At 65.5% G+C, this 55,742-nt stretch carries 52 protein-coding genes, 1 tRNA gene and 1 riboswitch (2 of these 54 only partly in view); of the genes, 14 read left to right on the top strand and 39 right to left on the bottom strand.

Annotation, left to right across the window (positions count from 1 at the left end; translation table 11 throughout):
• The 5 genes from N5A93_RS09945 to N5A93_RS09925 form a co-directional block, all read right to left on the bottom strand.
• Nucleotides 1-779, bottom strand: partial view of an ABC transporter permease gene (locus N5A93_RS09945; protein WP_268954935.1) — the 5' portion only. The gene continues 67 nt to the left of window position 1, outside the view; only the first 779 of its 846 coding nucleotides appear in the window; it begins with the start codon at nt 777-779; the stop codon falls past the left edge of the window.
• Entirely contained in the window at nt 779-1,654 is an 876-nt protein-coding gene (locus N5A93_RS09940; protein ID WP_268954934.1) for an ABC transporter permease, read from the bottom strand. Before N5A93_RS09940 ends, N5A93_RS09945 begins: the two co-directional genes overlap by 1 nt.
• A 198-nt stretch (nt 1,655-1,852) precedes the next feature.
• Nucleotides 1,853-2,659 (bottom strand): ABC transporter ATP-binding protein, encoded by an 807-nt coding sequence (locus tag N5A93_RS09935; protein WP_372921127.1) that lies wholly within the window; start codon nt 2,657-2,659, stop codon nt 1,853-1,855.
• A gap of 76 nt (nt 2,660-2,735) precedes the next feature.
• Nucleotides 2,736-4,199: a dihydropyrimidinase gene (hydA, locus tag N5A93_RS09930; protein ID WP_268954932.1), complete on the bottom strand. Its 1,464-nt coding sequence runs from the start codon at nt 4,197-4,199 to the stop codon at nt 2,736-2,738.
• Between the two features lie 97 nt (nt 4,200-4,296).
• Nucleotides 4,297-5,547: a Zn-dependent hydrolase gene (locus N5A93_RS09925; protein WP_268954931.1), complete on the bottom strand. Its 1,251-nt coding sequence runs from the start codon at nt 5,545-5,547 to the stop codon at nt 4,297-4,299.
• Between the two features lie 139 nt (nt 5,548-5,686).
• On the opposite strand from N5A93_RS09925, the gene N5A93_RS09920 reads away from it, so the two are divergent.
• From N5A93_RS09920 to N5A93_RS09910, 3 genes are all read left to right on the top strand, one after another.
• Nucleotides 5,687-6,328, top strand: coding sequence for a TetR/AcrR family transcriptional regulator (locus tag N5A93_RS09920; RefSeq protein WP_268954930.1), 642 nt, complete (start codon nt 5,687-5,689; stop codon nt 6,326-6,328).
• A gap of 74 nt (nt 6,329-6,402) precedes the next feature.
• Nucleotides 6,403-7,029, top strand: coding sequence for a TetR family transcriptional regulator C-terminal domain-containing protein (locus N5A93_RS09915; RefSeq protein WP_268954929.1), 627 nt, complete (start codon nt 6,403-6,405; stop codon nt 7,027-7,029).
• A 150-nt stretch (nt 7,030-7,179) separates the two neighbouring features.
• Entirely contained in the window at nt 7,180-9,096 is a 1,917-nt protein-coding gene (locus N5A93_RS09910; protein WP_268954928.1) for a tetratricopeptide repeat protein, read from the top strand.
• 76 nt (nt 9,097-9,172) lie between these two features.
• On the opposite strand, the gene preA is transcribed toward N5A93_RS09910, so the two are convergent.
• The 9 genes from preA to N5A93_RS09865 form a co-directional block, all read right to left on the bottom strand.
• A complete protein-coding gene (gene preA / locus N5A93_RS09905) occupies nt 9,173-10,477 on the bottom strand; it encodes an NAD-dependent dihydropyrimidine dehydrogenase subunit PreA (protein ID WP_268954927.1) in 1,305 nt (434 codons plus the stop codon).
• 29 nt (nt 10,478-10,506) lie between these two features.
• Nucleotides 10,507-11,832 carry an NAD(P)-dependent oxidoreductase gene (locus tag N5A93_RS09900; RefSeq protein ID WP_268954926.1) on the bottom strand — a complete coding sequence of 442 codons (1,326 nt, stop codon included), beginning with the start codon at nt 11,830-11,832 and terminating at the stop codon, nt 10,507-10,509.
• 178 nt (nt 11,833-12,010) lie between these two features.
• Nucleotides 12,011-12,778 carry a FadR/GntR family transcriptional regulator gene (locus N5A93_RS09895; RefSeq protein ID WP_268954925.1) on the bottom strand — a complete coding sequence of 256 codons (768 nt, stop codon included), beginning with the start codon at nt 12,776-12,778 and terminating at the stop codon, nt 12,011-12,013.
• A 67-nt stretch (nt 12,779-12,845) separates the two neighbouring features.
• Nucleotides 12,846-13,214: a Lin0512 family protein gene (locus N5A93_RS09890; RefSeq protein ID WP_268954924.1), complete on the bottom strand. Its 369-nt coding sequence runs from the start codon at nt 13,212-13,214 to the stop codon at nt 12,846-12,848.
• Nucleotides 13,207-13,563 (bottom strand): Lin0512 family protein, encoded by a 357-nt coding sequence (locus tag N5A93_RS09885; RefSeq protein WP_268954923.1) that lies wholly within the window; start codon nt 13,561-13,563, stop codon nt 13,207-13,209. The genes N5A93_RS09890 and N5A93_RS09885 overlap by 8 nt, the downstream gene beginning before the upstream one ends.
• 2 nt (nt 13,564-13,565) lie before the next feature.
• Entirely contained in the window at nt 13,566-14,174 is a 609-nt protein-coding gene (cobO, locus tag N5A93_RS09880; protein WP_268954922.1) for a cob(I)yrinic acid a,c-diamide adenosyltransferase, read from the bottom strand.
• Between the two features lie 15 nt (nt 14,175-14,189).
• On the bottom strand, nt 14,190-14,906 hold the full coding sequence (locus tag N5A93_RS09875; RefSeq protein WP_268954921.1) for an LrgB family protein: 717 nt from the start codon (nt 14,904-14,906) through the stop codon (nt 14,190-14,192).
• Entirely contained in the window at nt 14,903-15,265 is a 363-nt protein-coding gene (locus tag N5A93_RS09870) for a CidA/LrgA family protein (RefSeq protein WP_268954920.1), read from the bottom strand. The genes N5A93_RS09875 and N5A93_RS09870 overlap by 4 nt, the downstream gene beginning before the upstream one ends.
• 115 nt (nt 15,266-15,380) lie before the next feature.
• Nucleotides 15,381-16,601, bottom strand: a complete 1,221-nt coding sequence (locus N5A93_RS09865) for a TsoY family (seleno)protein (protein WP_268954919.1) — start codon at nt 16,599-16,601, stop codon at nt 15,381-15,383.
• Nucleotides 16,602-16,739: 138 nt separating this feature from the next.
• Between N5A93_RS09865 and N5A93_RS09860 the strand changes: the two genes are divergently transcribed.
• A complete protein-coding gene (locus N5A93_RS09860; RefSeq protein ID WP_268954918.1) occupies nt 16,740-17,156 on the top strand; it encodes a hypothetical protein in 417 nt (138 codons plus the stop codon).
• Here the strand turns inward: N5A93_RS09860 and cobN are convergent.
• From cobN to cobW, 3 genes are read right to left on the bottom strand one after another with little or no spacing between them, the layout of a single operon-like run.
• Nucleotides 17,149-20,856 carry a cobaltochelatase subunit CobN gene (cobN, locus tag N5A93_RS09855; RefSeq protein WP_268954917.1) on the bottom strand — a complete coding sequence of 1,236 codons (3,708 nt, stop codon included), beginning with the start codon at nt 20,854-20,856 and terminating at the stop codon, nt 17,149-17,151. The two genes, N5A93_RS09860 and cobN, sit on opposite strands and share 8 nt — an antisense overlap.
• A 13-nt stretch (nt 20,857-20,869) precedes the next feature.
• Nucleotides 20,870-21,346, bottom strand: a complete 477-nt coding sequence (locus N5A93_RS09850; RefSeq protein ID WP_268954916.1) for a GNAT family N-acetyltransferase — start codon at nt 21,344-21,346, stop codon at nt 20,870-20,872.
• Nucleotides 21,340-22,413: a cobalamin biosynthesis protein CobW gene (gene cobW, locus N5A93_RS09845; protein ID WP_268954915.1), complete on the bottom strand. Its 1,074-nt coding sequence runs from the start codon at nt 22,411-22,413 to the stop codon at nt 21,340-21,342. The genes N5A93_RS09850 and cobW overlap by 7 nt, the downstream gene beginning before the upstream one ends.
• A 126-nt stretch (nt 22,414-22,539) precedes the next feature.
• Here cobW and N5A93_RS09840 point away from each other — a divergent pair, with 126 nt between their 5' ends.
• Complete coding sequence (locus N5A93_RS09840; protein ID WP_268954914.1) at nt 22,540-22,869, top strand: DUF1636 family protein; 330 nt, start codon at nt 22,540-22,542, stop codon at nt 22,867-22,869.
• A gap of 7 nt (nt 22,870-22,876) precedes the next feature.
• On the opposite strand, the gene N5A93_RS09835 is transcribed toward N5A93_RS09840, so the two are convergent.
• The 3 genes from N5A93_RS09835 to N5A93_RS09825 are packed head-to-tail and all read right to left on the bottom strand — an operon-like array spanning nt 22,877 to nt 24,282.
• A complete protein-coding gene (locus tag N5A93_RS09835; RefSeq protein WP_268954913.1) occupies nt 22,877-23,377 on the bottom strand; it encodes a hypothetical protein in 501 nt (166 codons plus the stop codon).
• A gap of 56 nt (nt 23,378-23,433) precedes the next feature.
• Nucleotides 23,434-24,114: a CbtA family protein gene (locus N5A93_RS09830; protein WP_268954912.1), complete on the bottom strand. Its 681-nt coding sequence runs from the start codon at nt 24,112-24,114 to the stop codon at nt 23,434-23,436.
• Between the two features lie 3 nt (nt 24,115-24,117).
• A complete protein-coding gene (locus N5A93_RS09825) occupies nt 24,118-24,282 on the bottom strand; it encodes a CbtB domain-containing protein (RefSeq protein ID WP_268954911.1) in 165 nt (54 codons plus the stop codon).
• 36 nt (nt 24,283-24,318) lie between these two features.
• Nucleotides 24,319-24,541: riboswitch (cobalamin riboswitch) on the bottom strand.
• 144 nt (nt 24,542-24,685) lie between these two features.
• Here N5A93_RS09825 and N5A93_RS09820 point away from each other — a divergent pair.
• The gene (locus N5A93_RS09820; protein WP_268954910.1) at nt 24,686-28,192 is read left to right on the top strand and encodes an AAA family ATPase; all 3,507 of its coding nucleotides are present in this window, start codon (nt 24,686-24,688) and stop codon (nt 28,190-28,192) included.
• Nucleotides 28,193-28,553: 361 nt separating this feature from the next.
• Here the strand turns inward: N5A93_RS09820 and N5A93_RS09815 are convergent, their stop codons facing one another.
• Nucleotides 28,554-28,850, bottom strand: coding sequence for a hypothetical protein (locus N5A93_RS09815; RefSeq protein WP_268954909.1), 297 nt, complete (start codon nt 28,848-28,850; stop codon nt 28,554-28,556).
• A 322-nt stretch (nt 28,851-29,172) separates the two neighbouring features.
• Between N5A93_RS09815 and N5A93_RS09810 the strand changes: the two genes are divergently transcribed.
• On the top strand, nt 29,173-29,757 hold the full coding sequence (locus tag N5A93_RS09810; RefSeq protein ID WP_268954908.1) for a hypothetical protein: 585 nt from the start codon (nt 29,173-29,175) through the stop codon (nt 29,755-29,757).
• A gap of 19 nt (nt 29,758-29,776) precedes the next feature.
• Here the strand turns inward: N5A93_RS09810 and N5A93_RS09805 are convergent, their stop codons facing one another.
• Complete coding sequence (locus tag N5A93_RS09805) at nt 29,777-30,970, bottom strand: lytic murein transglycosylase (protein ID WP_268954907.1); 1,194 nt, start codon at nt 30,968-30,970, stop codon at nt 29,777-29,779.
• Nucleotides 30,971-31,104: 134 nt separating this feature from the next.
• Here N5A93_RS09805 and N5A93_RS09800 point away from each other — a divergent pair, with 134 nt between their 5' ends.
• Complete coding sequence (locus N5A93_RS09800; protein WP_268954906.1) at nt 31,105-31,713, top strand: LysE family translocator; 609 nt, start codon at nt 31,105-31,107, stop codon at nt 31,711-31,713.
• Here N5A93_RS09800 and cbiB read toward each other — a convergent pair.
• The 4 genes from cbiB to N5A93_RS09780 form a co-directional block, all read right to left on the bottom strand.
• The gene (gene cbiB, locus N5A93_RS09795) at nt 31,710-32,618 is read right to left on the bottom strand and encodes an adenosylcobinamide-phosphate synthase CbiB (protein ID WP_268954905.1); all 909 of its coding nucleotides are present in this window, start codon (nt 32,616-32,618) and stop codon (nt 31,710-31,712) included. The two genes, N5A93_RS09800 and cbiB, sit on opposite strands and share 4 nt — an antisense overlap.
• Nucleotides 32,615-33,565, bottom strand: coding sequence for a threonine-phosphate decarboxylase CobD (gene cobD / locus N5A93_RS09790; RefSeq protein ID WP_268954904.1), 951 nt, complete (start codon nt 33,563-33,565; stop codon nt 32,615-32,617). The genes cbiB and cobD overlap by 4 nt, the downstream gene beginning before the upstream one ends.
• 5 nt (nt 33,566-33,570) lie before the next feature.
• Entirely contained in the window at nt 33,571-33,963 is a 393-nt protein-coding gene (locus tag N5A93_RS09785; protein ID WP_268954903.1) for a DUF1636 family protein, read from the bottom strand.
• An 88-nt stretch (nt 33,964-34,051) separates the two neighbouring features.
• A complete protein-coding gene (locus N5A93_RS09780; protein ID WP_268954902.1) occupies nt 34,052-35,266 on the bottom strand; it encodes a bifunctional alpha/beta hydrolase/OsmC family protein in 1,215 nt (404 codons plus the stop codon).
• A 187-nt stretch (nt 35,267-35,453) separates the two neighbouring features.
• Here N5A93_RS09780 and N5A93_RS09775 point away from each other — a divergent pair, with 187 nt between their 5' ends.
• Nucleotides 35,454-36,278, top strand: coding sequence for a GGDEF domain-containing protein (locus N5A93_RS09775; protein WP_268954901.1), 825 nt, complete (start codon nt 35,454-35,456; stop codon nt 36,276-36,278).
• Nucleotides 36,279-36,330: 52 nt separating this feature from the next.
• A complete protein-coding gene (locus N5A93_RS09770; RefSeq protein WP_268954900.1) occupies nt 36,331-37,542 on the top strand; it encodes a glycerophosphodiester phosphodiesterase family protein in 1,212 nt (403 codons plus the stop codon).
• Nucleotides 37,543-37,588: 46 nt separating this feature from the next.
• Here N5A93_RS09770 and N5A93_RS09765 read toward each other — a convergent pair whose 3' ends face one another.
• Together N5A93_RS09765 and hemE are read right to left on the bottom strand one after the other, a co-directional pair.
• Complete coding sequence (locus N5A93_RS09765; protein ID WP_268954899.1) at nt 37,589-37,828, bottom strand: type II toxin-antitoxin system Phd/YefM family antitoxin; 240 nt, start codon at nt 37,826-37,828, stop codon at nt 37,589-37,591.
• A gap of 168 nt (nt 37,829-37,996) precedes the next feature.
• Nucleotides 37,997-39,031 (bottom strand): uroporphyrinogen decarboxylase, encoded by a 1,035-nt coding sequence (hemE, locus tag N5A93_RS09760; protein WP_268954898.1) that lies wholly within the window; start codon nt 39,029-39,031, stop codon nt 37,997-37,999.
• Nucleotides 39,032-39,126: 95 nt separating this feature from the next.
• On the opposite strand from hemE, the gene hemC reads away from it, so the two are divergent.
• Nucleotides 39,127-40,074 (top strand): hydroxymethylbilane synthase, encoded by a 948-nt coding sequence (gene hemC, locus N5A93_RS09755; protein ID WP_268954897.1) that lies wholly within the window; start codon nt 39,127-39,129, stop codon nt 40,072-40,074.
• A gap of 1 nt (nt 40,075) precedes the next feature.
• On the opposite strand, the gene N5A93_RS09750 is transcribed toward hemC, so the two are convergent.
• Nucleotides 40,076-41,515, bottom strand: a complete 1,440-nt coding sequence (locus N5A93_RS09750) for an FAD-binding oxidoreductase (RefSeq protein WP_268954896.1) — start codon at nt 41,513-41,515, stop codon at nt 40,076-40,078.
• 91 nt (nt 41,516-41,606) lie between these two features.
• Here N5A93_RS09750 and N5A93_RS09745 point away from each other — a divergent pair, with 91 nt between their 5' ends.
• On the top strand, nt 41,607-42,161 hold the full coding sequence (locus N5A93_RS09745) for a glutathione peroxidase (RefSeq protein WP_268954895.1): 555 nt from the start codon (nt 41,607-41,609) through the stop codon (nt 42,159-42,161).
• Nucleotides 42,162-42,231: 70 nt separating this feature from the next.
• A tRNA-Met gene (locus N5A93_RS09740) sits at nt 42,232-42,308 on the top strand.
• Between the two features lie 147 nt (nt 42,309-42,455).
• On the opposite strand, the gene N5A93_RS09735 is transcribed toward N5A93_RS09740, so the two are convergent.
• The 3 genes from N5A93_RS09735 to N5A93_RS09725 all read right to left on the bottom strand — a co-directional run bounded on the left by N5A93_RS09735 (nt 42,456) and on the right by N5A93_RS09725 (nt 46,862).
• A complete protein-coding gene (locus N5A93_RS09735) occupies nt 42,456-42,731 on the bottom strand; it encodes a hypothetical protein (protein ID WP_268954894.1) in 276 nt (91 codons plus the stop codon).
• 157 nt (nt 42,732-42,888) lie between these two features.
• Nucleotides 42,889-45,297 carry a YbcC family protein gene (locus tag N5A93_RS09730; protein ID WP_268954982.1) on the bottom strand — a complete coding sequence of 803 codons (2,409 nt, stop codon included), beginning with the start codon at nt 45,295-45,297 and terminating at the stop codon, nt 42,889-42,891.
• Nucleotides 45,298-45,311: 14 nt separating this feature from the next.
• Entirely contained in the window at nt 45,312-46,862 is a 1,551-nt protein-coding gene (locus N5A93_RS09725; RefSeq protein WP_268954893.1) for a proton-conducting transporter transmembrane domain-containing protein, read from the bottom strand.
• A 113-nt stretch (nt 46,863-46,975) separates the two neighbouring features.
• On the opposite strand from N5A93_RS09725, the gene N5A93_RS09720 reads away from it, so the two are divergent.
• Complete coding sequence (locus N5A93_RS09720) at nt 46,976-47,866, top strand: LysR family transcriptional regulator (RefSeq protein ID WP_268954892.1); 891 nt, start codon at nt 46,976-46,978, stop codon at nt 47,864-47,866.
• Between the two features lie 145 nt (nt 47,867-48,011).
• Here the strand turns inward: N5A93_RS09720 and N5A93_RS09715 are convergent, their stop codons facing one another.
• The 7 genes from N5A93_RS09715 to N5A93_RS09685 all read right to left on the bottom strand — a co-directional run.
• On the bottom strand, nt 48,012-48,341 hold the full coding sequence (locus N5A93_RS09715; RefSeq protein ID WP_268954891.1) for a copper-binding protein: 330 nt from the start codon (nt 48,339-48,341) through the stop codon (nt 48,012-48,014).
• A 32-nt stretch (nt 48,342-48,373) separates the two neighbouring features.
• Nucleotides 48,374-51,553: an efflux RND transporter permease subunit gene (locus tag N5A93_RS09710; protein ID WP_268954890.1), complete on the bottom strand. Its 3,180-nt coding sequence runs from the start codon at nt 51,551-51,553 to the stop codon at nt 48,374-48,376.
• Nucleotides 51,550-53,736 (bottom strand): efflux RND transporter periplasmic adaptor subunit, encoded by a 2,187-nt coding sequence (locus N5A93_RS09705; protein WP_268954889.1) that lies wholly within the window; start codon nt 53,734-53,736, stop codon nt 51,550-51,552. The genes N5A93_RS09710 and N5A93_RS09705 overlap by 4 nt, the downstream gene beginning before the upstream one ends.
• 90 nt (nt 53,737-53,826) lie before the next feature.
• The gene (locus N5A93_RS09700) at nt 53,827-54,186 is read right to left on the bottom strand and encodes a hypothetical protein (RefSeq protein ID WP_268954888.1); all 360 of its coding nucleotides are present in this window, start codon (nt 54,184-54,186) and stop codon (nt 53,827-53,829) included.
• A gap of 145 nt (nt 54,187-54,331) precedes the next feature.
• Nucleotides 54,332-54,778 carry a c-type cytochrome gene (locus N5A93_RS09695; protein ID WP_372920671.1) on the bottom strand — a complete coding sequence of 149 codons (447 nt, stop codon included), beginning with the start codon at nt 54,776-54,778 and terminating at the stop codon, nt 54,332-54,334.
• A gap of 39 nt (nt 54,779-54,817) precedes the next feature.
• Nucleotides 54,818-55,723, bottom strand: coding sequence for a cytochrome c (locus N5A93_RS09690; RefSeq protein ID WP_268954886.1), 906 nt, complete (start codon nt 55,721-55,723; stop codon nt 54,818-54,820).
• A 2-nt stretch (nt 55,724-55,725) separates the two neighbouring features.
• Nucleotides 55,726-55,742, bottom strand: the final stretch of a protein-coding gene (locus N5A93_RS09685) for a c-type cytochrome (RefSeq protein ID WP_268954885.1). The gene runs 583 nt beyond the window's last position; only the last 17 of its 600 coding nucleotides appear in the window; the start codon falls outside the window, past its right edge — the gene reads right to left on this strand; its stop codon occupies nt 55,726-55,728.

Below are 55,742 nucleotides of genomic sequence, written 5' to 3'. Positions count from 1 at the left end.
TAGAAGGCCGAGCCCGCGATCGCGGCGACGACGATCTCGGCCCAGACCAGATCGAGCGTGAGCTGCCCCACCGAGGTGGAGATGCGAAACCCCATGCCCTTGATGGGCGAGCCGAAGAACTCTGCCACGATCGCCCCGATCAGGGCCAGTGTCGAGGCGATCTTGAGCCCGTTGAAGATGAACGGCATGGCCGCCGGCAGCCTCAGCTTGAGCAGCGTGGTCCAGTAGCCCGCGCCGTAGGTGCGCATGAGGTCGCGCTGCATGGCACTGGTGTCCTGAAGGCCCTGAACGGTGTTCACCAGCATCGGAAAGAACACCATGACCACCACCACCGCCGCCTTGGATTGCCAGTCGAAGCCGAACCACATGACCAGAATCGGTGCCATGCCGATGATCGGCAGCGCGGCCACGAAATTGCCGACCGGCAAAAGCCCGCGTTGCAGGAACGGAAACCGGTCGATCGCCACCGCGATCAGGAAGGCGGCGCCGCAACCCATGACATAGCCGGTCAGCGCGCCCTTGATGACGGTCTGCACGAAATCCTCCCACAGGATGTGGGTCTTGGCGGCGAAGGTCGCGGCGATCTGTGTGGGCGGGGGCAAGAGCACCGGCGAAATCTCGAGCCCCCGCACCAGCGATTCCCAGATCACCACGACGCTCAGACCGAAGATCACCGGCACCGCGAGGCGCGTCAGCCGCGTGGCGGGCCGGTGCGAAAGCACATGGTTCAGCCACCAGCCGCCGAGCCACGCCCCCAATCCAACTGCCAGCCAGCCCATCACGCCATCCCCATCCGCTTGAGAACGATCCGCTGGATCACCCCGATCAGCCCGACCAGGATCGCCGCCAGCGTCGCCGCCATGATCAATGCGCTCCAGATCTGGACGGTCTGGCCGTAATAGCTCCCGGCCAGCAGCCGCGCGCCCAGACCCGCCACCGCGCCGGTGGGCAATTCGCCCACGATGGCGCCCACCAGGCTCGCGGCCATGCCGATCTTGAGCGAGGTGAAGAGGTAAGGCATCGAGGAGGGCAGCCGCAGCTTCCAGAAGGTCTGTGCGGGTGTCGCGTTCCAGGTGCGCATCTGGTCAAGCTGCATATGCGCGGGGCTGCGCAGCCCCTTCACCATGCCCACGACGACCGGGAAGAACGACAGATACATCGAGATCATCGCCTTTGGCAAAAGCCCCGATATGCCCACCGCATTGAGCACCACGATGATCATCGGCGCGATGGCCAGGATCGGGATCGTCTGGCTGGCGATGACCCAGGGCATGACGCTCATGTCCATCGTGCGATTATAGACGATGCCGATGGCCAGCGCGATCCCAAGCCCCGCGCCCAGCACGAAGCCAAGTGCGGTGGCGCTGAAGGTGATCCAGCTGTGAAAGATCAGCGAGCGCTTGGAAAACCCGCGCCCCGAGGCCACCATCGCGCCTGTCGTGTTCCATATCTCGGCGCCGACCTGATGGGGCGCGGGCAGCTTGGGCTTGTCCTGGCTCCAGGTGTCGGTGACCAGCTCGGTGAATCCCGGCGTGGTCCCGGCGCGCTCGGCCTTGTTATAGGCCCAGGGCGCATTCAGCCACACGGCCGCAGCGTACCAGATCGCGAAGATGGCGCAGACAACGGTCAGAACGGGCACAAGGTTGCGCATCATGCCCCCCCTGCCTTCACCGTTCCGGAAATACTCAATCTCAGCGTCGGAATTTCGCTGCGGCTTTCGAGTATTTTAAGAACGATGAAAGGATTACGTGGTGTCCTCATGGCACGGTACAGGCTGGAGAGCCGATGACCGTGAACGGTGAAAGTCCCTCGCCCCGTCATACGGGCGGGGGCATCGCGTTCGGGATGAAAGTCACACCTCATCGCCATGCCCCGCGCGCAGCCCGTCGCGGACGCGATGGGCGATTTCGATGAATTCGGGCGTATCGCGGATTTCCAGCGGGCGCTCACGCGGCAGGGGGCTTTCGATCACGTCGGTGATGCGGCCCGGTCGCGGGCTCATGACCACGATCCTTGTGCTGAGATAAACCGCCTCGGGGATCGAATGGGTGACGAAGCAGATCGTCTTGTGGGTTCTTTCCCACAGGCTCAGAAGCTGCTCGTTGAGGTGATCGCGCACGATCTCGTCGAGCGCGCCGAACGGTTCGTCCATCAGCAGGATATCGGCATCGAAGGCCAGCGCGCGCGCGATGCTGGCGCGTTGCTGCATGCCGCCCGACAATTGCCAGGGGAATTTCTTTTCGAACCCGGCCAGGTCCACCAGTTCCAGCACCTCGCGCACCCGCCGGTCCTGTTCGGATTTGCTGTAGCCCATGATCTCGAGCGGCAGGCGGATATTGCCGCCGATGCTGCGCCAGGGATAAAGCCCCGCCGCCTGGAACACATATCCATAGGCGCGCGCCCTGCGTGCCGCCTCGGGGTTGACGCCGTTGACGGTGATGCTGCCGCCGGTGGGATGTTCAAGATCCGCCATGCATCGCAGGAAGGTGGTCTTGCCACAGCCCGAGGGGCCGATGAAGCTGACGAAATCGCCTTTCTCGACGTCCAGTGTCACATCCTTGAGCGCATGGACCGGCCCGTCATTGGTCTGGAATGTCAGGGACAGGTCCTTGGCGCTGATCACTCGGTCGCTGGTCAATCGGTCTTCCCCCGCTTGCATCGCCGCCATTGCGCCGTGCTGGCTTTGTCATGTCAACGGCCGCACCCGCCAAGTGACGGGCACGGCGTGATTTTTCTCAGATCCCTGCCGGAATATTCATCGGGTCGCGATGGATCTGCTTGGGCGAAGTCAGCTCCTTCCACCGGCTCAGCGCCTGGTGCGCCGAAGGGAAGGCGGGGCGCGGCACGAAGCGGCCGCGGCCCGGTTGCGGCTGGCTGTTCTGCCCCCAGGCCCAGATCACTTCGCCACGGCTGATCGTGTAACGCGCCTGGGCGCTCACGTCGAACCCCTCGAAGACGTTGTAATCCAGGATCGAGTGGTGGTTGCCCGCGCTGATCGTCTTGCTGATCTTGGGATCCCACACCACGATATCGGCGTCCGCGCCCTCCACGATGGCACCCTTCTTGGGATAGATGTTCAGGATCTTGGCGACATTGGTCGAGGTCGCGGCGACGAATTCATTGGGCGTGAGCCGCCCGGTCTCGACCCCATGCGTCCAGAGCACGGCCAGCCGCTCCTCCAGCCCGTTCGAGCCGTTGGGGATCTTGGTGAAATCATCGACGCCCATGCGTTTCTGCTCGGTCGAGAAGGCCGCATGATCGGTCGCCACCACCTGCAGGCTGCCCGCCTGAAGCCCGGCCCAAAGCCCGTCCTGATGCGCCTTGGAGCGGAACGGCGGGCTCATCACGCGGCGCGCGGCGTGGTCCCAGTCCTTGTTGAAATACTCGCTCTCATCGAGCGTCAGGAACTGGATCAAGGGCTCGCCGTAAACCCGCATCCCCTTCTGGCGCGCGCGTCGGATCGCCTCATGCGCCTGCTCGCAGCTCACATGCACGATATAAAGCGGCACGCCCGCCGCATCGGCGATCATGATCGCGCGGTTGGCGGCTTCGCCCTCCACCTCGGCGGGGCGTGAATAGGCGTGCCCCTCGGGTCCGGTGATCCCTTTCTCAAGCATCTGCTGCTGAAGATCGGCGACGATATCGCCGTTCTCGGCATGCACCATCGGCAGCGCGCCCAGCTCCTTGCAGCGCTTGAAGCTGGCGAACATCTCGTCATCCTCGATCATCAGCGCGCCCTTGTAGGCCATGAAATGCTTGAACGAGTTGACGCCCATCTCCACGGCGTCCTTCATTTCGTCGAAGACGGTCTCGTTCCAGCCGGTGATCGCCATGTGATAGCCGATGTCGCTGCAGATCTGGGGCGCGGATTTGCGGTGCCATTCGTTGATGGCGTTCCTGATCGACCCATCCGCCCCCGGCAGGCAGAAATCCACCAGCATCGTGGTGCCGCCACAGGCCGCGGCCCATGTGCCCGTCTCGAATGTCTCGGCCGCGGTGGTGCCCATGAAGGGCATCTCCAGATGGGTGTGCGGATCGATCCCGCCGGGGATCACATAGGCGCCCTCGGCGTCGATATATTCATCCCCCTTGAGGTCCTCGCCGATCTGCCTGATCTTCTCGTCCTCGATCAGCACATCGGCCTTCCATGTGCGGTCCGCCGTGCAGACGGTGCCGTTCTTGATGACTTTGGTGGTCATGTCATGTCTCCCTGTCTTTCTTTCCCGGCCCCGGCGCTTCTTCTGTTCATAAATATCCCGGGGGAATCGCCGCTTGCGGCGACGGGGGCAGCACCCCCTAGTCCACGATCCCGGCGGTCTCGACCACCGCATGCATCAGCACATCCGTCCCGGCGGTCGCCCAGTCCTTGCTGATCTCCTCGGCCTCGTTATGGCTGAGCCCGTCGACGCAGGGGCACATCACCATTGCCGTGGGAGCGACGCGGTTGATCCAGCAGGCGTCATGGCCCGCGCCCGACACCAGGTTGCGATGCGAATAGCCCAGCCGTTCGGCCGCGTTGCGCACCGCTTCGACGCAGCCCGCGTCGAATTCCACCGGGTCGAAGCCGCCGGCCTTCTCGAATTCCACCTCGCAGCCCATATCGGCGCAGATCGTTTGCGCGGCCTCTTTCATGCGCGCGACCATGTCCTCGATCACCGGCAGTTTCGGCGAGCGGAAATCGACGGTGAAGACGGCCTTGCCGGGGATCACGTTGCGCGAATTGGGGTAGATGTCGATATGGCCCGCCGCGCCCACCGCGTCGGGGGCGTGACTGAGGGCGATCTCCTCGACCTTTTCCAGCACCCGCGCCATGGCCAGCCCGGCGTTGCGGCGCATGGGCATCGGGGTCGAGCCGGTGTGGCTGTCCTTGCCGGTGATCGTCACCTGGGTCCAGCTCAGCCCCTGGCCATGGGTGACCACGCCGACATCCTTGCCCTCGGCCTCGAGGATCGGACCCTGTTCGATATGCAACTCGAAAAAGGCATGCATCTTGCGCGCACCCACGGGTTCCTCGCCGCGCCAGCCGATCCGGTCCAGCTCGTCGCCAAAGCGCTTGCCCTCGGCATCCTCGCGCGCTTCCGCCCAATCCTGTTCATGCACGCCCGCGAATACCCCCGAGGCCAGCATCGCCGGGGCAAACCGCGTGCCTTCCTCGTTGGTCCAGTTGGTCACCACGATCGGGTGGCGGGTCTTGATGCCGAGGTCATTGAGCGTGCGCACGATCTCGAGTCCGCCAAGGACGCCCAGCACCCCGTCATATTTCCCGCCCGTGGGCTGGGTGTCGAGATGGCTGCCCACATAGACCGGCAGCGCGTCGGGGTCGGTGCCCTCGCGGCGCGCGAACATGTTGCCCAGTTGATCGAGGCCCATCGTACAGCCCGCCGCCTCGCACCAGTCCTGAAACAGGGCGCGCCCTTCGGCATCGGCATCGGTCAGGGTCTGGCGGTTGTTGCCGCCCGCGACGCCGGGGCCGATCCTGGCCATCTCCATCAGGCTGTCCCACAGCCGGTCGCTGTTGATCCTGAGATTCTCGCCGGGTGCGGCCATGTTCTGTCTCCATGTGTCTGTTCCCGAGTGGTCGGGCCTTTTGCGGCCTCTTGCCAACGGTCTCAACCTGACCGTATGGTCAAGATGATGGCACCACACGTTGACCAACCGGTCAAGAAATTTCTGAACAGGTTTCGCGATGACCCAGGAGACCCGGCCCCTCAGCAAGAAGGACATTCGCCGCGAGAATGAAAAGCTTATTCTTGAGGCAGCGGAAAAAGTCTTTGCAGAGGCGGGGTTTGGCGGCGCCACAATGCAGTTGATCGCCGATCTGGCGGGGTTGCCCAAGGCCAATCTGCATTATTATTTCCCAACCAAGGAATCGCTTTACCGCCGCGTGGTGCAGACGATTTTCCACGACTGGCTGAAGGCCGCCGACATTTTCGACAATGCCCCCGGCCCGGTCGAGGGAATCGGCGCCTATATCGACGCCAAGATGGAAATCAGCCGCCGCCACCCGGCCGGGTCCAAGGTCTGGGCCTCGGAGGTCATGCACCGGGCGCCGGTGATTCAGGACTATCTTGAAACCACCCTGGTGGAGTGGACCGAAGGGCGCATGGCGATCATCCAGCGCTGGATCGACGAGGGCAAGATGAACCCGGTCGACCCGCGCCACCTGCTTTACATGCTTTGGGCCACCACCCAGCATTACGCCGATTTCGGTCACCAGATCGAAACCCTGAACGGCAACGCGCCCCTCTCGGATTCGCAATGGGAGGCGGCCAAGGGTTCGGTCAAGACGATCATCCTGACCGGCATCGGTGCGATTCCTTCGGCCTGAGCGGGCGCAACGCTCTTTCACGCGGCGCGAAAATGGCCCAATCTGGGGGCTGATCCCGGCACCCGGAGCCCCGCATGACCGAACTCAAGCCCGCGAAGAAACCCACGCGCATCCAGATCCGCAACCGCAAGCGCATCCTCGAAGCCGCGCTCGAGGTGTTCGCGCAGCATGGCTATCGCGGCGCGACGCTTGATCAGATCGCCGAGGCTTCGGGCCTCTCCAAGCCCAATATCCTTTACTATTTCACCGGCAAGGAAGAGATCCACGTCTCCCTGCTCAACCAGTTGATGGATGCATGGCTTGCGCCGCTGCACGAGGTCGACGCGGCGGGCGATCCGCTGGCCGAAATCCTGACCTATGTGCATCGCAAGCTTGAGATGAGTCGCGAATTCCCCCGCGAAAGCCGCCTTTTCGCCAACGAGATCCTGCAAGGCGCGCCGCGCATCGCGCCGCATCTTGATGCCGTGCTGCGCCCGCTGGTCGCCGACAAGGCGGCGCTGATCCAGGGCTGGGTCGATGCGGGTCGGCTGGCGCCGGTGGACCCGCATCACCTGATCTTCTCGATCTGGGCAACGACCCAGCATTACGCGGATTTCGACGCGCAGGTGCGGGTGCTGATGGGCGATGCGCCCGTATTCGAGACCGCCGAGGCGTTTCTTGACACGCTTTACCGGCGGCTGCTGGAGCCACGCCGAGATTGATGCAGCAAGATCACGGCGCGGGGGCTTAGGCGCTTGCGGGGTGTCGTCTGAGTTTCATGCGCGTCCGCTATCGGGGTCCCAGAGGATTCGAGCGCGGACGGACCAGCCATCTTGAGACATCTTTCGACTCGCATTGCGATTTGCATTGCCATGCTTTTGTTCCCGTTGCCCCTCTGGGCGGCGGACATACCCGCGCAGGACGATCTGCTGCGCGAGATGGGCATCCCCGTCAGCCAGGGCGCCGCGGCGGGCTATGTGCCCGATCATGTCTGCGCGGAATGCCACGCCGACAAGGCAGAGAGTTTTGCCGAAATGGGCATGGCGCGCAGCTTCTACCGCCCCTCTCCCGACAAGGTGATCGAGGATTTCGCGCAAAGCCCTTATTTCCATGAGCCGAGCCAGCGCTACTATGAGATGGAGCTGCGCGGCGACGCATATTGGTTCACGCGCTATGGTCTGGCCGGCGATGGCAGCCGGATGGATGTCTTCTCGGTCAAGGTGGATTGGGTGCTGGGGTCGGGCAACCATTCGCGCATCTATCTCTACCAGACCCCGGATGGCGCGCTGTTTCAGTTGCCGCTGTCCTGGTACACGCAGGGCGGCCACTGGGCGATGGCGCCCGGCTATGAATTTCCCGAGCATGAGGGCGTGATGCGCGCGGTCTCGACCCGCTGCATGGCGTGTCACAACTCCTACGCCGCCTATTCCGAAAACGCCGGCAAGGCCGGGTATCCGATGCTGTTTCCCCAGGACATGCCCGAAGGCATCAGCTGTCAGCGCTGTCACGGCCCCGGCGCGGCGCATGTCAGCATGGCCTATTCGGGCGATACCGACGTTGCCGCGCTGCATTCGGCCATCGTCAATCCCAGCAAGCTGGCGAACGAGGAGCTCTACAGCATCTGCTATGGCTGCCACATGCAGCCCACCGCCACCGTCAATGGCCAGCTTCGCCTTGGCCGCGAGGAGTTTTCCTTTCGCCCCGGCCAGTCGCTTGGCGATTTCATCGTCAAGATGGATATCGAGGACGCGCAGATCGCCCATGGCGACCGCTTCGAGATCAATCACCACCCCTACCGGATGGAGCAAAGCGCCTGTTTCACCCAGAGCGAGGGGCAGCTCGGTTGCCTTTCCTGCCATGACCCCCACGTCAAGATCAAACCCGAGGAACGGGCCGCGCATTACCGTGCGGCCTGCCTTGCGTGTCACCAGACGGATGATGCGGGCCTGCCCGAAATGGCCGCCGCCGGGGCGACGCACCCGATGATCGGCGCAAGCGATGACTGCACCGCCTGCCACATGCCCGAAAGACGCACGCAGGACGTGGTTGAAGTGACCATGACCGACCACAAGATTGTCCGCGATCCGGGGCCGGAATCCGAACGGCTGGCGCCGGTCACCAGCGAGAAGGTCGAGGTCGAAGGTATCATGCCGGCCGATCCCGACCAGCCCCTGCCCGAGGGCGAAAAGGCGGCGCTCGCGCTGATGTCGGTGCTGGAATACAGCGAATACGCGAACGCCACCGCCGCGCGCGACCTTCACCAGGTGCTGGTGCAGGGCAAGGTCGATCATTACGAGCCCTGGCTCATGCTGCTCGAGGCCTTTGTCACGCAGCAGGATTTCCAGGCCGCGCGCCGGATCGCGGGAAAGGCCCTGTCACTCGCGCCCGAGAACCCCAAGGCGATCACGGCCGTCGCGGTGCTGCTTTACCGTACTGGCGATCCGGCGCAGGCGATCTCGATCCTGCGTCGCCTGACCGACAGCCAGCCCGGGAATATCGAGCCCCGCATGCATCTGGTGCGCTTCCTGGCGGATCAGGGGCAGGTGCCCGAGGCGCTGGCCCATGCAAAGCGGGTGGTCGCGTTGCGCCCCAACCACTGGCAAGGCTGGACCATGCTGGCCAATCTCAAGCGGGTGATGGGTGAGAACGAACGCGCCATCGAGGCCTATCTTTCGGCGCTCGATATCCGCCCCGAATCCACTGGTGTGCGGCGTGCCACCATCGAGATGCTGGATGCGGCGGGGCGTCAGGATGACGCCGCCCGGCACCGTACACGCCTCAGCGAATAGGGAAACCGGGCAGCAGGGCGGGCCGTCTGCGCGGCGCAGCGCCGGGGAGGGGCCGCCCCGCGCCGCGCGACAGGCCCTATTCGGCGGCGCAGCGCATCGGGTTGTTGGGATGCGTTGTCCAGTTGGCGTAATCGTCGCTGACCGTGGTGCCGGTGCGCGGGTCGACCTCGCCGGCGGGCAGGCGCTCCATGGTGATGCAGCCTTCGACCGGGCAGACATTGACGCAGAGGTTGCAGGCGACGCATTCGGCGTCGATCACCTCGAACACGCGGTCGTCCGACATGGAGATCGCCTGGTGGCTGGTATCCTCGCAGGCCGCATAGCAGCGCCCGCATTTGATGCAGGAATTCTGGTCGATACGCGCCTTGCTGATGTAGTTCAGGTTCAGGTCCTGCCAGTTCACCACATTGGGCACCGCCCGTCCGACCAGTTCGTCGACCGAGGCCATTCCCTTTTCGTCCAGGTATTGCGACAGGCCCGAGATCATCTCCTGAACGATCTTGAACCCATAGGTCATCGCCGCCGTGCAGACCTGCACATTGCCCGCGCCAAGGGCCATGAACTCGGCCGCGTCGCGCCATGTGGTGACGCCGCCGATCCCCGAGATCGGCAGGCCCGCCAGTTCCGGGGAGCGGGAAATCTCGGCCACCATGTTCAGCGCGATGGGTTTCACCGCCGGACCGCAATAGCCGCCATGGGCGCCCTTGCCGTCGATCATCGGCTCGGGCGAGAACATGTCCAGATCGACCGATGTGATCGAATTGATCGTGTTGATCAGGCTGACCGCATCGGCGCCGCCATCCTTGGCCGCCTGCGCCGGTTTGCGGATATCCGCGATATTGGGCGTCAGTTTCACGATTACCGGCAGGTCCGAGTGCTTCTTGCACCATTCGGTGACCTGCTGGACATATTCGGGCACCTGTCCGACGGCGCTGCCCATGCCGCGCTCGCTCATGCCATGCGGGCAGCCGAAATTCAGCTCGACCCCGTCGCAGCCGGTCTCGATCACGCGCTCGAGGATGGATTTCCAGGCATCCTCGTTGACCGGAACCATCAGGCTGGCGATCAGGGCGTGGTCGGGATAGTCGCGTTTGACGCGGGTCATTTCCTCAAGGTTGGTCTGCAACGGGCGATCGGTGATCAGCTCGATATTGTTGAGCCCCAGAAGCCGCCGGTCGGCCCCCCAGATCGCGCCGTAACGCGGCCCGTTCACATTGACCACGGGCGGGCCTTCCTCGCCCAGGGTTTTCCAGACCACACCGCCCCAGCCCGCCTCGAAGGCGCGGCGGACATTGTATTCCTTGTCCGTCGGCGGCGCCGAAGCCAGCCAGAACGGGTTGGGCGATCTGATACCGATGAAGTTCGTTTCGAGATTGGCCATGTCGCTGATCTCCTTGCGTGCTGGCGCGCTCAGCCCATCAGGCTGGCGTGGATGTCTTCGGCCGCGTCGCGGCCCTCGGCGACGGCGGTCACCGTCAGGTCATCGCCCCCCGAGGCGCAATCGCCCCCGGCCCAGATGCCCTCGCTGCTGGTGCGCCCCGCGCCGCTGACGCGAATCTTGCGCCCCTCAAGGGCGGGCAGGGCGGAGGCGGCGTCCAGCGTCTGGCCGATGGCCTTGAACACCTGGTCAGCCGCCAGCCGGAAGGTCTGGCCGGTGGGGCTGAGGTCGTCGTCGGTATATTCGAACTCGACCTCGCGCACCGCGCCGTTGCCGTGGATCGCCACGGGTTGCGCGTTGGTGATGATGCGCACGCCTTTGGACGCGGCCAGATCCTGTTCATAGGCGCTGGCGTTCATCCGCTCGCGGCCTCGCCGATAGACCAGGCTTACGTTCAGGGCGCCCAGCAGCTTGGCCTGAACGGCGGCGTCCACCGCCGTCATGCCGCCGCCGATCACCACCACGTCGCGCCCGATGGGCAGCGCGGTAAGGTCGCTGGCCTGGCGCAGCTCGGCGATGAAATCGACCGCATCGCGGATGTTGTCCTTGTCCTCGCCCTCCAGCGACAGCGCGTTGACGCCGCCAAGGCCGATGCCCAGGAACACCGCGTCATGCCCGCCCGCCAGTTCGGCCAGCGTCATGTCACGGCCCAGCCGCTTGCCGGTCTCGATGCTGATGCCGCCGATCTTGAGCAGCCAGTCCACCTCGCGTTCGGCGAAATCATCCACCGTCTTGTAGGCGGCGATGCCGTATTCATTCAGCCCGCCGGGTTTGTCGCGGCCATCGAAAATCGTCACCTCGTGGCCCTTCATGGCCAGACGGTGCGCACAGGCCAGCCCCGCAGGGCCGGCCCCGACCACGGCGATGCGCTTGCCGGTGGGGGCGGCGCGGCTGAAGGGATGCGTGCCCGCCTCCATCAGCGTGTCGGTGGCATAGCGCTGCAACTGGCCGATCAGCACCGGCTTGCCCTCGGCGGCCTCGCGCACGCAGGCTTCTTCGCACAGGGTTTCCGTGGGGCAGACGCGGGCGCACATGCCGCCCAGGATGTTCTGCTCCAGGATCGTCTCGGCCGCCGCCTCGGGTGTGCCGGTGGCGATCTGTCGGATGAAGAGCGGGATGTCTATCTCGGTCGGGCAGGCAGTGATGCAGGGCGCGTCATGGCAGAAATAACAGCGGTCGGCGGCGACAAGCGCCTCGTGCTCGTCCAGGCGCGGATGCAGATCACCGAAGTTCTCGTCATAGGCCGGGGCGTCAAGCCGTCCGGCGACGATGCCTGGGGTCAGTGCGGTCTCACTCACGGGGGCCTCCAGAATTTGTCATTGCGGGGATCAGTATTCCACGATTCTATTTTTTATCAAATGGTAAAATTAAGGCGGAAAAATAATCGCAATCCCAAGGCCTTGGCCGCCGCAGGGCCGCGCGCGCATGTTTGCGGCGCGCTCTGGCATCCGTTTGAAAAGCGATGGGAAAGCGGGGTCAGCGCGACTTTTCGTGGTCAAAGCGCTGGCGGGCGATGGCCTCGTTGCGCTCGGCCTTCTTCTGGTCGTTCAGCGATGTCTCGACATAGTTCAGATGCGCCGTGACGGCTGCGCGCGCGCCCTCGGCGTCACGGGCCTGAAGGGCGGTGTTGATGGCGCGGTGCTGATCCAGAAGCGCGCCGCGCGTGGTGCGCTGCTTGAACATGATCTGGCGATTGTAGAACACGCCTTCCTGCAAGAGCTGGAACATCGACCGCATCATGTGCAGCATCACGACATTATGGCTGGCCTCGATGATGCCCATGTGGAATTCCGCATCAAGGCGCGCCTCGTCCTGCGGGTTGGGCTTTTCATGGGCGGCTTCCATCTTGTCGAACACGGCCTGGATGACCTGAAGATCGGTGCCCGAGGCCAGCCGCGCGGCGCGCTCGGCCGCCAGCCCCTCGAGATCGCGGCGAAAGGCGATATAGTCGAACACCGCTTCGTTGTGATCGGCAAAAAGCCGGATCAGCGCGGGCGAAAAGGCGCTGCCCAGAACATCGGCCACGAAGATCCCCGCGCCCGCCCGCGTGCTCAGCAATCCCTTGTCCTGCAATTCGGCCACCGCCTCGCGCAGCGAGGGGCGCGACACGCCCAGCCTGTCCGCCAGTTCGCGCTCGGATGGCAGGCGCTCGCCGGGGCGCAGGATGCCGCGCAGAATCAGCTTTTCGACCTGCCGCGTGACGGCGGTCGACAGCTTTTCGGGGGTCACTCTCTCGAAGGGCATGGCAGGGTCCTGCGTGAACTGGTCAGATCATATGACCGCCGCGCCACAGCGGCAAGCGCCGCATTGGTCAGCTTTCCGACAGGCGCCAGCGCCCGGTCTGGCGCGGCAGAAAGGCCTCGATCGCGGCCGTGGCGACAACCTGGGTTTCGCCGCTGGCCGGGTCGCTCACATTCTGGCCGCCCGCGACAGCGCGCACCTCGGCGCGCCCGCGCGGCAGGGCCTCGGCCAATGCGGCGGTGTCAATCGCGCCGGGCGCCTGCACGCCCACGGTGACCTTGATGCGCATCTCCTTGTGGTCCAGCCCCAGCGCGCCGAAGATCGGCAAGGTCGAGCGGCGCATCGCGTCCTCGATCGCGCGGCGCGCGGCCTTCTGGTAATCCATGCCATGCAGATCGTTGCCCATGCCCATTTCGATGATGATGCGCTGTTCATCCATTGGTCTGCTCCATCTCGAAACTGACGGAAATCGCCGCATTGGCCATCACCGTGGGATTGCCCGTGCCCTCAGGGCGCGCGATATCGAGCCCGCCGTGACGCGCGGTAACGCTGACCTGCCCATAGGGAAAGACCTTGGCCACCGCGGCGCAATCCACCGCTTCGGGCGCCTGCACGGCGATTTCCACGTCAATGATCATCGCCGCCTTGTCGAAGCCGAACAGCTCGGCCATGTTGATCGAGTTGCGCCACAGCGCATCCTTGACGGCGCGGGTCGCGGCCTCGGTGTAATCCTGCCGCCTGAGCGATGTGCCAAGGCCGAATTCGGTCAATACGCGGTGCTTTGGCATGGTCAGAACTCCACCCCTATCTGGGCCTTGATCCCCGAACGGAACGGGTGCTTGACCAGCTCCATTTCCGTCACGAGATCGGCGATCTCGATCAGCTCGTCCTTGGCGTTACGACCGGTCAGCACCACATGGGTCATATGCGGCTTTTCCTCGGCAAGGAACTGCACCACCTCGTTGATATCAAGGTAATCGTAACGCAGCGCGATGTTGATCTCGTCCAGCAGGACCATCCGGTTGGATTCGTCGCGGATCAGCTCCTTGGCCTTCTGCCAGGCCGCCTGCGCCATCTCGATATCGCGGTCGCGATCCTGGGTCTCCCAGGTGAAGCCCTCGCCCATGGTGTGAAAGGCGCAGATGTCGTTGAACTTCGACAGGATCAGATCGCGCTCGCCAGTGGACATGCCCCCCTTGATGAACTGCACCACGGCGCATTTCATGTCATGCGCGATGCAGCGGAAGATCATCCCGAAACCGGCGCTGGATTTGCCCTTGCCCTTGCCGGTATGGACGATGATCAGGCCCTTCTCATCGGTCTTGGTGGCCATGATCTTGTCGCGGGCGGCCTTCTTCTTGGCCATCTTGGTGGCGTGGCGGTCGCTGTCATCGGTCATCTGGCGCGTGTCTCCCTATTGGAACAGGGCCAAGACATAAGGCGCAATGAGGGCAGTTAGCAAGGCATTGAACCCCATGCCGATCCCCGCGAAGGCGCCTGCGGTCTGGTTGACCTGGAAGGCCCGCGCGGTGCCGATCCCGTGCGCCGCCGTGCCCACCGCAAAGCCGCGCGCGCGCCAGTCGGTGATGCGCAGCGCGTTCATCAGCGGCGTCACCACCACCGCGCCGATGATGCCGGTCAGGATCACCAGCGTCGCGGTCAGCGTGGGCAGCCCGCCCAGTTGCTCGGCGATGCCGATCGCCACCGGGGCGGTGGTGGATTTGGGCGCAAGCGACGCCAGGGTCGCCCCCCCGACACCCAGCACATCGGCGATCCAAAGCGCCGACAGGATCGCCGTCCCCGATCCCACCAGCAGTGCCCCCGCCATCGGGATCAGCGTGCGGCGCATATGGTGCAGGTTGCTGTAAAGCGGCCCCGCCAGCGCCACGGTGGCCGGCCCCAGCATGAAATGCACGAACTGCGCGCCCTCGAAATAGGTGCCGTAGGGTGTGCGCGTCGCCCATAGCAGGGCGGCCAGCAGCAGCATCGCCACCAGCACCGGATTCACCAGCGGATTGTCGCGGATCAGGCGATAGGCCGCATCACCGGCGAGGTAGGCGACCAGCGTCGCGGTCAGCCACAAGAGCGGCCCCTCGCGCAGGTAAGACCAGATCTCGGGCAGCTCGGTCATGCGCTGTCCTCCCCGCCGTTCCCGGTCAGCCTGGCCAGCCAAACAAAGGTCAGCGCCCCTGCCGCCAGCGCCAGCACCGTGCTGGCGACCAGCGCCAGCAGCAGCGCCGGCCCCGATTGCCCCAGCGCTTCGGCATGGCTGATCACACCCACGCCCGCAGGCACGAACAAGAGCGACAGGTGCTGCAAGAGCCCCCTCGCGGTGGGCAGCACACGCTCGGCCAATGTGGGCCGGATCAGGAAAGCGCCCAGCAGCAACGCCATGCCGATCACCGGTCCCGGCACCGGCAGGGCCAGCGCGCGCGCCGTGACCTCTCCCGCCAGCTGAAAGCCCAGAATGATGGCGATGTTCAGGATCATGACGCGCCTCCCCCTTGCGGTCCCATGCGCCGATCATAGGCCGGGCGCGGCGCAGGCAAAAGGGCCGCGCATTGCCGGCGCGGCCCTTCATGGCACGAGGTCGGATCTGACCCGCTCAGGCGGCGCTCACCGGCTGGGCGGGGGCGCTGCCGCGCGGCGAGAAATGCTTGCGATTGAGCCGCAGCACCAGCGCGATCATGGCGAATTGCGCCAGAATGGCGATGCCCGTCAGCCCCCAATATGCCAGGCCGAACTTGGCGATGACACCGGCCCCGACCAGCCCGTTATTGACGAAGAAATGCATCATCACCGCAAAGGCGACGCCGGGACAGATCAGCGTGTAGGACCCCGCCGAGGCCCGCTCGCCGCTGATGAAGGTGCCCCAGTATCCCTGCCGCTTCAGCACCAGAAGACCCAGCGCCAGGAACAGGATCTCGATGGCGATCAGGCGCGACAGGAAGATCAGGGTCTCGCCCGCGCCGCCCTGCGCCTCGAAGGTCACATGCAACCCGTGATCCTGCCGCATGAACAGGATGCCCAGAACCGTCACGATGGGCACCACCACCATCAGGGTCGGGGCCGATTCACGGGCCGTGCCGTGATGCAGCATCGAGTTCATCCCCGTGATCGCCGCGAACAGCGTATAGATGATCGCGGCGACGCCGAAAAACGTGCTCAGCACAAGGCTTGCGCCCACCGTCAGCGTGCCGGTGCTCATCGCCGCCGGGGCGGCCAGCCCGACCCCGACCATGGCGATGGCGAAGGCGGGCAGAAGCTGCGCGAACGAGTTATGCGCGGTCATGTCATAGATACCGCCCTCGCTCAGCACCCGGCCCAGAAAATGCCCCAGCAGCCGGAACGCCCAGATCCCGATCAGGAGGAATGCGACCAGCGCCATGGGAAACAGGTATTCCACGACCCCCCAGAGCCCCGGCACGAAGATCAGCCCCAGGATGAAGCCCACATTGACCGTCATCGCCGCCGCCAGCGGTGCGGCCAGAAGCGCCGTCTCGCCATTGGTGCGGCGCAATTCGCCATAGGCTTCGCTTTGCTGAAAGCGGCGCAGCGCGGCGATATTCCAGATCAGCGACTTGATGTTGAGAAAGGCCATCGCGGCGATCCCGATCAGGGCCACCACGATTGCGAGCTTCAGTGCGATCCCGCCCGTGGCAAGCCCGGCCGCCACATCCTCGAACACCGGCACGGGGCGGCCCGGATGGGGCAGCCAGAACATCAGATACATGAAAAACGTCACCGTCAGTCCCCCGGCCCCCAACGAGGCGAGGAAATAGAGCGGCGTGTAGCTGTCGGCAGGGCGCGCGGCAGGGCTGGACATATTGTTACTCCCGATGATCACATTTCGACTTTGATGATTTATAACATTCCGAAAACGGAATGTGTCTGGGTCAGAGTGTCGCTGCCGGCATGTGCGGTTGGAAAGGATTTGTTAACCATGTCCAGGGCAGGGTGGGGCATGTCCCGCACGAAGCCCCATTTGCTGCCCCTTCTTGCCGCGCTGCTGTTTCTGGCCGGGTGCAACACGCCCGGCCTCGGCTTTCGCGGGCTTGATCCGCAGCGTGTCAGCATCGGCAAAAGCACCTTCGATGTGCGTGTCGATGCCCAGGCGCGGCGCGCACAGGCGATCCGCGTCAATTCCGAATGGGCGCCGGGGCGCAGATCGGTCCAACAGCGCGCCGCGACCGCCATCCAACAGGTCAGCGGCTGTCGCGTCTCGCGGCTTGAAGGGGATCAGGTGGTGATCGTCGCGCGGCTCGATTGCGGGAAAGGTGCCGCGCTGCGCGTCCCCGTGCCGCAGACCCTGGAATATGACTGCAACGTTGCGCCCCGTGGCGAGGGGCGCGCCAGAATGACCTGCACGCCGCTCAACTGACCCGCGCCGCCGCGATCCGCGCGCGCGCCGTGTTCGAACGCGGCGCCCATAGCCCCCGCTCGATCGCCTCTTCCAGCCGCTCGGCGATCTCGCGCAGGGCGGGGGCGTTATGCTCGGCGATGAAATCGCGGGTCTCGTCATCCTTCAGGAATGCCGCCTCCACCAGATCGAAATGGTGGTTGCGCACCGCGCCCGTGGTGGCGGCGAAGGCAAAGAGGTAATCGACCGTCGCCGCGATCTCGAAGGCGCCCTTGTAGCCGTGCCGCTTCACGCCCTCGATCCATTTCGGATTGACCACGCGCGAGCGCACCACCCGGCCGATCTCGTCCTCGAGGCTGCGGATCACAGGGCGCTCGGGGCGCGAATGATCATTGTGCCAGATCGGCTGGTCGCGACCCTGAAGCGTCTTGACCGCCGCCGCCGCGCCGCCCTCGAACTGGTAATAATCGTCGCTGTCCAGGATGTCATGCTCGCGGTTGTCCTGGTTCTGCACGATGGCTTCGGTCTGGCTCAGCCGGGTCTCAAAGCCTTCGCGGTCGGGGCGGCCCTCGTCCTTGGCGCCGTAAGCATAGCTGCCCCATGTCAGATAGGCTTCCGCCAGATCCGCCTTGTCGTTCCACAGCCTTTCGTCGATCAGCGCCTGCAGGCCCGCGCCATAGGCGCCGGGCTTGGCGCCGTAGATACGTGCGCCCGCACCCTCGGTTCTGGCGCGCGCGGCGGCGGGGTTGATGTCTGCGGGCTCGTCCATCTCCATCACCGCCCGCGCGGCGCTGTCGAACAGCGCGATCAGTTGCGGAAAGGCATCGCGGAAAAAGCCCGATATGCGCAAGGTCACGTCCACCCTTGGCCGCCCCAGAACGCCCTCGGGCAGCACCTCGAATCCGGTGACGCGCCGGTTGGCGGCGTCCCATTGGGGCTTCACGCCCATCAGCGCCATGGCCTGCGCGATGTCATCGCCCCCGGTGCGCATGTTGGCGGTGCCCCAGGCGGTCAGCAACATGCTGCGCGGCCAGTCGCCATGCGTTTGAAGGTGCTTTTCAATCAGCAGGTTCGCCGATTTCCACCCCAGCGCCCAGGCGGTCGGGGTCGGCACCGCGCGCGCATCCACGCTGAAGAAATTGCGCCCCGTTGGCAAGGTATCGAGCCGCCCGCGCGTGGGCGCGCCCGAGGGGCCGGGGGGAACGAACCGCCCCGACAGGGCGGTGAGCAGCCCGCGCCCTTCCCCGGGGCCGCAGGCGCGCAGCACGGGCATAACATACGCTTGCGCATGGTCCATCACCGCGCGGCTCGCCGCCCCTGGCGGCGGCGTCTTGCCCTCGATCATATCGACCGCCAGCGCCTCCAGCCGCTCGAGCGTGTCGCCCGCGCTGCGCCATGCACCCGGCGCGATCTCCTGCAGCACCTCGGGCTTCGGCCCCTGCCAGGGTGCTGCCATGTCGCAATCCAGCGGATCAAAGCCCAGGCCCAGATCACCGGCCAAGGCCCGGATGATCGAGGCGTCGCCCCCCTTGCCCTGCCCGCGCGGCACGCGTAGCAGCGCGATGGCAAGGTCGCGTTCCTGTCGTCCCTCGGGTGAGAGCCCGAACACATGCAGCCCGTCGCGGATCTGCGCCTCCTTGAGTTCGCACAGATAGGCGTCGAGCTTCGCAAGATCCGTGGTCTCGTCCTCGCCGCTGAGGCCCACATCCTTGTCAAGCCCGGTGGCAGCGCTCAGGCTGAGGATCTCGCGGCGCAGATGGTCGATGCGGCGCGGATCGACGCCCGCGGCCTCGTAATATTCATCGACCAGCGCCTCGAGGTCGCGCAGCGGGCCATAGGTCTCGGCGCGGGTCAGCGGCGGGGTCAGGTGGTCGATGATCACGGCCTGCGCGCGCCGCTTGGCCTGCGTGCCTTCGCCCGGATCGTTGACGATGAAGGGATAAAGATGCGGCATCGGCCCCAGCACCGCCTCGGGCCAGCAATCCCGCGACAGCGCGAGCGCCTTGCCCGGCAGCCATTCAAGGTTGCCGTGCTTGCCCATATGCACCACCGCCTGCGCACCAAAGCTGCGCCTCAGCCAGATATAGAAGGCCAGGTAATTATGCGGCGGCACAAGGTCGGGGGAATGGTAGCTGTCGGTCGGGTCGATATTATAGCCCCGCGCCGGTTGCACCCCCACTACGACATTGCCGAATTCCAGCACCGAAAGCGCGAAAGCCCCGCCGGTCCCGTCCGTGTCGCGTTCAAAGAACGGGTCGTCCTCGGGCGCGCCCCAGCGGCTTTCCATCGCCGCGCGCAAATCCCATGAAAGCTGGCCGTATCCGGCGCGGTAATCCTCCAGCGACAGGCGCACGCCGCCCTGGCGCGCGGCGCGGTCGGTCAGCCAGTTGGTCGGCCCCGCCATCACCGCCTGCATCAGCGCATCGCTGTCAGTGGGCGCACCGTTCACGCGATAGCCGGCCTCCTTGAGCAGGCGCAGCACATGCACCGTGCCCGCGGGTGTATCCAGCCCCACGCCATTGGCCAGCCGCCCGTCCTTGTTGGGATAGTTCGCCAGCACCAGCGCAACCCGCCGCGCGCCCGCTTCGGTGGCGCGCAGACCGGCCCAGTTCTTCGCCAGATCGGCCACGAATTCCACCCGGTCGCCCTGCGCGCGATAGGCGGCGATCGGACATTGCGTGGCCTCGTCGAAAAACGCCTCGCCCTTGAAGCTGACCGCCCGGCTCAGGACCCGCCCGTCGACCTCGGGCAAGGCGACGTTCATGGCGATATCGCGCGCCGAAAGGCCGCTCAGCCCGGCCTCCCATGCCTCTTCGCCCGATCCCGCCAGCACCACCTGAAAGACCGGCGCGCCATTGGCCGCCTGCATGGTCAGCGGGTTCTGCGGGCCGTCATCGCCTTCATGGGGCGATCCCACCGCGAAGGACGTGCAGTTCAGGATCACGGCAGGCGGCGCGGCGGCGAAAAGATGCTCCAGCGTGGCCACCGACACCGGGTCCTTGAGCGAGGCGACAAAGACCGGCAGCGGCGCCATCCCGGCGCGCAGCAGCGATTTCACCAGGCGGTTGATCGGGTTCAGTCCCGCCCCCTCCAGCAGCGCGCGATAAAAAATGAGCGGCACCACCGGCGCACCCTCGCGCCAGGCAGCCCTGACTGCGGCAAGGTCCGCAACCCCCGCGCCGGGCCAATAGACGCCCGCGCGCAACAGCGGGCTGGCGGCGGGTGGGCGCGCGCCGCCCTCCAGCATGGCGCGCGCATAGGCCAGGAAATTCGCGGCGTTCTGCGGCCCCCCCTCGACAAGGTAGGACCAGAGCGCATCGTAATCCGCGTCCCCCACCGTCGAGAGCCCGCGCAGCTCGTCGTCGGGCTTGTCGTCACCGGGCAGCAGCGCCAGCTTCACGCCCGCCTCGACACAGCGCGCGGCATATTGCTCGGCGCCGTATTTCCAATAGCCGACACCGCCCAGCACCCGCGCGATCACCAGCTTTGAGCGCGTCGCGCAGGCATCCAGATGCATGTCCACCGACATCGGATGGCGCAGGTAATGCAGGCTGGTCAGGCGCAGCGACGGCGGCGCGTCCATCTCGGCGCGCGCGGCGCTCAGCGCGGCCAGTTCGGTATCGGCGGCCGAGATCACGACCACATCCGCCGGGGTCTGGCCGGGATCGACGGGTTCAAGCCCGTCGTCGATGGAACCGGGGGTCGCGGCAAGAAGATGCATGTTGCCTGGCCTTTCAAATGGTGCGCGCGGCGCCTGCCTGATCCAGCGGCTTCTCCATGAAAACACTGGTCTCGTTGGGTTGGTAATCGCCGAAAATCCCGCGCTGCGCGAACCCGTGGCGCTGGTAAAGGCGGATCGCATCGTCGAGCCCCTTGCCGGTCTCAAGACGCAGGCAGGGCAGGGCGCGGGCGCGCGCCTCGTCCTCGATCTGGCGCAACAGCGCAGCCCCCACGCCCCGGCCCCGCGCGTTGGGCGCGGTGAACATCGCCTTGACCTCGCCGTAACCCTCCAGCACCGCCAGCGCCCCGGTACCCAGCACCGCGCCGACCTCGCGGGCGGTGAAAAAGACGATGCCCGGTGCTTTCAGCGCCTCGGGCGTCAGCCCATAGCAATCCGCTGCGGGAAACAGGCCCAGCATCAAGGCGCGGCTGTCCTCCAGCAGGGCGCGCGGGCCGGGCGCGCAGGGATCGTCCGGCGCAACGATCAGCATGGGCGCGACAGCGCCTGCGTGATCGCCGCGCGGTCCAGCCCCGCCTGACCGATCACCACCAGCCGGGTTTCGCGCGGCTCGGCGCCGAAGGGGCGGTCGAAATAGCTGTCCACGCGCGGCCCCACCGCCTGAAGCGTCATGCGCATGGGCTTGCCCGTCACCGCCATGAACCCCTTGAGCCGCAGGATATCATGCGCGCGGATCACATCGGCCACCTCTCGGGCAAAGCGCGCCGGGTCACTGATTTCGGGGCGCGTCACGACGAAGGATTCAAAATCGTCATGGTCGTGATCGTGGTGATGGTCGTGGTCCTCGCCGTCCTCCGCGTCATCATGGTGATGATGGTGATGGATCTCATGGCGCGCCGCCATGTCACCCTCGGCGCCGATGCCCTGACCCAGCAGCACATCCACCGGCAGCGCCCCCATCGTGGCCTTGACCACCTGCACGCCGTCGCGGCTGTCTTCGCGCAGCCTGCCGGTCAGGCTTTCGGCCTCGGCCTCGTCCAGCAGGTCGGCCTTGTTGACGACGATCATGTCGGCGCAGGCCATCTGGTCGGCGAAAAGTTCCGAGAGCGGCGTTTCATGGTCAAGGTTCTCGTCCAGCGCGCGCTGGGCGTCCACCGCCGCCACGTCATGGGCGAACCGGCCCTCGGCCACGGCCTTGCCATCCACCACAGTGACCACCCCGTCCACCGTGACGCGGGTGGAAATCTCGGGCCAGTTGAACGCCCTCACCAGGGGCTGGGGCAAGGCAAGGCCGCTGGTTTCGATCACGATATGATCGGGCGGCGCGTCGCGCTCCAGCAGCTTTTGCAGGGTGGGAATGAAATCCTCGGCCACGGTGCAGCAGATGCAACCATTGCTCAGTTCCATCACGTCGTCATCGGCGCAGCCCTCGATGCCGCAGCCCTTCAGGATGCCGCCATCCACGCCCAGATCGCCGAACTCGTTGATGATCAGCGCGATGCGCTTGCCGTTGGCATGTTCCAGCATGTGCCGGATCAGCGTGGTCTTTCCGGCGCCCAGAAATCCGGTGACGATTGTGGCGGGTATCTTGGCTGGCATCAGGATGCCTCCTTTCGGGGAATGGCGTTGGGATGTGCGGGGCGGTGTTCGAGGGGCTTGCCAGCGGCGCGGCCCTGTCCTAGGCGGGTCTGGCTTGACCGGATCGGGCCGAGGAGGGCCGGGGCCATGGATCGCATCGTCATATGCTCGACCTGTGAAACGGGCGCGGGCGCGCCGGATGGCAGCGGCTTTGCCGCCCGGCTGCGCGGGGCGCTCGGGACGGGCACCGATGTGCAGGAACATCCCTGCCTTTCGATGTGCGCGCAGCCCCTGTCGCTGGCGTTCAGCGCGCCGGGCAAGGCGACATATCTTTTCGCCGGGATCGACCCGGCGCGCGACCTCGACGACACGCTGGCCTTCGCGGCGCTATATGCCGCGCAGCCCGATGGCTGGATCGAGGACGCCCGCGGCGCGGGGCGCCTGCGCTTCTGCCTTGTGGGGCGGGTGCCTGCGTAAGCGCGGGTCATTCGATCACCAGCTCCAGTTCGGCGGCGATCGGTTCACCATCCACGGCCAGCACCGAATGATCGTTGGCATTGAGGGTCACGCGCAATTCATGCCGCCCCTTTGGCAGGGCATGAAGCTGCTGCCAGCGCCCATAGGCGCGCGCCAGCTTGACGCCGTTCAGATAGACATGCGCATGGCCGTGGCCGGGCACATGCGGGCCGTTCACCCCCTCAGGATCAAAGGTGAAATTCTCGACCACCAATTCCAGATTGCGGCTTTGCGGCCCGTCGGGATGGACCTTCAGGGCCAGAGTCGGGGCCGGTGTCCCGGACTCGGTCAGGGCGTCATGGTCATGGCTCTCGCCGCTCTCATGCTGATGGGCGGCGTGGTCATGCACCGCGCTGTCGGCGCCGTGGTCGTGCCCCTCCAGCTCCGCGCCCGAGGTGGCCGCCAGCAGGAATCCGAAACCGGTGCCGAAAAACAGCCCGATCAGCAGAAAGATGAAGGTCCTGGGCATTCTCGTCGCTCCTCATCTGGGTCCGGCGACAGGGGGCCGCCGGACCGGGTCGTATCTCAGGCCGAGGCCGATTCGCGTTGCCAGAAATACCCGGCCAACAGGCCCAGAACGGCCCATGCCGCCAACCCGGTGCCCAGCGCGCGCGCCGCGAACAGCGCCGCGATCTCGGGCGGGACCGGCCCGGCAAAGGCGTCGGGATGCGGCGCGCCGATCACATGCGGCGCCAGCAACAGCAGGATCGCCGCGCCCCAGGCGGGCCAGCCCTTGCCGAAGCCGATCAGCGCCAGTGCCGTGGCACTGGCCGCAACCGTGCCCCACCACCAGATCTGGCGCGCGCCAATATCGGCGGCGGCCACGCCCGGCACTTCGGGGGGCAGCGAAACGGCCGGGGCGAAATGCACCGCCACGAAACCCGCGATGCCCCAAACGATCCCGCGCCGCGCGTCGATCTGCGCGCCGCGCATCGCGGCAAAGGCCATGCAGGCCACAAGGATCATCCCGTAGCCCACATAGATGAGCGCCGAAAACAGGATGCTCAGCCCGTCGCGCACCGGATCGAACCCCGGCAGTTCGGGATCCGCACTGGCAGGGGGCGTGGCGAAATGCGCAAGCTCCCCGCCTTCATAAAGCTCTGCATGCAGCAGCACCGGCTGCACGAATGCGAGCTGCAGCGCGGCGGCGATCAGCCCCGCGCAGAACCCAGCGAACAACGCGCTGGTCAGAATTTTCTGAAACATGGTTCAGTGGCAGGGAAAGCCGGTGGCGTGGCGCACGTCATGGGCGGCGTCATGCAGCGCGGCGGCCTGTACATGGCCGGCAAGCGTAACGATGCCAAGCCCGATCAGCATGGCGGCGACGAAGGGCAATACCGTGGTTGCGACGGTGGATTGAGCCAATGTGCTCATGGTGGTCACTCCTTATAGCCTCTCACCCGAGGCGTTGGGTTTCATCATGCAAGGGCTGGTTTCCTGGCTTGCGGGTCGTCGCCTGAACTGCCGCCTTCCCGGTGTCTTGGCCGGTGGCATGATGGCAGGGGCTCTCCGCTCACAGTCGCGGGGGCGGCTGACGATTGGGCGCCCTGATTGGGTCCGCCGTCACGTCATTCCCTAATTATCCCGAAAGGCGCTTTGCGCCCTGAAGGGAACCTTTGCGTCTCCGGTATGACCCCGGCATGGGGGCTGCGTCAAGGATGAACTGATGCATCGCTGCCGCGCCGTGCCGCGCCATTTTCCGCCGGTTACGCATATATCTTGTGGATAACTACCCGCATTGACCCATATTCTGGGGTTTGGCGTTGACAGCGCACACATGCACGCCCCACATTTCCCCTCATACCGGAATCACGCGCCCGAGGTGCCCTTGCAGTTCACCAAGCTCAGACTGACCGGCTTCAAAAGCTTCGTCGACCCCACCGACCTGCATATCTCGCATGGTCTGACCGGGGTGGTCGGGCCGAATGGCTGTGGCAAGTCGAACCTGCTCGAGGCGCTGCGCTGGGTGATGGGCGAAAACCGTCCCACGGCGATGCGTGGCGGCGGTATGGAGGACGTGATCTTCGCCGGGGCCGCCACCCGTCCGGCGCGCAATTTCGCCGAAGTGTCGATCCATATCGACAATACCGACCGCCTCGCCCCCGCCGGGTTCAACGACTCCGACCATCTCGAGATCGTCCGCCGCATCACCCGCGATGTCGGTTCGGCCTACAAGGCGGGCGGCAAGGATGTGCGCGCGCGCGACGTGCAGATGCTGTTTGCGGATGCCTCGACCGGCGCGCATTCGCCCGCGCTGGTGCGCCAGGGGCAGATTTCCGAACTGATCAACGCCAAGCCCAAGGCCCGCCGCCGCATCCTCGAAGAGGCCGCCGGGATCTCGGGGCTTTACCAGCGCCGCCATGAGGCCGAGCTGAAACTCAAGGGCGCCGAACAGAACCTTGCGCGCGTCGATGACGTGATCGAGCAGCTGGCCGGGCAATTGTCGCAACTGGCGCGCCAGGCCAAACAGGCCGCCCGCTACCGCGCCATCGGCGAAGACCTGCGTCAGGCCGAAGGGCTGCTGCTGTATCGCCGCTGGAAAGAGGCCGACGAGGCCCGCGCCCGCGCCGAGGACGATCTGCGCGAACGCACCGCCGCCGCCGCCCGCGCCGAATCCGCCGCGCGCGAGTCGGCCAAGGCCCGCGCCAAGGCCGAAGAGGCGCTTCCGCCCCTGCGCGAGGAAGAGGCCATCGCCGCCGCCATCCTGCAACGGCTCGAAGTGCAGCGCGACAGCCTCAAGGAGCAGGAACACAACGCCCGCGCCCGGATCGAAACGCTCGAAGGGCGCATCGAACAGCTGTCGCGTGATATCGAGCGTGAATCCGGGCTCAACCGCGATGCCGGCGAAACCATCGACCGGCTGGAATGGGAGGCCCGCGAACTGGCCCGCGCCAGCGAAGGCCATGACGCCAAGCTGGCAGACGCCGCCGCCGAATCGCACGAGGCCGCACAGGTCTTGCAGGACCGCGAGACCCGGCTCAGCCAGCTGACCGAGGATGTGGCCCGCCTCGCCGCGCGCCACCAATCGGCGCAACGCTTCCTCGAAGACAGCCGCAAGACCCTCGAGAAAAGCGAATCCGAAGCCGCCCGTGCGCGCGAGGCCGCCGCCACCGCCCGCGAGGCGCTGTCACGCGCGGGCCATGATTTCGAGGCGGCGCAGGCCGCCGAAGCCGCCGCCGTCACAAAGGCCCAGCAGGCCGAGGACGCGCTCAACGCCGCCGACGAGGCCCGCGCCGAAACCCAGACCCGCGAGGCCACCGCCCGCGCGCAGCGCTCCGAGGCCGAGGGCGAGGTCAACGCGCTGTCCGCCGAAGTGTCGGCGCTGGCGCGCCTGGTCGAGCGCGACACCGCCGAAGGCGGGCAGATCCTTGATTTGTTGCAGGTCGCGCCGGGCTATGAAAAGGCGCTTGGCGCGGCGCTCGCCGACGATCTGCGCGCGCCGCAGGTCGATCCCGACGGGCCGACCGGCTGGGCGCTCCTGCCCGGCTATGGCACCTCCCAGACCCTGCCCGAAGGCGTCAGCGCCCTTTCGGCCCATCTCACCATCCCCGAGGTGCTGGCGCGGCGCATGTCCCAGATCGGCCTGATCGAACCCGATGATGGCCCGCGCCTGCAACCGCTTCTCAAACCCGGCCAGCGGCTGGTCACGACCGAGGGCGATCTCTGGCGCTGGGACGGCTACCGCGCCTGGGCCGAAGACGCGCCCTCCGCCGCCGCGCTGCGCCTTCAGCAGCTCAACCGGCTCGAGGAACTCAAGCAGCAGCTTGCCCATGCCACCGCCCGCGCCGAAGGTGCCGTGGCCGCGCATGACACGTTGCGCGCCCGGCTCGCCGAGTTGATCGAGGCCGACAAGCAGGCCCGCGAGGATCGCCGCACCGCAGACGGCGAACTCAACCAGGCCAACCGCGCCCTCAGCCGCGCCGAGGCCGACCGCAACCTTGCCCAGTCCAAGCTTGAATCCATGGGCCTCGCCGTCACCCGCCACGAGGAAGAGGCCCTGGCCGCGCGCGCCCAACTGGCCGAGGCCGAAAAGGGGCTGGGCGAACTGGGCGATCTCGATTCCGCCCGCGCCGGGGTGGAGGACGTGAAAATGACGGTCGAGGCCGCGCGCATGACCATGATGGCGCGCCGCTCGAACCACGATGAACTGCGCCGCGAGGGCGAGGCCCGCACCCGGCGCGCGCAGGAAGTGACCAAGGAAATCAGCGGCTGGCGGCACCGTCTTGAAACCGCCGAAAAGCGCAGCGCCGAACTGGCCGAGCGCAAGGCGGCCTCCGAGGCGGAACTCGCCGAGGCTTCCGCCGCGCCCGAGGACATCGCCGCCAAGCGCGCCGAACTGGGCAGCGAGATCGACCGCGCGTCTGCGCGGCGCGCCGATGCCGCCGATGCGCTCTCAGCAGCCGAAGGCGCCCTGCGCGAGGCGGTCACCGCCGAGCGCGACAGCGAGCGCGCCGCCTCCGAGGCCCGCGAGGCCCGCGCCCGCTCCGAGGCGCGCACCGACGCGGCGCGCGACGCGCGCGCCTACGCCGCTGAACGCATCGCCGATGAACAGGACACGACCCCCGAAAAGCTGCTTGAACAGCTTTCCGCCGATCCCGAAAAGATGCCGCCTTCCGAAAGCATCGAGGCCGATGTGAACCGCCTCAAGCGTCAGCGCGACGCGCTGGGCGCGGTAAATCTGCGCGCCGAGGAAGACGCCCGCGAGGTGCAGGAGGAACACGACAACCTCGCCACCGAGAAAGAGGACCTGGAACAGGCGATCCGCGAATTGCGCAACGGTATCGCCAGCCTCAACCGCGAGGGGCGCGAACGCCTGCTGACCGCCTTCGAGCAGGTGAACTCGAATTTCACCATGCTGTTCAAGCATCTCTTCGGCGGCGGCGACGCCAATCTGGTGATGGTCGAAAGCGACGATCCGCTGGACGCGGGGCTTGAAATCATGTGCCAGCCGCCGGGCAAGAAACTGGCGACGCTCTCGCTTTTGTCGGGTGGGGAACAGACCCTCACGGCGCTGGCGCTGATCTTCGCGGTGTTCCTCGCCAACCCCGCCCCGATCTGTGTGCTCGACGAGGTCGACGCACCGCTCGACGATGCCAATGTGGGCCGCTTCTGCGACCTGCTCGACGAAATGTGCCGCCGCACCGAAACCCGCTTCCTGATCATTACCCACCACGCCGTCACCATGAGCCGCATGGACCGCCTCTTTGGCGTCACCATGGCCGAACAGGGCGTCAGCCAGCTGGTCAGCGTCGACCTCAAGAAGGCCGAAGCCCTGGTCGCCTGAGCGCTTGCGGGGCTTGGGCTGGCTGATGTGGGTTCCGATGACGGGTTTGTCCAACCTGCGGACAGGCATGGAGCTCTGGACGAGGTGCAAGTAGTCAACAAGCGGACTCAATCGTCCGGTCGGTCGACGTCAGGACCCTAACACTTATTGCGGCATTTCTGGCAGCGCCATGACTTGAACGAGCTTTCGAAGCCCACAAGCGCATAAACGATCAACCAGATTCCGGCGGTTATGAGAGTCAGGATGACGTGCAATATGTGGTTCGGACTCTTTTTTTCGCACGGCATCACCGCGTCGCAGGTCTTGCAATATCGCAGTTCTGTTTTTTCATTTCTGGCTCCTGTCCGCTTCTCCGTCACCCTTACATCGCGCGACGACAGACGACGCGGTGTATTTTTTCGTGGTCCAAGTCACGGAACATCACCTGCCCGACGCCGCCAGCGGTCATATCTGAAGCGAGCGGCATATCGTGTTCGTCAAGAGCTACGCATGTTAAAAGCTGATATTCGATTGGCGCGATAAACTCGCAATTCGCGCCTGCAAACGATTTGGTGCACCGAATGAACTTCACCTCGTCATCACTTTCAAAAGTGATCGTTTCTGCACTTGCGGCGGCGGCGGTCAAGATGACGGCAAGCGCTGCGAGAGTCTTTCTCATGATTACTGTCCTCTTTGATTGTTGAAGCGTTCATTGCCGTCTTGGGCCATGGTCTCAATGCTAGCAGCAAGAGTGTAATAACCGAGGCGTGTTCTGCAAGCGTATGGATCGCCTTAAAGTTTATAGAGCGGCGATGTCGGAGATTAATATCTGTCGGCGTGCGGGCCGGTTGGCGCGCGGGTGGTGCCGTGGCTGCACCCAACAGCCGCGCTGTTTCCTTCTCGTCACATCCGCGTGTGCGCGTGCCGGCCTGTCTCGACAAGAGCGGGCGCAGCGGCTAGCTCTGCGCTCGGTTTTTCGTTTCACAATCCGGGCTTGGGTCATGCAGATATGCTTACGTCTCCTCTCTCTTCTCGCCGTCCTGACCCTTGCGGCCTGCTCCACCGGCGGGATCGGCCCGGTCCTTCCCACCGATCAGGAGGTCGCTGAACTGGCGCATGAAATCCGTGCGCTCGGCCCGGATGTGGACCCCGAAGAGGCGCAGCGCGCCGCCCGGATCGCCTATGAATATCCCTATGAACTGTCGCAGCAATACCAGATCACCGACGGCCCGCTCACGCATAACACCAAGGTGAACATGGGGGTGAAGCCGCGCGGGCTGTGTTGGCACTGGGCGATGGACATGGAGGCCCGCCTCAAGCGCGAACGCTTCGAGACGCTTCAGATTCATCGCGCCGTCGCCAATGCCAACAATATCCGCCTCGAACACAGCACCGCGCTGATCAGCCGCAAGGGCGACCCGATGGAAAAGGGCATCATCCTCGATCCCTGGCGCAAGGGCGGGCGGCTTTTCTGGGCGCATATGCGCGACGACACGCGCTACCGATGGGTGCCCCGCGCGCAGGTGCTGGCCGACAAGTTCGGCCCCGAGCGCGCCGCGGAACTGCTGGCGCGCGTCGCCGACTGACGGCGCGGCGCGCGTACTGCTACAGCCGGTTCAACAGCGCCCGCGTCGGCCATGCGTCGGCGGGCAGGCCCAGTTCCTTCTGGACGTCCTGCACCGCCGCCCGCGTGCCCGCGCCCAGAATGCCATCCACCTCGCCCACGTCATGACCGCGCGCCGCAAGCTTGCGTTGCAGCGCCTTCATCTCCTCGCCCGACAGGCCCGGCTCGGGCCGCCCTGCGTCAAAAACCGGCGCGCCTTCCAGACGGTTGGCGAAATAGGCGGCGGTCAGCACATAGACGAAGCTCTGGTTCCATTCGAAATAGACCCGGAAATTGGGATAGGCCAGAAAGGCCGGCCCGCCGCGCCCCTGCGGCACAAGGATGCTGGCCTCCAGATCGCCCGCGATCTCCCCATGGCGCGGGCGCACCCCCATCGCCTGCCAGTCGCGCGCCGGCATCTGCGTGCGCAAGCCCGTCTCGGCCCAGTTCATGCCCTCGGGCAGGGTGACTTCCTGCAACCATGGCTCATTCGCGCGCCAGCCCAGCCCGGCCAGCATCGACGCCCCCGACAGCAGCGCATCTTCGGGCGATCCCTTGAGGTCCACATGCCCGTCGCCATCGCCATCGGTGCCATGTTCAAGGATATCCTCCGGCAGCATCTGCACCATGCCGATCTCGCCCGCCCATGCGCCGCGCGTGCCCTGCGGGCTGAAATCGCCGCGCTCATAAAGCGTCATCGCGGCAAAGATCTGCGGGCGGAACAGATGCGGGCGGCGGCAATCATGCGCCAGCGTGACCAGCGCGTCGCGGGTGTTGTAATCGCCCTGCACCGCGCCGTAATCCGTCTCGAAGGCCCAGAAGGCCAGCAAGACACCCCGGTCGATCCCGTAATCCCTCTCGATCCGGTCGAATACCGCATCATGACGCTGCGCCAGCTCGCGCCCACTGTTGAGGCGGTTCGCGCTGATCAGGCGGCGGGCGAAATCCACGAAGGGCATCTGAAAGACCCCCTGCGCCCGGTCCGCGTTCAGCACCGATTGATCCTTGCGCACCCCGGCCAGAAAGCGGTCCACCGCCTGCCTTTCATGGCCGCGCGCCACCGCCTCATCGGCCAGCGCCGCGACGAATTGCTGAAACCCGCCGCCACATTGCTGCGCCTTGGCGGGCAGGGGGGTAAGCGTGGCAAGGCACAAGGCCGTCAGACAGGGGGCGGCAAGGCGGGTAAACGGGCGCATATGGGATGTCCTCACTTGATACATTCCCGCCCAGAATAAGCGATCCCCGCGCGCGGCGAAACCGCATGATCCGGGTCGCCTGCGCGCGCGCGCCGAAGCATTCTGCCTTGGCACCCCGCCACCGGAGCCGCCTCATGACCGACTGGACCGCCGCGCTATTGCTGTTCCTTTTCCCGCTGGCCTACAGCCCCGGCCCCGGCAACATGGTCTTTGCCGCCAATGGCGCGCGCTTCGGGCTTTGGCGCAGCTTGCCTGCCAGCGCCGGGTATCACCTCGCCACATGGATCGTGACGCTGCTGATCGGCTTCGGCTTTGCCACCGGGCTTGAACGCCTCCCTTCGGTCATGAGCCTCTTGCGCTGGGCCGGGGCGGCGTGGCTCTTGTGGCTGGCCTTGGGCTTTCTTCGCGCCGGTGCGGGCGGGGCCGCGCGGCACGCGCGCCCGCTCGGGGCAATGGGTGGCGCGCTCTTGTTGCTGCTCAACCCCAAGGCCTACATGATCATCGCGCTGATGTTCTCGCAATTCCTGCCGACCGCGCCGCAGACAGGCGGGCTCTCGGGCGCGGGCGCGGTGCTCTGGATCACGACATTCTTCACGCTCAACAACCTTATGGCCTTCACCCTCTGGACGGTCGCGGGCGCCCGCCTTGCCGCCGCCTTTCGCATCGACCGTCAGGCGCGGCGCATCAATACGGGCTTCGGGATCGCGCTGGCGCTTGTGGCGCTCTGGCTGTTGCTGGGCTAGGCGATCAGCGCCAGCACAAGGCACAGGGCCAGCGCCGCGCCCCATGCGCGCCACAAGGCGGTGCAGGCGGCCTCCACCTCAGGCGGGCCGATGACCTTCTGGCCGAACCCGTTCACATAAGGGAAATGCCGCAGCGTCCCGTCATAGGATCGCGGGCCCGCCAGCGCCACGCCCAAGGCGCGCGCCATCGCCGCCTCGGGCCAGCCCGCATTGGGCGAACGGTGGAGCCGCGCATCCGCCGCGATCGCCCGCCAGCCGCCAATCCCATGGGTCAGCGCGATCAGCCCCGCCGTCAGCCGCGCCGGAATCACGTTGAGCACATCATCCAGCCGCGCCGCCGCCCAGCCGAAGCGCGCGTAACGCGCATTGCGATATCCGATCATCGAATCGGCGGTATTCACCACCTTGTAAAGAAACAGCCCCGGCAGCCCTGCCACCAGGAACCAGAAGGCCGGGGCGATCACCCCGTCGCTCAGGTTCTCGGCCCCCGATTCAATCGCCGCGCGCGCCACGTCGGGGCCTTGCATGGCGGCGGTATCGCGCCCCACGATCATCGCCACCGCGCGCTTGCCCGCGTCCAGCGACAGCCGCAGCCCGTCGCCCACCGCGCGCAGATGATCCACCAGGCTGCGCTGCGCCAGCAGCACGGCGGCCGCGATCACTTCCACCGGCCAGCCGAACAGGCCCAGCACCATCGCGATCAGCACCGCGCCCGCGCAAAGCAGCACCAGCGCCGCGATCCCCTTCAGGCGCCGGGCGCCGCCACGGTTCAACCTTGCCTCAAGCCAGGCCACCGCGTGCCCCATCAAAACCGCCGGGTGCGGCGCGCGCCGCCAGAGCCAGCGCGGCTCGCCCAGCGCCGCGTCCAGCAGCATCGCCAGCACCAGGACTCCGGCACCGCTCACAGCGCGCCCTCCAGCCTGTTCCACGCGCCCGGCGCGGGCAGGCCCAGCCGCAGCCAGTCATCGGCATAGGGAAACCGCCGGCTCCAGATATGGTGTTTCGCCAGCCGCTCTTGCCAGGCCGCCGCGTTATCGACCCGGTAAAGACGGAACAGCGCGCAACCCCCCGCAACCTGAGCGCCCGCGCCCTGCATCAACCCGTCAAGCCGCGCCGTGTCGCTATCCAGGCGCGCGCGCGTGCGCGCGGCCCAGTCCGTGTCATTCAGCGCCAGCGCCCCCACCGCCAGCGCCGGGCCGGAGACCGGCCACGGCCCCAGCAGCTCGCCCAGCCGCGCGATCAGGTCCGGCGCGCCGATGGCAAAGCCCAGCCGCAAACCGGCAAGGCCCCAGAACTTGCCGAAACTCTTCAGCACGATCACCCCCGGCTCGCCCGCATGGGCAATCAGCGACCCCTCGGGGCGAATATCCGCAAAACTTTCATCGATGATGGTCAAAGGCGCGCCCAGCGCCGCCGCGTCATGCCAGTGGCCGGTCGGATTGTTGGGATTGACGATGACCCGCGCCGCGACATCGCTGGCCTTGGCGGTTTGCGCCAGCTCCCAGCCATGCGCTGCGAAGGCGGCGGCGTGTTCGTTATAGGTCGGTGGCGCGATATGCACCCTTGCCGCGCTGGCCAGCGCGGGCAGGCGCGCGATCAGGGCCGACGCCCCCGGTGCCGCCAGGACCGCCGCGCCCTCGGGCACGTTCCAGTGGCTGCGCGCGGCGCGCTCAAGCGCGGTGCTGGCGGCGCTGTCGGGCAGGGCGCTCCAGACATCGCCGGGCAGAGGCGGGACAGGGTAGGGGAGCGGATTGATTCCGGTCGAAAGGTCGATCCACCCCGCGCGGGTGCCGCCATGACGCGCCACCGCCGCGTCGAGCCCCCCGCCGTGATCGCGCGCCGCGCCGCCCATCCGCGTCAGCCTTCGGATTCGGCTTCGGCTTCGGTTTCCGGCAGCGGCGGGTGTCGGGTCACGAAATGCCCCTTCACCCCTGCGGGCCACTGGCGATAGGGCACCTGCCCGCTGTCGCTTTCGCGGTGGAGCTCGGCATAATCGACGATGGCGGCGGCGGAATCGTCGTCCGGGCTGAAGCGGCCCAGCGTATAGGACAGCTTGCCTTCAGCCTGGATCGCGATGTTGCAGCCATGCGCGCAGCCCATCAGGCACGACACCCGCCGCGTTCTCACATCCCGCCCGGCGGCGTGCTTTTCCACCAGTTCGGCCATGTCCTCGCCATGCGGGCGCTGGTGGGTCTCGGCGTCCCAATCGTCGCGTTTGCAGGTGTCGCAGATGGTGATCCAGGTGGTCATGACGGGCCTTTCGTTACGCTGCACCCGCCCTTGAACCCGGATTCGGCCTCTCTGGCAAGCGGGGTTTGACCTTGCCTGCCCCGCCTCATCATGCCGCGGCCTCGGTCACGATCTCCGAGCGCCGCTCCAGCGTGCGATGCACCGGGCAGCGGTCGGCGATCTCCATCAGGCGGGCGCGCTGCTCGCCGTCAAGGTCACCCTCCAGCCGCACCGCCCGCGTGAAGCGGTCGGCCTTTTCATCCGTTCCGGTGCCGGCATCCTGCGCGTGGACCTTGTCATGGTTCACCTCGACGCTCACGTGATCCAGCGGCCAGCCCTTGCGCCGCGCATACATGCGGATCGTCATCGAGGTGCAGGCCCCTAGCGCCGCCGCCAGAAAGCCATAGGGCGACATGCCCTGCCCGGTGCCGCCATAGGCCTCGGGCTCATCCGCCAGCAGGTGATGGCGCGGCCCTGACTGGATATCCTGCAAGAACCCGTCGGGATCGGCCTCGCTGACGCGCACCACGCCTTCGGGCGCGCCGGGCGGCGGGGCGGGGGCGCGCAGATCAAGGTAGCGCGCCGCCCATGCGGCGATCACCCCGGCGGCATATTCGGCGTCTTGCGCGCCGGTGATCAGGTGATCGGCATCATCCAGCGTGACGAAGCTCTTGGGGTGTTTCGCCGCCTCGAAGATCAGGCCTGCATTCTCGATCCCGACCACCGCGTCGCGCGGCGCATGCAGCACCAGCAGCGCCCGCCCCAGACCGGCGATATCCCCCGCCAGATCCTCGGCGCGCACGCTGTGCACGAAATCCTGACCCACGCGCACCGGCCGGCCACCCAGATCGACATCGGCGCTCCCGTCCTCGGCGATCCGCTCCAGCGCATTGCCGAAATTCTGCAGCACATGGCCCGGATCGAAAGGCGCGCCCAGCGTGACCACCGCCTTGACGCTGTCGATCCTGCGCGCCGCGCGCAGCGCCGCCGCACCGCCCAGCGAATGCCCGATCAGCAGCCCCGGCGCCATGCCGCGCGCCGCAAGCGCCTTTGCGGCCAGTACCAGGTCATCCACATTCGAGGTGAAGGATGTCTCGGCAAAACGGCCCTCCGATTGCCCGAGCCCGGTAAAATCGAAGCGCAGGACCGCGATGCCCGCCGCCGCCAGCCTCGCGGCGATGCGCCTTGCGGCGTGGCTGTCCTTGGAACAGGTGAAGCAATGCGCCAGAAGCGCCGTCGCCAGATGCGGCCCCTGCGGCATGTCCAGCCTTGCCGCCAAAGCCTCGCCGGAATGGCCGGTGAAGGTGAATCGCTCGCTCGACATGGCGCGCCCTTTCCTTGCTGTGCCTCTCAAGGGTAGGGGCTTGCCGCCCCCGCGGCCAGATATGTGACCGCCCCGTCACGCCAAGGTGAAGATTTGCGCCAAATTGATCGGGCTCGCCGGGCGCGGGCAGAGGCTTTGTTAACCCCTGCGCGCCATCGTGACAGCACCCGAAGCGATGGATGCACCAATGCGACTGCTGCTCAAGACCCGCAACGATGTCCGCCTGTTCACGGCCGTGACGGTGGCCGGTGTCGTGCTGGGCACGCTGGCGCTTCATGCGGTGATGACACCGCGCGATCTGTTGATACGCACATGGCCGGTCGCGGCGGCGGTGGCGGGGATGCTGGCCGGGCCGCTGGTTTATATGCTCGGCATCCGCATGGCCGAGGCGCAGCGCCTTGCGCAACGCCTCTCGCAGGCGGTCAGCTTCGATTCCCTGACCGGCGCGCAGACGCGCGACAGCTTTCATGCGCGCGCCGCCGCCATGGCGCGCGGGCCGATGACCCTGATCGTGGCGGATATCGACCATTTCAAATCGGTGAATGACAGGTTCGGCCATCCCGGCGGCGACGCGGCGCTGCAACAGGTGGCGCAACGGTTGATGAACCATTGCCGCGCGGGCGATCTGGTGGCGCGGTTCGGCGGCGAGGAATTCGTCATCCTCTTGCCGCGCACGGGTCTTTCCAGCGGGCTGCGCGTGGCCGAACGGCTGCGCGGCACGATCCGCGACACGCCGCTCAGGATCGGCGCGCGCGCGGTGCGGGTGACGGCCAGTTTCGGGGTCACCTCGCTGACCGATCCGCGCCGGATCGAGATTGCCATCCGCGCCGCCGATGCCGCGCTTTACCGGGCCAAGGAACAGGGCCGCGACCGGGTCTGCCGTGGCGGCCCGGACCCGGCGCCGCGCGGCCCCGTCCCGCCATCGTCACCCGATCCCGTGCCATTCGACGCGCCCGAAGCCCACGGGCCGGACTGTCACACAAGCTTGGCGAAACCGTCACAGCCGCGTTGAACGGCACAGGTTTACGTCAGCGCATCACCCAAACATGCACAAGAGGGAACCGATGAGTATTGTGACAAACACCGCCCTGGCCGTCGCGCTGGGCGTCAGCGCCACCGCCGCGACCGCCACCGACCAGCTCACCTACGGGCCGCGCCCCGCCTACCTGATCGACCGGATGCAGGATGGCGCGCTCAAGGACACGCTTGCCGCCTGTCTCGGGCAGACCCCCAAGGCGTCGCAATTCTCGATCGGCCATCGCGGCGCGCCCATGATGTTTCCCGAACATACGGTCGAGTCCAACCGCGCCGCGGCGCGCATGGGCGCGGGCATTCTTGAATGCGACGTGACCTTCACCGCCGATCACGAGCTGGTCTGCCGCCACGCGCAGAACGATCTGCACACCACCACCGATATCCTGGCCTCGGACCTTGCCGAGACCTGTATCACCCCCTTCACGCCCGCCTCGGGCGATGAACCCGCCAAGGCCGAATGCCGCACCGCTGAAATCACGCTCGATCAGTACCGCAGCCTCACTGGCAAGATGGACGCCGCCGACACATCGGCCACCACGCTGGCCGGTTACATGGATGGCACCGCGGGCTGGCGCACCGATCTTTACACGACCCAAGGCGGCACGCTCATGACCCATGCCGAGTCGATCGAGCTCTTCAAGTCGCTCGGCGCCAAATTCACCCCCGAACTCAAGTCCCCTTCGGTCGAAATGCCCCATGACGGCTTCAGCCAGGCCGATTACGCCCAGAAGATGATCGACGAATACAAGGCCGCCGGCATTCCCGCCTCGGATGTCTGGGCGCAGAGCTTCAATCTCGACGATGTGCTCTACTGGATCGGGAACGAACCCGATTTCGGCGCGCAGGCGGTCTACCTTGTCCAGTGGCATGACGGTTTCGACGAACAGGACCCCGAAACCTGGCAACAGGATTTCGCCGCGCTCAAGGCGCAGGGCGTCAATTACCTTGCCCCTTCGATGAATATGCTGGTCACGCCCAGGGATGGCGATTTCACCGCCTCCGCCTATGCGCTGGCCGCGCGCGCGGCCGGGCTGTCGCTCATCACCTGGACACTGGAACGCTCCGGCCCGCTCACCTCGGGGGGCGGCTGGTATTTCCGGTCGGTCGCGGATGTGACCGACAGCGACGCCGATTACTTCAACATCCTGCGCGCGCTGCATCAGGATGCCGGGATCGTCGGCATCTTCAGCGACTGGCCCGCGACGGTGACCTATTACGCCAACTGCATGGGCCTCGACTGAGCCTGCGAAACCCGCCGCAAGGCGCGCGTGCCCCGAGGGGCGCGCGCTACAACCGGCCCGCTTTCAGCGCCCGGAATTCGCGCATACGCTCCGCGTGGCGCTCTTCCAGAAATTCCTCGCGATGGCGCTCGACCTCCTCCAGCGCGTTGAAATCCTTCATGCTGACCAGCGCGCCGATCGGCTGGCCGTGGCGCGTCAGCACCAGCCGGTCGCCGCTGGCCAGCTGATGATCGAGCCAGGGTCTCAGCTCTGCGCGAAACCGGGTGATGGGAAGCTCGGTGAACATCTTTCTTGTGCCTCCTGCATGGGTGATCCGTGCAGGATGGAACAGAATGGTTAACAATACCCGAGCGATGCGCGCGCCGTGCCACGATTGCGGTTTTGTACAAAGCCCGGGCGCAAGGCGCGGTTTTGGGTACAAAACCGGCGTACAAAACGTCCGTTTTGTACGCGCTCAGGCGCCGCGGACGGTGTCGATCATCAGCTGCACGTTCTCGGGGTCCGCGTCGGGCGTGATGCCGTGGCCAAGGTTGAAGATATGCGGCCCGTTGCGGAACGCCTCGACGATTCGCTTCGTCTCGCGCACCAGCGCCTCGCCACCCGTAACCATATGACTCGACTTCAGATTTCCCTGAACGCAGCCGGAAACCTGGATATGCTCGGCGGCCCATTCGGGGCTGACGGAATCATCCACCGCCACGCAGTCGGCACCGGTTTCCTCGTGGAATCCTATATACTTGTCGCCTGCCTGGCGCGGAAAGGCGATGATCGGGATGCCCGGATGACGCGCTTTCAGCTCCTTGATGATGCGTTTTGCAGGGGCGGTCGCGTAGTTGTCGAAATCTTCACCTTTCAGCGACCCCGCCCAGCTGTCGAACAGCTTGACGCATTCCGCACCGGCCGCCACCTGCGCCGATAGATACTCGATCGTGGCCTCGGTCAGCCGCCCCATCAGCGCGTCGAAAAGTGGTTTGTTTTCAGCCTTCAAGGCATGCGCCGGGCCTTGGTCTGGGGTGCCGCGTCCGGCGATCATGTAGGTCGCCACCGTCCAGGGCGCACCGGCGAATCCGATCAGCGTCGTCTCGGCGGGCAGGGCGCCCGAAAGGTTGCGCACGGTCTGGTAAATCGGGGACAGGGTTTCGTGGATGTCGCAGGCAGGTTTCAGCGCGTCGAACCCGGCTTGTTCCGTGATCGTCGACAGGCGCGGCCCTTCCCCGGTGACAAACCACAGATCGGCGCCAAGTGCTTGGGGAACAAGCAGAATATCGGCAAACAGGATCGCCCCGTCAAAGCCGTATCGGCGGATCGGCTGCAAGGTGACCTCGGTCGCCAGCTCGCTGTTGTAACACAGCGAAAGGAAATCCCCCGCCTTCTCGCGCGTCGCGCGATATTCCGGCAGATACCGCCCGGCCTGGCGCATCATCCAGATCGGCGGTGTCTCCAGCGTTTCACCGGCAAGGGCTCTCAGGATTGTCTTCTGGGCGGCCATGTCATCCTCCGTTTGTGCTGGTCGTCGCCCCCCGGCGTCACAATGTCAAGCACCCTGCGCTTGTCAGAGGCTTCGGACATGGCTAAACCACCGCCATGACACGCGATTTGCCGACACCCGACTCCCCGATGAAAATGGGCACCCGCGGCTCGCCGCTGGCGCTCGCGCAGGCCCATGAAACCCGCGACCGGCTGGCGGCGGCTTTCGACCTCGCGCAGGAGGCCTTCGAGATCGTCGTGATCAAGACCACCGGCGACCGGATCATCGACCGCCCCCTCAAGGAGATCGGCGGCAAGGGCCTGTTCACCCGCGAGATCGAAGAGGCCCTGCTGAAGGGCGAGATCGACATCGCCATCCACTCGATGAAGGACATGCCGGTCCTTCAGCCCGAGGGGCTGTCGCTCGACACCTATCTTGCGCGCGAGGATGTGCGCGATGCGTTCGTGTCGCCCCATGTGCGCGGGCTTGCCGATCTCGAGCCGGGCGCCAGGGTCGGCACCTCGTCGCTCAGGCGACGCGCGCAGGTGCTGGTGGCCTATCCGCATCTCGAGGTGGTGGAGTTCCGTGGCAACGTCCAGACGCGGCTGCGTAAACTGGATGACGGCGTCGCCGCCTGCACCTTTCTCGCGATGGCCGGGCTCAACCGGCTCGGGCGCGCCGATGTGGCCACCGCCGCCATCGCCCCCGAGGAAATGCTGCCCGCCGTGGCTCAGGGCGCCATCGGCATCGAGCGGCGCGCCGATGACAGACGCGCCGCCGGGATGCTGGCGGCGATCCATGATGCTCATACCGGCCAGCGGCTTGCGGCCGAACGGGCCTTTCTCGCGGCGCTTGACGGCTCTTGCGAGACCCCGATCGCCGGTCTGGCCGAGATCGACGGCGGCACGCTGCGCCTGCGCGGGCAGGTGCTGCGCCCCGATGGCAGCGAGGCGCTGGAGGACGACCAAACCGCCCCTGTCGGGGACGGCGCAGCCCTCGGCCGCGAGATGGGCGTGAAGCTGCTGGAACGTGCCGGTCCCGGTTTCTTCGACTGGCGCGGCTGACTTAATCGGGGTCTTCTCCGGGCAGAACCTTGCCCGGGTTCATGATGCCATTGGGGTCAAGCGCCTGCTTGATCGCCCGCATCGCCGCCAGCGCGGCGGGGTTCTTGAACCGCCGCATCGCCGACTGCTTGGCCAGCCCGATCCCGTGTTCGGCGGAAAACGTGCCGCCAAGGCGCACCGCTTCTTCGTCGACCGCGGCCTTGATCGCCTTGTGAACCGCCGGGTCCTGGCTCGAGGGCCAGCCTGCGAAATGCAGGTTGCCATCGCCCAGATGCGCGACACAGATCGGCTTCAATCCGGGGTCCAGCTCGATCGCCCGCGCGGTGATGCGCTCATGCAGAACCTGCATCTTGTCCAGCGGCACCGCCACATCGTTGTCGATCACATCCGGGCGCAGCCGCGCCACTTCGGCCGAGGCCTCGCGCCGCGCCCACATCTCGCGGCGCTGCGTCTCGGATTGCGCCACCACCGCATCCAGCAAGGCGCCCTCCTCGAAGAGCCCCGTCAGAACCTCTTCCAGCTGGGCCGCCACCGGGGTCTGGCCATCCGGTCCGGGGGTCGCATCGCGCGGCGCCAGCGCACCCAGTTCCACAAGGATATTCACGTCATGTCGCGCCTCGAAGGGCGCACGCGCCTCGGGATGGCGTTCCAGATAGGCATCCATGAAGAGGCCCGGCATGAATTCGAACGCCTCGACCGCGCCGCCGCTTTCCTTTTGCAGCCGGTTCAACAGCGCCAGCCCGTCATTCAGCGACGCGACCGCCACCGTGGCCGTCGCATAGGCCAGCGGCTTCGGGTGCAGCTTGATCACGGCGGCGGTGATGATGCCCAAGGTGCCCTCGGCTCCGATCAGCAGATCGCGCAGGTCATAGCCGGAATTGTCCTTGTGCAGCTCGCTCATCAGGTCAACGATCTCGCCATTGGGCAAAACCGCCTCGACGCCGAGGCAAAGATGCCGCGTGCTGCCATAGCGCAGCACGTTGGACCCGCCCGCATTTGTCGACAACGCGCCGCCGATCATCGCCGAACCGCGCGCCCCGAAATAAAGCGGAAAGATCAAGCCGTGTTCCTCGACCGCATCATGGATGCGCGACAGGATCGCGCCGGCCTCGACAATGGCGATGCGCGCCTCGGGGCGGACCTCGCGGATCGCCGACATCCGGTCCAGCGACAACATGATCGCGCCCTCGCCACAGGTGCCCTCGACCAGCCCGGTATTGCCCGAAACCGGCACGATCGGGGTGCCGCTGCGATTGGCCAGGCGCACGATCTGCGCCACCTCCTCGGTGGTGGCGGGGCGCACCACCGCCAGCGGCGTCCAGCGCGCGTGCCCTGTCCACTCGCGCGACCAGGGTTCGGCATCCTTGCCGGTGATCACTTGCGCCGTGCCGACAATGGCGCCAAGCGCATCCATGAGGTTTCCGTCTGTGTCATGTTTCATGGCGCCGAAGATGCGTCAGCCCCGGCGCGGATACAAGTCACCTCTGGACCCACCTTCGCCGCACTCTATATTGCCATCAACCTTGCGAAGGATGAAACCCATGCCGTTCCTGTTTCGCCGCCTTCATGCGGTCCTCGCCCTGCTTGCCACACTTCTGGCCGCGCCCGCGCTTGCCGCGCCGCCCGACTGGAGCTTCGAGTCGATCGATGGCGGCACGCTCTCGCTTGCCGATTGGCGCGGTCAGCCGGTGCTGGTGGTCAATACCGCCTCGCGTTGTGGCTTCACGCCCCAGTATGACGGGCTTCAGGCGCTTTACGACCGCTACCGCGACCGCGGGTTGGTGGTGCTGGCGGTGCCCTCGCAGGATTTCAAGCAGGAGCTTGCCAGCGAAGCCGAGGTGGCCGAGTTCTGCGAGGTCAATTTCGGCCTCGACCTGCCAATGACCACCATCACCCATGTGCGCGGGTCGAATGCGCATCCGTTCTATCGCTGGGTGAACGAAACGACAGGGTTCCAACCGGCCTGGAACTTCAACAAGATCCTGCTTGCCCCCGACGGCAGCGTCGCGGGAACCTGGGGCTCGGTGGTCAAGCCCGGCGCGTCGCGGATCACCCGCGAGATCGAGCCCCTTCTTCCCGGCGGCTGACACGCCCGCGAGAATCCGGTTTTTTCGCCTTGACGCAACGCACGGCCTGTCATACCTACCGCCTCGTTCTGGCGGAGTAGCTCAGGTGGTTAGAGCAGCGGAATCATAATCCGCGTGTCGGGGGTTCAAGTCCCTCCTCCGCTACCATAACTTCACTCAAATTCAGTTATCGAGGGATTAACTCTTTATCCTTCTCAGTTCGGATTGCCGGAACTTTGTGTCTGCCGCTTCTCTGCCGACGGACGTGCCAAATCGTTTGCGCACAATGGCATGACAATGCGATTGCGTGATCAGTCAGCTTAGCTCTGTCGCGTCGATCATTTCTTTTCCAAATGTCTCAATGTCCCGCTCGCGCTTTTTGCGCAGCTTCATCAACCACTTGGCAAGGCAGGTGACGGGCCTTGTACCGTCACTGACGATGCCAGGCGCCTTATCTTGAGCATGGCTGAGATGGCACTCGGCCCTCTTGCGAACATCAACCGGTGTTCTGCGCGGATCGGCGGCTGACATTCCATCCCAAAAGTACCCAGTCTTGCCCAAGCCGAACTGTCCTTCGGTGGACAGGGCCAACGTTGTCGCTTGAGCACGAGCGCTCTGCTCTCCCAGACTTGCGCCGGAACACGGGACTCCGACTACACAGATATCCTTCCTCCCAAACCCTGGAAATTAAGAAAGATGTCCCGCGCGCAACGGCATATCCACAATTCCGGGCGGGCGGAAAGACGGACTATTGCGCTGCAACTTGGCTTGTGACGTCGGTCTGCGTTTTGAATGATGTCCACTTCAGGTTTCCACGATAGCGCCAGGCCAGCTTGCCGTTGTCATCCATAGCGATCAGGTGAAGCCAGCCATTATCGAATAATTCGCAGACAGCGGCATGGCGCCCGAGAATTTCGGTCATTGCCTCGAGAGGAGCTTCAACGATTACGGACAAGCGCAGGGGATCGTGCTGGAACCCGTCACCATCGTGGACTGACTGCCACGGCAGGCCGGGACGCGGGGCACCATTATTGCCTTCGAGAACGCCGATGCCACCCACCACATTGTGCAGTAACTTGTTGCCACCACCGAATAGCCCGGGCGCCACGGTCGAGCCGTAATATTGAAGGCTGATCCAACTGGCGACGACGACTGGTGCCGTCATGATCAATTCGAGAACGCCAAACCCGTCATCGCGACGCCAGTCGTAGTTGTGAAGGAAGACCTGCCCGGACAAGTCCGCACCGTCCGTGCGGTGGCGCGGCGCGGCGACGAAGGCACGGCATCCGGCCAATCCCCATTCGGGACGTGTCTCGGCCCAGTCCCGTGCCCGGTACGGGACCGTCGCTGCTTGATCTGCGCGCGGCAGACGTTGCATGCGTTCCGCACGCGCAAGGCGCCCGGCAGACGCCAGCCACTTTCGCAGTTGTGCGAGTCCGCTTATCAGTTTCTCCCCCGGCAAATCTTGCTCGAAGAGGGTCACCTCGTCGGTCGTCGTATGGTGCATGGCGGGCAGGAATACCGTATCGGCAGGGATGTCGATCCCCACTTCACGCAACCCAAGCTGCACGTCACGATCATTCAGCAGACCCGCAAGAAGCCGGGCATTCACGTCCCCCGCGTATCCGCCACAGGCGCCACATTGCAACGCGCTTTCGTGCGGGTTGTTGGTGACGTCGGCGCCGTGACCGGCCAGCAGTACGATCCGCGCGAAGTTATCCGTAAGTGACATGGCTGTCAGCACTGACTGAGCCATTTCAACACGCGCTTTCAGGTCGATCTCCGGGTCCAGTCTGGGCGATGGATCCGTCTTAACCCGGCCGCCCAGACCCAGGGAGTCCCGTACGAGTTTCCCTGCATAGAGCGGGCCTGTGGCTTCCACGAAGGCGAAAGACGAGACAGCCGCCAGCTTGAACCGGCCCCAGGCACGTTTTGCCCGTGCGATGTAACGGCGGTTGAGGTCGGTCTTCTCGGGTTCGTCCGCCTGTGATGTCACGCTCGGTCGCAAGAGCACCGGACCGCGCAGTTCGGTCACATCCGATCCAGCGCATTTGTGGGCGCTGGCCAACCCGAAGAACCCGGCAAAACCGATTGTCTCGACGCTCTCGTCCTGTGCCTCCAGCGCGCGGCGGAAGACCTCGGAGCGAACGTCGATACAGAACGCCGCCTGCACATCCGAACGCTCTTCGGCCTTGCGCGGTTTGGTCCGCAGCAGCCTGTCGCCCAGGGCACGCTGCTCGGCCCTTTCTGCCGCGTCCTGAAGCACCGCGTCGATGACAAGGTCCGATGATGGGATGACAGGTGACTCGTGGGCGACGACAGCCTCCGCCCAGCGGTTGACGATCTGGTCTTCGTAGCGTTCGAACAGCGCTTCGTCGAACACCATGCGGATCGCCAGAAGCTCGGTGACGGTATTCTCCTGTTCGCCATTCAATTCAGCCTGCCACAGAAGGTAGCGCCCGTATTGCGCCCATCCGCCCAGCGTCATCAGCCAACGGTGGAACGCGGTTGGCGCGGCGGCGAGGGTCACGCCGAGCTTTTCCGATGCGCGGCCGATACAGCGCCAATGCGACCGGTTGGTGTCGGCGACAAAGGCGCAAAAGCCCTCGAGACCCTGGATCTCGGGCGTCAGATCGCGCGAGGCAAAATCCCGCCATGCGCTGAAGGCGCCACCGGTTTTGGCTTGCTGCCAGAGTGCCTGTCCCTGGTCGAAATGACCTGCGGCCCAGGCCCCGATGCGGTCTTCGATCAGGCCCGGCCAGTCAATGCCCGAAACCTCCGCAGCAAGCTCGGCTACGGTGGGAAGGGCTTGGGGTTCGGCGGGTTCATTTTCCAAAGCGGTTCTGATATCGCGCAGGCTTGGCACAGCAAACTGCCCTTCAACCGCAGCTAGTGCATCCATCAGGTCCGCTTCCGTGATTTCACCGATCTCCAGTTTCCTGGTCCAGTGCGCGCGCGGGGGCGTCATCTTGGTGCCCGCGACCCGCGCCAAACGCGCGCCGGTGACGGCGAGGTGTTCGCCGGTCTGGCCAAGGAAAGGGTTCACCGCAACATTCGCCGCGAGCGGGAAAAGCGGTGGGATCGCCTTCGCCGCACCGTTGGCCGCTGAGACAAGTTCCAAAAGGGCGGCGGGGAAGGTCTCGAGTTTTGCAAACATCAGTTTTGTCCCTTTCAGCTTGCTGAGCGCCTGGACCATCCGTCCAGAAGCTTGTCGAAGATCGCATTGGCGTAGAGGCCGTTGGTCAGGTGAACACGAAGCCCGGCTGCTGCCGGATGCGATGCCCAGAGCGGGAATGTCGCCTGCGCCACGGCGACAAAGCCAAAGCTTACGAGGGCGAGGATGATAAGCGCCCATTCCAGGGGGCCGGGGCTGGGCGTCGTGGGCAGGCTGCCGGCGGTGACTGACTGCGCGACGACCTGAAGCGCGAAATAGCTGACCGAGGTCACCAGGGCATAGGTCGCTGTGCGCTGCATCAGCGCGCGCGGCGCAGCATCGGCAAAGCCTTGCGCCAGCAGGTAGGCGACGCCAAAGATCAGGATCACGCCCAAGGCTATGGCCTGGATTGATTTCCCATCAAATCCGAGAACGGCGCCGACAAGACCATAAATCACGATGGCAACGGCGAAGGCCTGCACGACGTTGCGGGCACTTGGCACTGCAATCGGTCCGGGGCGGTGGATTGCCGCGACATTTCGCACGGCCTCGCCGGAACTGAGGAAGGCATGCGCCTTGTAAAGCGAGTGTGCCGCGATATGCAGCAAGGCCAGCGGGAAAAGCGCCAGGCCGCACTGCATGACCATGAAGGCCATCTGCGCGATGGTCGACCATGCCAGTGACGTCTTGACCGCAGGCTGTGTCAGCATCACCAAGCCACCAAACAGCGCGGTGAACCCTCCGAGCATGACAAGCAGCGCCATGACCCCCGGAGCAAGGAGCATCACGTCGGCGAACCGGATCAGGAGGAACCCGCCCGCGTTGATGACACCGGCATGCAGAAGGGCGGATACCGGCGTCGGGGCTTCCATCACTTCGGTCAGCCAGCCATGCGCGGGGAATTGTGCGGATGCCAGCACTGCGGCGATGGCGATCAGCAAGGCCGCGATCATCGTCAGCCAACTGGCTTGTGCCGTCGCCAGGATGGTTTCGATGTCGGTGGTTCCGGTTGCGCCGATCAGAAGGATCACAGCGCCAGCCAGGGCGATCTCACTGGTGCGTGCCACGATGGCCTTCTTGCGCGCGGCGCGACGGGCCGTGACGCGTTCGGGATAGAACAGCAGCAGCCGGTTCAGGGACAGGCTGGTCAGCGTCCAGGCCGCGAAGAGCTGAAACAGATTGCCAGCCATCACAAGGAGCAGAACCGCAGCCAGTGTCGCCGACATCCAGCTTGTGAACGCCCCCTGCCGCGCCTCTCCATCCATGTAGGTCTTGGAATAGCGCAATACGATCCAGCCGATGAAGCTGACGAGCACCAGCATCACCGCGCTGACCGCATCGAGCCGCACCGACAGGCCGATGCCGAAGATCCCGATCAGCGCCGAACTGCCCGGGCCTTTGACCGCGAGGAGCATTGCAGCCAATGCCGCGATAGCGAAGGCGACGAATGCGGCCGCCTCGGTAAGTTTCGGCACCAGCCCGGGACGTTTCCCTGGATGGCGCGCGGCATGAAGTGACGCCAAAAGCAGAACGATCGGACTGACAAGCGGCAACATGAGATACGTCATGATCGGGGTTCCTCGGTTATCGCGGCCAAAGGCCTTTGGAAACCGATTATGACAATCAGCCTGTCATTAAAAATATATTGTCGTTTAGTTATCGTTCTAATAAATAGAATACTATGCCTCTGAACTATCATCACCTCCGATATTTTTGGGCCGTTGCGCATGACGGGAACCTGACGCGCACTGCGCAGCGGCTGAACCTGTCACAGTCGGCCCTGTCGGTTCAGATCAAACAGCTGGAAGAACGTCTGGGGCATGCGCTTTTCGACCGGCGCGGGCGGCAGCTTCATCTGACGGAGGCCGGACGTATTGCGCTGGACCACGCGGATGCGATCTTCGCGACCGGACAGGAACTTGTCGCCACACTGACGAGCACAGTCCAAAGCCGCAAGGCGCTGCGGGTGGGGGCGCTTGCAACCCTGTCCCGCAACTTTCAGATCGGTTTTCTGAAGCCGGTTCTGTCACGCATGGATGTTGAGTTGATCTTGCGATCAGGTAGCCCGACCGAGTTGCTTGAAGGATTGGGAACGCACAACTTTGATCTGGTGCTAATGAACCGCCCGCCACCAGATGACAGCCTGACACCCTACGAAACGCACCAGATTGCGGAGCAGGATGTCCGCATTGTCGGATCCCCCGAGCGTCTCGACCCGGACCGCCCGATCAGGGAACTCCTACTTGACCAGCCATTTATTCTGCCCACGACGGACAATAGCGTACGTACAGCTTTCGATGCCATGGCCAGCCGATTGTCGGTGCGCCCGCAAGTGGCCGCCGAAGTGGATGACATGGCCATGATGCGTCTTTTGACACGAGAAGATGTCGGGCTTGCGCTTGTTGCACCGATCGTCGTGAAAGACGAACTGAACTCCGGTCTGCTCAGGGAAGCCAAAGAACATCCCCGGATCAAGGAAACCTTTTTCGCGATCACGCTGCGGCGCCGGTTCCCGAACCCCTTAGTCCAGTATCTTCTTGAACAAAATGTCGATTCCGCACTTTCGTCCTGAAGCTCAAGCATGCGCGCGGGATTTGGCGGTTGGTGCATCTCTGCAACGGGCCGTTTGCGTGGCTGGCAGGTCAGACGGGGCAGCAGCCATATAGAGCGCGCCCGGATTCCACACCGGGCGCGCCCCCTGTCATCAAAGGACTGCGTCACTCTTTCGGCATCAGCGCACGGATGGCGTACATGCCGTCCTCGCCCTTTTCGAGCATCATCATCACGTCGTCGCCGGATTCCACACCATCGACCTCGGCCCCGTCCAGCAGTCCGAGATCCATGGTCATCGCCGGCCAGCCGATCTCGGCGATGGGGCCGTGGGTAACGTTCACCGTGTCGCCGTCGATGCTGTTGACGGTGGCTTCGGCATGAACACCGGCCGTTCCCTCATGAGAGGACATGTCGTGCCCGGAATGCCCGTCGCTGGCCAGTGCGAGCGCCGGGGCAGTTGCGGCGAAGGCGAGGGAAAGCAGGAAATTGCGCATGTTGGATCTCCTTTTGCGTTTGATGGGACCGGTCATTCGCCGGGTTGGGTTGAGTGGAAAGGCCGGATGGGTTGCAACATCTGACGGTCGACCCGCCGGAGGGTGAAGCGTTTCCAGATCACGAAGATCGCCGGGATGACGAAAAGCGTCAGGATCGTCGCCGTGGCCATGCCCCCGATCATCGGCGCGGCAATGCGCTGCATCACCTCCGAGCCGGTGGCGTCGCCATACATGATCGGGATGAGCCCTGCGAATATGGTGGCCACGGTCATCAGCTTGGGCCGCAGGCGCAGGAGCGCGCCCTCGAAGACGGCCGTCTCGATGTCGTCGCGATCAATGCGCCGGCCCTGATCCCTGGCTGCCAGAACGCGCCTGTCCCAGGCAAGGTTGAGGTAGAGAAGCATCACGATGGCCGTCTCCACGGCAACGCCCGCCAGCGCGATGAAGCCGACCAGCACCGCGACCGAAACGGCGTAGCCGAGATAGAAAATAAGCCAGACGCCACCCGCCAGCGCCACGGGCAGCGCCAGCAGGATGATCGCCACCTCGGTGACACGGTTGAAGGCCAGGAACAGCATCAGCGTGATGATCAGCAGGGTCGCGGGAGCCACGAGCCCCAGCCGTTCCTGTACCCGCTCGATATATTCGTACTGGCCCGACCACGCGAGCGAATAGCCCGGTGGCAACGCGACCTTTTCGGAGACCACGCGCTGTGCGTCGCTCACATAGCCGCCGAGGTCTCTTCCGGCGATGTCGATGAAGACGAACCCGGTCCGGCGCGCATTTTCCGAGCGGATCATGCCGGGGCCGTCGACCAGCTTGACCTCGGCCACCGCGCCCAGCGGAATATGCGCGCCCGAGGGCGTGACGATGGGCAGGTCATCAAGGCGGTCGGGGCTGTCGCGCCAGTCCCGCGGATAGCGCAGGTTGATCGGGTAGCGTTCGAGTCCTTGCACGGATTCCGCAATGGTCTGGCCGCCGATGGCCGTCTGCACCACCTGCTGCACATCCTCGATGGACAACATGTAGCGGGCGGCGGCGGCGCGATCGATGTCGATTTCGATGAAGCGCCCGCCCACCGGGCGCTCGGCATAGGCCGAGGTTGTTCCGGGAATATCCGCCACGGCCTTTTCGACGGCGATGGCGATCTGCTCGATGACGTTCAGATCTGCCCCCGACACCTTCACGCCCACCGGCGTTTTCACCCCCGTGGCCAACATGTCGATGCGGTTCTTGATCGGCTGAATCCACACATTTGTGACGCCGGGCACCTGCACACGGGCATCAAGCTCGTTGCGGATGTCGTCCATGGTGATGCCGGGGCGCCAGTCCTCGCGGTCCTTGAGCTGGATTGTCGTCTCGATCATCGTCAATGGCGCGGGGTCCGTGGCCGTGTCAGCGCGGCCGAGCTTGCCGTGGATGGTGTCGACCTCGGGCACCTGCGCAATCATGCGGTTGGTCTGTTGCAGCACCTCGCGGGCCTTGCCGATGGAGACGCCGGGATAGAGCGAGGGCATGTAGAGGAAATCGCCCTCGTTCAGTTCCGGCATGAACTCGGTGCCCAGCCGCTGGAGCGGGTGGATCATCGACGCCACCAGCGCCGCAGCCAAGAGAACCGATGCCCAGGGCCAGGCCACGGCGGCGTCAAGGAATGGGCGATAGATCCACTGGCACAGCACGTTGAGCGGGTTGCGCCGCTCGGCCAAGATGCGACCGCGGATGAAATAGCCCATCAGCACGGGCACCAGCGTAATCGAAAGGATCGCGGCGGCGGCCATCGCATAGGTCTTGGTGAAGGCCAGCGGCTTGAACATCCGGCCTTCCTGCGCCTCCAGAACGAAGACCGGCAGAAAGCTGACGGTGATGATCGCCAGCGAGTAAAAGAGCGCCGGGCCGACCTCTGTCGCGGCATCGCGCGCGGCCTGCCATCGCTCTTCGGACGACAGCCTTTTACCCTCCATCTTGCGGTGCATCGCCTCGATCATCACCACCGCCGCGTCCACCATCGCGCCGATGGCGATGGCAATCCCGCCCAGCGACATGATGTTGGCGTTCACCCCTTGCAGCCGCATCACCGCAAAGGCAGTCAGCACGCCCAGCGGCAGGAACAGGACGATCACAAGCGAAGAGCGCAGGTGCAGCAGGAACGCACCGCAAACAAGCACCACGACGATGAATTCCTCTGTGAGTTTCTGTTGCAGGTTGTCGATGGCGCGCTCGATCACGCCCGAGCGGTCATAGGTGGTCACGATCTCCACCCCCTCGGGCAACGACCCGCGCAGGGTGTCGAGCTTCTCCTCCACCGCCTTGATCGTGGTCAGCGCGTTCTCGCCCCAGCGCATGACGATCACCGCGCCGACTGCGTCCCCCTCGCCGTTGAATTCGCCCACGCCGCGCCGCATCTGCGGGCCCAGCCGGATCTCGGCTACGTCCCCCAGCGTGACCGCCGCGCCCCGGTCGTTGACGATCAGCGGAATCCCGGACAAGTCCTCGATACTGTCCAGATAGCCGGTGGCGCGGACCATGTACTCGGCCTCGGCCATCTCGATCACGCTGCCCCCGCTTTCGCGGTTGGCCGCGCCGATGGCCGCACGCAGCGACGCCAAGGTGATGTCGAAGGCGCGCAGCTTGTCGGGATCGACGACCACCTGATACTGCTTGACCATACCGCCAATGGTGGCGACCTCCGAGACGCCCTCGACGGTCTGCAACTCGAATTTCAGAAACCAGTCCTGCAGCGCGCGCAGCTGCGACAGGTCATGCCCGCCGGTGCGGTCGACCAGCACATACTGATAGATCCACCCCACGCCGGTGGCGTCCGGGCCAAGCTCGGGATTGACGCCTGCCGGCAGGCGCGACTGGACCTGCGCCAGATATTCCAGCACACGCGAGCGCGCCCAGTAGAGATCGGTGCCATCCTCGAAAACCACGTAGACATAGCTGTCCCCGAAGAAGGAGAAACCGCGCACATCCACGGCGCCCGGCACCGCAAGCATGGCGGTGGTGATGGGATACGTGACCTGGTCTTCCACGACCTGCGGGGCCTGACCGGCATAAGGGGTCTTGATGATGACCTGAACGTCCGACAGGTCCGGGATCGCGTCCACCGGCGTGGTGCGCAAGGCCCAGAAGCCGCCTGCGCCCAGAAAGAGCGCAAGCACGACCACGATGAAACGGTTGGCGACCGACCAGCGGATGATGACGGGGATCATTGGCCAGGCTCCACGGCGCCGACCAGCGACATGGACATGTCCGGCCCCTGCAACAACAACAGCACCGTCTCGCGTCCGACGGGCAATGTGTCGGGATCGATGTCACCGGCCAGGGAAAAGTCCATCGTCATGCCGGGCATGCCGATCTCTGTGATCGGGCCGTGGGTGACGTTGGCCAGCCCCGCCTCCGCGTCGACGCTGTTGATCGTGCCCGTGACTTCCATCGGCTGAGGCCTGGCTTCGACCCCCTCGAGCACCATCGTCACGCCATCGGGGCGCTCGAAGGTCAGGGTCAGATCCATGCCGACAGGCAGGTCCGTCGCGTCGAGCGCGTCGGAAAGGGCGAAGTCCATCGTCATGCCGGGCATGCCGATCTCGGCGATGGGGCCGTGGGCGATGGTGGCCATGCGGGTCTCTGCGTTGATGCCCTCGATGACTCCGTCGACGATGACCGGCGGCGCTGCGGGGTCGTCGGCCTGCGCCGTTTCGACCATATCCGTCGCGTCCGCTTCCGCGGCGCGCACAGCCACGATGGTGAACATGCCATCCTCGCCTTCGGCCAGATCGAAGGTTACCGGCCTCTCCAGCGGTACGGCAGAGGGATCAAGCCCCTGCACGTCCAGATCCATCTTCATCGCGGGCCAGCCGAGGGCGGGGATCGGATCGTGGCTGACGGTCAGCTTGCCCTCGGGCGTGACGGCAAGCACCATGCCGGTTCCTGTGGCATCGACCCCGTCATCCCGGCCCAGCCGGGTCAGCGCGATCAGCCCGTCCGCCCCGCGCACCGCCTCGAATTTCACCTCCTGTCCTGCCGCCAGATCCTTGAGGTGGATATCCGAGCGCAGGGCGAATTCGGTTTCCATTGCGGGCCAGCCGAGAGGTTCGATGGCTTCGTGTGCGATCCGGGCGCGCCGCGTCTTGTTGTCGAGCGTCAGCAGCACGCCCTTGCCGGTGACGGGTTCCGCTTGGGTCGGGGCAAAGCGCATCATGCCGGCATTCAACGCGCTCTCGCTGTCGATCAGGAACTGCGCCGAGGCCACGACCTCGTCCCCCGGTGCAAGCCCCTGCACGATCTCGGTGCGCATCCCGGTGCCGAAACCGCCACGCAGCCCGGTCGTCACCAGCCGGGGGCGAAAGCTGCCATCGGCCAGACGCAGGATCACCCGCTCGGCCCGGCCGGTGCGGATGACCGCCTCGGAAGGCACCGTCAATGCCTGCCGCCCGTCGGCAGGCATCAGGGCGACCTTGGCGAACATGTTGGGGCGCAGCACTCCATCGGCATTGTCGAACCGCAGACGCACCCGAAGCGTGCGCGTCTTGGCGTCGAGCTCGGGGAAAATATAGTCGATCTCCCCGGTGAAGACCTTCGCCGGCAGGTGGTCGAAACGCGCCTCGGCGCGCATGTCCGAGGACAATTTACCCATATCCCGTTCGAACACGTCGACCAGCAGCCAGACCGAAGAGGTGCCTGCCAGCGACATCGCCCGCGTTTCGGGGCGCAGATACATCCCGTCAGCCGCATTCAGCGCAAAGACGACGCCATCTTGCGGCGCGTAGAAGCGGACACGTTGCGCGGGCCATTCCGCCTCAGCCATTTCATCGATCTGTCGCGCGCTGACTCCCAGATTCATCAGCTTCGTGCGCGCGATCGCGATGTTGTCGGCATCACCCGATTGCGTGGCCCGCAAAAGTTCTGAACTGGCGATGGTGAGATCCGGGGCGAAGAGTTCAAAAAGCAAGTCGCCCTTGGACACCTCGTCGCCCACGGCGCGCAGTTCCAGTCGCTCGATCCAGCCTTCGACGCGGGTGTGGATGTGACTGGTCGTGTGTTCGTCATACTCGACGAAACCGACCGTTTCGATGCGATGGGCGATATCCTCGACCCTCGCCACGGCGCTGCGCACGCCAATGCTGTTTACCTCGGCCGCCGAGAGCGTCACCTCCTCGGGGTCGCCCGAGGGCTCCTCGCCCTCGTAGACCGGCACCAGGTCCATGCCCATCGGCGATTTGCCCGGGCCATCCTTGCGGAAATTGGGATCCATCGGCGCAACCCAGTAAAGGACCTCCGGCTCCGCGGCATCCGCCTGCATCGATTGAGCCATCCGCTCGCGCTCGTACCACACGCCACCGGCGGTTCCGGCGGCGAGCGCCAGGATCGCCAGCGCGAAATATCGTCCACGCATATCACATACCTGTCTCTTCGGGTTCCGCGGACGCACCGCGGCAACAAGGATGCCCGGACGCGGGGCGCCCGGACCGTTCCGGTCAAGGAATCAGGTATGTCTCGGTGGTTTCTCGGCGCGCTCGGGTTCCGCCTGGGTCAGGCGCATCTCGGCAAACAGAACGTGGTTTGATGGAATAAGCTCTGAGTCCGGCAAATGCGCGGCGAAATCCGGCGCTTCGGAGAAACAGCAGACGGTCATCGCGCAGGCCGCGTGGCCCTTGTGCCTCGGCGCACCGGTGTCGTCCATCGTCGGACAGTCGCTGCCGGATTGCGCCGCGTGACCCATCATATGGGCGGGCTCGGCTGCAGTCGCCGCCCCGCTGACCCCCATGCCAAAGGAGCCCATGACGAACCCCGCCACAAGCCAGACCATCAGGCCCCGTGCAAGAGCGGACCGCAGCTGTCTCATGGGGGCGAAGATAACCGGCTCTCCCCGGCTGTCCAGTCAAACCGCCGCTCCGATGTCCGGAACGACCCCAATTTTTCGTGATCGGCGCCGCGTTGCTCCTGCCGGGCAGGCCCCGGCAAGCCCGCGACCGACCCGCCACGCGGCGTCAGTTGATCCCGTTGACCTGCTGTATCTCCCGGACATAGGCGACGATGGCGTCCACGTCGCCCTTGGTCAGCCCATCTTGCGCCGGCATGTCGCCGAATTTCCAGTGATGCGCCGTCACCCCGTTCTGCACGGCCAGCTGAAAAGCCATGTCGGCGTGATGCGAGGGTTCGTAGATCTTGTGAATCAGTGGCGGGCCATTGCCCATCTTTCCGGCCGCGTTCTTCCCGTGACACTCCGCGCAGACAGCGTCGAACGCCTGCTGGCCCATCTGCGCCTTTTCCGAAAGCTCATCGGGAAGCGTCACCTCGACCATCGCCTCGCCCTGCGCGGGCGCCGTCGCGCTCCCGGTGCCGGAGGTGGACGTCCCACCAACGCTTCGCATGGCGTAATAGGTGCCGCCCGCAAGCGCCGCGGCAACTGCAGCAATCATCAATGTCCTGTTCATCTCTCGCGTCTGCGAATCTATGATCTGCCGGGGCGGGCCTCAGCCGTCGTCCCCGGTCATGTCCTTGTCCATGAGAAAGGCGGCCATGGCCTCCCGGTCGGCCTGTGACAGCCATGACGTTGTGTGCCGCACGATCTCGCCCATGCCGCCGCCGAACGTGTCGCCATCTGGCATGACGCCGGATTTCAGCCCGAAGGCGAGCGACGAGACCGTCCAGCCGGCCTCGTGCAGATCGCCGCTCAGGACAGACGGCGCCTTGCCGCCACCGGGCAGGTCATCGCTCCCTGCAAGATAGCGGCCCGGCCTACGACCACCGGCAAGGTTCCGGTCGGTATGGCAGGCGCCGCAATGCGCCAATCCGTTCACCAGCCACCGGCCCCGGTTCCACGTCTCGGATCGTTCGGCGACCGGTTCGGTCGGCGGGGTTTCATGAAACGCCGCGCGCCAGAGCTTGAGCCCGAAGCGCAGGTTGAAGGGAAAGACGAGGTCGTTCTCGCGTGCCGTCGCTGCCTGCGCGGACACGCCCCGAAACGCCGCCCACATATCGGCGATATCCTGATCCGTCAGGTGGCTGTAGAAAGCGTAGGGAAACGCGGGGTAGTAGGGCGCGCCGTCCGGCGCCACGCCCTGCCGCACCGCGCGGGCGAAATCGTCGATCGTCCACGCGCCGATCCCCGACGTTTCGTGCGGGGTGATGTTGGGCGGCACGAACTGACCGAAAGCTGTTTCGATGGGTGCCCCGCCGGTCAGGGCGGGGCGGCCGGAGCCGGGATCGGAATGGCAGGCGATGCAGCCTCCGGCGCGGGCCAGGTAGGCGCCGCGCTGCGCATCGCCTTCACGCTCGCTCAACTCGGGGGCCTCGCCGATGGGCCAGACCACCAGCGATGCACCGCCCAGCCCCGCCAGCGCGGCGAGGCCGAAAACGACACTGAAAATGCGGCGCATGATCAGTCGTCGTCCAGTC

The organism is Roseovarius salincola, from assembly GCF_026891095.1.
GTDB lineage: Bacteria > Pseudomonadota > Alphaproteobacteria > Rhodobacterales > Rhodobacteraceae > Roseovarius > Roseovarius salincola.
The sequence above is the reverse complement of the archived record's forward strand: the minus strand, read 5'-3'. Positions and strand labels throughout refer to the sequence as shown.

What these genes read in the sequence shown, in the direction of transcription:
- N5A93_RS09870 (WP_268954920.1), bottom strand. Translation starts at nt 15,265, where the DNA reads ATGATCCTGAACATCGCCATCATTCTGGGCTTTCAGCTGGCGGGAGAG.
- N5A93_RS09935 (WP_372921127.1), bottom strand. Translation starts at nt 2,659, where the DNA reads ATGCAAGCGGGGGAAGACCGATTGACCAGCGACCGAGTGATCAGCGCC.
- N5A93_RS09860 (WP_268954918.1), top strand. Translation starts at nt 16,740, where the DNA reads ATGTCCCGCACGAAGCCCCATTTGCTGCCCCTTCTTGCCGCGCTGCTG.
- N5A93_RS09815 (WP_268954909.1), bottom strand. Translation starts at nt 28,850, where the DNA reads ATGAGAAAGACTCTCGCAGCGCTTGCCGTCATCTTGACCGCCGCCGCC.
- N5A93_RS09715 (WP_268954891.1), bottom strand. Translation starts at nt 48,341, where the DNA reads ATGCGCAATTTCCTGCTTTCCCTCGCCTTCGCCGCAACTGCCCCGGCG.
- N5A93_RS09765 (WP_268954899.1), bottom strand. Translation starts at nt 37,828, where the DNA reads ATGTTCACCGAGCTTCCCATCACCCGGTTTCGCGCAGAGCTGAGACCC.
- N5A93_RS09830 (WP_268954912.1), bottom strand. Translation starts at nt 24,114, where the DNA reads ATGTTTCAGAAAATTCTGACCAGCGCGTTGTTCGCTGGGTTCTGCGCG.
- N5A93_RS09745 (WP_268954895.1), top strand. Translation starts at nt 41,607, where the DNA reads ATGAAACCCATGCCGTTCCTGTTTCGCCGCCTTCATGCGGTCCTCGCC.
- N5A93_RS09750 (WP_268954896.1), bottom strand. Translation starts at nt 41,515, where the DNA reads ATGAAACATGACACAGACGGAAACCTCATGGATGCGCTTGGCGCCATT.
- N5A93_RS09705 (WP_268954889.1), bottom strand. Translation starts at nt 53,736, where the DNA reads ATGCGTGGACGATATTTCGCGCTGGCGATCCTGGCGCTCGCCGCCGGA.
- cobD (WP_268954904.1), bottom strand. Translation starts at nt 33,565, where the DNA reads ATGGGCGGCGCGGCGCGCGATCACGGCGGGGGGCTCGACGCGGCGGTG.
- N5A93_RS09800 (WP_268954906.1), top strand. Translation starts at nt 31,105, where the DNA reads ATGACCGACTGGACCGCCGCGCTATTGCTGTTCCTTTTCCCGCTGGCC.
- N5A93_RS09875 (WP_268954921.1), bottom strand. Translation starts at nt 14,906, where the DNA reads ATGACCGAGCTGCCCGAGATCTGGTCTTACCTGCGCGAGGGGCCGCTC.
- N5A93_RS09920 (WP_268954930.1), top strand. Translation starts at nt 5,687, where the DNA reads ATGACCCAGGAGACCCGGCCCCTCAGCAAGAAGGACATTCGCCGCGAG.
- N5A93_RS09805 (WP_268954907.1), bottom strand. Translation starts at nt 30,970, where the DNA reads ATGCGCCCGTTTACCCGCCTTGCCGCCCCCTGTCTGACGGCCTTGTGC.
- N5A93_RS09775 (WP_268954901.1), top strand. Translation starts at nt 35,454, where the DNA reads ATGCGACTGCTGCTCAAGACCCGCAACGATGTCCGCCTGTTCACGGCC.
- N5A93_RS09780 (WP_268954902.1), bottom strand. Translation starts at nt 35,266, where the DNA reads ATGTCGAGCGAGCGATTCACCTTCACCGGCCATTCCGGCGAGGCTTTG.
- N5A93_RS09865 (WP_268954919.1), bottom strand. Translation starts at nt 16,601, where the DNA reads ATGTCCAGCCCTGCCGCGCGCCCTGCCGACAGCTACACGCCGCTCTAT.
- N5A93_RS09820 (WP_268954910.1), top strand. Translation starts at nt 24,686, where the DNA reads ATGCACGCCCCACATTTCCCCTCATACCGGAATCACGCGCCCGAGGTG.
- cobW (WP_268954915.1), bottom strand. Translation starts at nt 22,413, where the DNA reads ATGCCAGCCAAGATACCCGCCACAATCGTCACCGGATTTCTGGGCGCC.
- N5A93_RS09785 (WP_268954903.1), bottom strand. Translation starts at nt 33,963, where the DNA reads ATGACCACCTGGATCACCATCTGCGACACCTGCAAACGCGACGATTGG.
- N5A93_RS09915 (WP_268954929.1), top strand. Translation starts at nt 6,403, where the DNA reads ATGACCGAACTCAAGCCCGCGAAGAAACCCACGCGCATCCAGATCCGC.
- N5A93_RS09825 (WP_268954911.1), bottom strand. Translation starts at nt 24,282, where the DNA reads ATGAGCACATTGGCTCAATCCACCGTCGCAACCACGGTATTGCCCTTC.
- N5A93_RS09940 (WP_268954934.1), bottom strand. Translation starts at nt 1,654, where the DNA reads ATGATGCGCAACCTTGTGCCCGTTCTGACCGTTGTCTGCGCCATCTTC.
- N5A93_RS09835 (WP_268954913.1), bottom strand. Translation starts at nt 23,377, where the DNA reads ATGCCCAGGACCTTCATCTTTCTGCTGATCGGGCTGTTTTTCGGCACC.
- N5A93_RS09850 (WP_268954916.1), bottom strand. Translation starts at nt 21,346, where the DNA reads ATGCTGATCGTTGCGCCGGACGATCCCTGCGCGCCCGGCCCGCGCGCC.
- N5A93_RS09910 (WP_268954928.1), top strand. Translation starts at nt 7,180, where the DNA reads ATGCTTTTGTTCCCGTTGCCCCTCTGGGCGGCGGACATACCCGCGCAG.
- N5A93_RS09695 (WP_372920671.1), bottom strand. Translation starts at nt 54,778, where the DNA reads ATGAACAGGACATTGATGATTGCTGCAGTTGCCGCGGCGCTTGCGGGC.
- N5A93_RS09690 (WP_268954886.1), bottom strand. Translation starts at nt 55,723, where the DNA reads ATGCGCCGCATTTTCAGTGTCGTTTTCGGCCTCGCCGCGCTGGCGGGG.
- N5A93_RS09725 (WP_268954893.1), bottom strand. Translation starts at nt 46,862, where the DNA reads ATGACGTATCTCATGTTGCCGCTTGTCAGTCCGATCGTTCTGCTTTTG.
- cobN (WP_268954917.1), bottom strand. Translation starts at nt 20,856, where the DNA reads ATGCATCTTCTTGCCGCGACCCCCGGTTCCATCGACGACGGGCTTGAA.
- hemC (WP_268954897.1), top strand. Translation starts at nt 39,127, where the DNA reads ATGACACGCGATTTGCCGACACCCGACTCCCCGATGAAAATGGGCACC.
- N5A93_RS09730 (WP_268954982.1), bottom strand. Translation starts at nt 45,297, where the DNA reads ATGTTTGCAAAACTCGAGACCTTCCCCGCCGCCCTTTTGGAACTTGTC.
- N5A93_RS09720 (WP_268954892.1), top strand. Translation starts at nt 46,976, where the DNA reads ATGCCTCTGAACTATCATCACCTCCGATATTTTTGGGCCGTTGCGCAT.
- N5A93_RS09895 (WP_268954925.1), bottom strand. Translation starts at nt 12,778, where the DNA reads ATGCCCTTCGAGAGAGTGACCCCCGAAAAGCTGTCGACCGCCGTCACG.
- N5A93_RS09840 (WP_268954914.1), top strand. Translation starts at nt 22,540, where the DNA reads ATGGATCGCATCGTCATATGCTCGACCTGTGAAACGGGCGCGGGCGCG.
- N5A93_RS09700 (WP_268954888.1), bottom strand. Translation starts at nt 54,186, where the DNA reads ATGAGACAGCTGCGGTCCGCTCTTGCACGGGGCCTGATGGTCTGGCTT.
- preA (WP_268954927.1), bottom strand. Translation starts at nt 10,477, where the DNA reads ATGGCCAATCTCGAAACGAACTTCATCGGTATCAGATCGCCCAACCCG.
- N5A93_RS09890 (WP_268954924.1), bottom strand. Translation starts at nt 13,214, where the DNA reads ATGGATGAACAGCGCATCATCATCGAAATGGGCATGGGCAACGATCTG.
- hemE (WP_268954898.1), bottom strand. Translation starts at nt 39,031, where the DNA reads ATGGCCGCCCAGAAGACAATCCTGAGAGCCCTTGCCGGTGAAACGCTG.
- hydA (WP_268954932.1), bottom strand. Translation starts at nt 4,199, where the DNA reads ATGACCACCAAAGTCATCAAGAACGGCACCGTCTGCACGGCGGACCGC.
- cobO (WP_268954922.1), bottom strand. Translation starts at nt 14,174, where the DNA reads ATGACCGATGACAGCGACCGCCACGCCACCAAGATGGCCAAGAAGAAG.
- N5A93_RS09925 (WP_268954931.1), bottom strand. Translation starts at nt 5,547, where the DNA reads ATGGCCGCACCCGGCGAGAATCTCAGGATCAACAGCGACCGGCTGTGG.
- N5A93_RS09885 (WP_268954923.1), bottom strand. Translation starts at nt 13,563, where the DNA reads ATGCCAAAGCACCGCGTATTGACCGAATTCGGCCTTGGCACATCGCTC.
- N5A93_RS09710 (WP_268954890.1), bottom strand. Translation starts at nt 51,553, where the DNA reads ATGATCCCCGTCATCATCCGCTGGTCGGTCGCCAACCGTTTCATCGTG.
- N5A93_RS09810 (WP_268954908.1), top strand. Translation starts at nt 29,173, where the DNA reads ATGCAGATATGCTTACGTCTCCTCTCTCTTCTCGCCGTCCTGACCCTT.
- N5A93_RS09770 (WP_268954900.1), top strand. Translation starts at nt 36,331, where the DNA reads ATGAGTATTGTGACAAACACCGCCCTGGCCGTCGCGCTGGGCGTCAGC.